The sequence below is a fragment of the Butyricicoccus faecihominis genome, assembly GCF_024462775.1.
Classification (GTDB): Bacteria; Bacillota; Clostridia; order Oscillospirales; family Butyricicoccaceae; genus Agathobaculum; species Agathobaculum faecihominis_A.
In genome coordinates this window covers 1-57671 of the sequence record NZ_JANGCE010000004.1, presented here as the reverse complement: position 1 = coordinate 57671, position 57671 = coordinate 1, and the positions used below count along the sequence as shown (strand labels likewise).

Genomic DNA, 57671 nt, shown 5'->3' with positions numbered 1-57671 from the left:
TCGTGCTCGGCGTCAGTTTCACCTTCTTTTTGCTGGGCTTCGGCTTCACGGCGCTGGGCCGGTTTTTCAGCAGTAACCGCGCGTGGTTCGCGCGCATCAGCGGCATCATCATGGTGCTGTTCGGCCTGTACCAGTTCGGCGTGTTTGGCCACGCGAACGCGATCGAGCGCGAGCGGCGGCTGCCGTTCCGGCTCGACCGGTTCGCCATGAACCCCGCCGTGGCCTTTGTTTTGGGCTTTACGTTCAGCTTTGCATGGACGCCGTGCGTCGGCCCCGCGCTGGGTAGCGTGCTGCTGATGGCGTCCTCCGCGGGCACCTCCGCCATGGGCTTTCTGCTCATCGGCGTGTATACGCTGGGCTTTGTGCTGCCGTTTATCGCGGTCGGCCTGTTCACCGGCGCGGTGCTGGACTTTTTCAAAAAGCACGGTCAGGTGGTGCGCTACACCGTCAAGGTAGGCGGCGCGCTGCTCATCCTGATGGGCGTGATGACGCTCACCGGCTTCATGAACGGCGTGACCAGCTACTTGTCGAACGTGGGCTCGCTGGCGGGACAGCAAGATCAAACAACAACGAACGAGCCCAAGGAGCCGGAGCCGGCCGAGCCCGCTCCGGACGAGAGCGAAACGCAGGACGGCGCAGCCGCGCAGCCGGAGGATAAGGACGTTATCGTAGCGCCCGATTTTACGCTGACCGATCAGTTCGGCGAAACGCATACGCTATCGGATTACAAGGGCAAGACCGTGTTCCTCAACTTTTGGGCCACTTGGTGCCCGCCGTGCCGCCGCGAAATGCCGGATATTCAGGCGCTTTATGAAAGCTACGGAAAAAACGCGGAGGATTTGGTGGTGCTGGGCGTAGCCAATCCAAAAACCGACGAACATCCGTACAATCAGGATGTGAGCGAGGCCGAGGTGACGCAGTTTTTGACGGATAACGGTTATTCCTATCCGGTCGTGATGGATACAACGGGCGATGTGTTCGCCGATTACGCGGTCAGCGCGTTTCCGACCACCTTTATGATCGATAAGGACGGCAATGTTTTCGGCTATATTGTGCAATCTCTTTCCGCGGATATGATGGAAAGCATCGTCAAGCAAACGATGGAAGGCTCCGCCGCGCAATAAGGCGGAAGAACTGGCGCGCCGCAGGTTTTAGCCTGCGGCGCGCGCCGTGTTTCCGGGGGCATAATCAATGTTTGCAAAAGCTTGTTTCCTGTGCTATACTGAGTCTTGAAAACGGTATCAGTTTTTAGGATGGCATCCATTTGCATACTAAAATGGTATACAAATTGGCGGGGATATTGTTCCCGCTTATCGTATTTTAACGCATCTTTACCGGCCTGTTTCGCGCTATGTGACAGGCGGTTTTTTGCTATAAACAGATTTAGGATACATGGGGGGAGCGGCATGACGGGCGGCAATGCATGGCGAAAGAAACTAATTGCCATTGTTTTATCAATCGCTTTGGCTGCGGTGGGCTTGCTGTCCATTGTATTCATTGAAAGGCTGCAAGGCAACGCCCGCGTCATCAATTACGCGGGCGTGGTGCGCGGCGCGACGCAAAGGCTGATCAAGCAGGAAATGCAGGGCATGAACAACGACGCGCTGATGCGGCGTCTGGACGCCATCATAGAGGAACTGAAAACCGGTGAAGGCGAGCTTGGGCTGATCCGGCTCAATGACGCGGCGTTCCAGCAGCTGATGCTCGAAATGGAAGGCGAATGGGCGGAGCTGAAAACCGAGATTCTACATGTGCGGCAGGGCGCGGACGACCGGCGGCTGTTCGAGCTGAGCGAACAGTATTTCGACCTTGCGGACCGTACGGTATCCGAGGCGGAGGCGTATTCGGCGCGCAACGCGCGCATCGTCAAGATCTGCTTTTTAATCTTGGCTGCTGTCTTTATGGTCGTGGCGGTATTTCTGATCTGGCTCAGCTCGGTGCAAAATAAACGGGAAAAGGCGCTTGAAAAAGCGCAGAATGAAAACGAAAAGAGAAGCGAGCATCTGACGCAGATGACCAAGGCGCTGCAGGCGCCCATCAATGAAATATCCGAACTCATCTACGTGTCGGATATTGAAACCTACGAGTTGCTGTTTGTCAACGAGGCGGGCAAAAAAACGTTCCATCTGGACGAGGTGAACGGCCAGATGTGCTATCAGGCGCTGCAGGGCAGGGACAGCCCGTGTCCGTACTGCACGAACTCCAAGCTGAAGCCGGGAGAAAATTATAGCTGGGAAACCACCAACCCGCTGACCAAGCGCCATTATATGCTCAAGGACCGGCTGGTCGAATGGGATGGACGCATGGCCCGTCTGGAAATCGCCTTTGATATGACGCAGGTGGAGCAAGAGAAGCAAAAGCTGAAATACGCGCTGGACACGGAAAATATGGTGATGGAATGCATCCGGATTCTTTACCAAGGGCGCGATCTGGATAACGATATCCACCGGATGCTGGAACAGGTCACTACTTTTTTAGGGGCGGAGCGCGCCTATATTTTCAGTTTCCACAGCGGTTCGAGTTCTAATGATTATGAATGGTGCGCGCCCGGCGTTGCACCGCAAAAGGAAAACCTGCAGGCTGTGCCGATGTCCGCCTTCGGGCGCTGGATCCCGACGTTTGAAAAGCAGGAATGCGTCGTGATCGAGGATGTGGAGGATTACCGCGTAAGCGATCCGGAGGAATACCAAACGCTTGCGGTGCAGGGCATCAATAGCCTTGTTGTGGCGCCGCTGGAACGCGACGGCAAGCTTACCGGCTGTCTGGGCGTGGATAATCCGCCGAAGGATAAGCTGTGGAATATTGCGTCGCTGCTGCAAACGCTCTGCTACTTCATGATGCTGGCGTTTCGCCGCGCGGAAAATGAACAGCAGCTTTCGCATTTGAGCTTTTACGATACTCTGACTTCGTTTTATAACCGCAACCGGTTTATCAAAGATCTGGATTCGTTGGCGGATGAAAACGTGTCTGTCGGCATCGTCTATCTCGACGTAAACGGGTTGAAGGCGGTAAATGACAAGCAGGGGCACGCCAGCGGCGACCAGCTGCTGATCGAGGCGGCCGGTAAAATAAAGGCGGTGTTCCGGCAATCGGATTGTTACCGGGTGGGCGGCGATGAATTTGTCGTCATCTGCCTGAATATACCCGAGGATCGGTTTGAAGAAAAGGTGGCGCAGCTTAAACAAAGCTTTGCGTTTGATGCCCGCTGTAAAGCGGCCATCGGCACCCATTGGGCGGAAAGCTTCCAAAATCCCAACCAGATCGTGGCCGATGCGGACGCCAAAATGTATGAAGACAAAAAAGAGTTTTACAGAAAAAACAAAGCGGCAAACCGCTATCGTTATCACAGCGACGACGTGCTGCAGCTGGCCGATCCGAACATCCTGCGGGAAGAAATAAACCGGGAACGTTTTGTGGTTTACTTGCAGCCCAAGGTATCGTCCTCCGACCGCACGGCGGTGGGCGCGGAGGCGCTGATCCGTTACCAGTCCAGCGACGGCGCGTTGGTTTTGCCGGGCAATTTTCTCCCGCTTTTGGAAGAAGCGAAGACGATCAGCCAGATCGATTTTTACGTTTTCGAGCTGGTCTGCTCCAAGATCGATTCTTGGTTTAAGGAAGGCAAAAGCGGTTTTCCGGTTGCCATCAACTTTTCCCGCTACTCGCTGATTCAGCCGCACTTTGTCGAGCGGTTGGTCGAGATATGCCGGAAATACGGTATTTCGCCCACTTACTTGGAGATCGAGATCACGGAAAGCGTGCGGGAAGTGGATGGGATCGACATCAGCCGTCTGGTCACGGAGCTGCGAAGGAAGGGCTTTGCGGTCACGATAGACGATTTTGGCACCGATTACGCCAACTTGGCGTTGCTGACGGCGGTGGAATTCGACGTGCTAAAGCTGGATAAAAGCATGGTGCAGGATGTGGCGAGCAACGCCAAAACGCAGGCCATGATCACATCGATCGTGGATAGCTGCAAGAAGATGGGGATCCAACTGGTGGCCGAAGGCATTGAGCAAGAGGAACAGCTGGGCGCTTTGCGCGCTTGCGGCGTGGAGCTGGTGCAGGGATATCTGTTCAGCAAGCCGATCCCCATAGAGGAATACGAATCACGGTACTTATAGGGGACAGCCTGAAGCAAGGGATAGTGGAAAACACTATACCTTGCCTCTCAGACTGTCAAAAAACAAGTTTTGACAGTCTGTCGATCGAAACATAGCCCCATTTCGATCGAGAATTCCGACTTCTGCGCGCGCCTTACAGGCACACTTGAAGTCGGTTTGTATAAAAACCGAGATACATGCTCCCGGTTTTTATGAATTTTGCCGCAAACGGCAAAATTCTATTTTATGCGCGCTGCGGCGCGAGGGAGTTCTTTGATACGCTGTGAGGCAAGGTATAGTGGAAAACACTATACCTTGCTTCTTTTTCTGTTCCGTGCTACCATATAAAGAAATATCATGTTTTTGAAAGGAGGCGGCGGCATGCGTATCCTGACCGGCCGGGCGGGCAGCGGGAAAAGCACGTTTCTGCTCCGCGAGATCGCCGGATGCTGCGAGCGGGGCGAGGGGCGGCAGATTCTTCTGGTGCCTGAGCTGAATTCCCACATATACGAACGGAGGCTCGCGAAATTCACGAATAACCATGGCGCGCGCACCGCCGAAGTGCTCACCTTTTCGCGGCTGACCGACCGGGTGCTGGCCGCCGTGGGCGGCTTGGCGCAGCAGGCGCTGACGGACGCGGGGCGGCTGCTCACCCTGCAGCGCGCCGCGCTTACCGTGCAAACCAGCATCCAAGCGTGGCCCGGCCTTGCGGATAAGCCTGAGCTGCTGCGCGAGGCGCTGGCGCTGATCGATGAGTGCAAGACCTGCGCCGTGCCGCCGCAGTCGCTTTTTGAAGCTTCGGGCGAGGCGGAGGACACGGCGCTTGCGGCCAAGCTATCCGATCTGGCGGTGCTGCTCACCGCCTACGACCGGCTTTGCGACGAGTCGCTGCCCGATCCGCGCGACCGGCTGACCCTGCTGCGGGACGGCCTCGCGGCGTCGGGCGTGCTGGACGGCGCTGCCGTCTATCTGGATGGCTTTTTGAGCTTCACCCCGCAGGAAACACAGGTGCTGGACACGATGCTTGCCTGCGGCGTGCCGCTCACCGTGGCGGTGACGGGTGATTTGCGCTACCCCGATGTGTTCGTGACCGGCTGCCGCACGGTAAAGGCCCTTTCGCGCATGGCGGCGCGGCATGGCAAGGAAGCCGAAAAAATAGACTTGGGCGAAAGTAAAATACCCCGCCCGGCCGATTTGGCGGCGCTGGAAGCGGAAGGTCTGCTGCCGCTGCGCACACCGCGTCCGGCAGAGGGGCAGGGCGTTTGCATCTATGCCGCCGAGACCGTGTTTGAGGAATGCGAGCACGCGGCCGCGCTCATCCGCCGCCGCGTGCGGGAGGAGGGACTTCGGTACCGTGATTTTGTGGTGGCCGCGCGCGATATGGCGGGGTACGAGGCTCCGCTCGCCATGGCGATGGAGCGGTACGGCGTGCCCTGCTTTTTGGCCGAAAAGCCCGATCTGCTTTCCCGCCCGCCGATCGCGCTGGTTGCCCTCGCGCTTGAGGCGGTGCGCACGCATTACCACTATGAAGAGCTGTTCGGCTGCTTCAAGACCGGCCTGACCGCGCTTTCTTGGGACGAGATCGACAAGCTGGAAAACTATGCGCTCACTTGGGGCCTGCGCGGCGGCGCGTGGGAGCGCCCGTGGGAAGCGCATCCGGACGGCTACGGCCTGCCCATGGACGAGGCCGCCTCCGCGCGTTTGGCCGAACTGAACGCGCTGCGGGAAAAAGCGATCGCGCCGTTTGCGGCGCTGCGCGCGTCCCTTGCGGGCGAAAACGCGGCGGTGGATTGCGTGCGCGCGCTCTACGCCTTTTTGTGCGCGGTGCGCGCGCCCGAGCGCCTTTCGCAGCGCGCCGAAGCGCACGAGGAGGCTGGGCGGCCGCAGCTGGCCGATGAATACCGCCAGCTATGGGACATTCTGGTTTCCGCGATGGAGCAATTTGCTTGGGTATGCGGAGAGATACCGCTTACGGCCGAGCGGTTCTCCGCCTTGTTTCGGCTGGTGCTGGGCGAGTACGAGGTGGGCACCATCCCGGTATCGCTCGACCGGGTGACCTGCGGCGATATCGACCGCGCCTGCGGCGAAAACGCCAAGCATGTGATCCTGCTTGGCGTGAACGACGGGCTGATTCCGCGCACCGGCGCGGGCGCGGGACTGTTGACGGATTTTGACCGGGAAAAGCTGGACGCCCTCGGCGTGGAACTGAAAAGCTACGGGGCGGAACGGCTGCTGATGGAGCAGGAAACGCTTTACCGCGCGCTGGCCTGCCCAACGGAGAGCCTAACCCTTTGTTGGCACGCGGCGGACGCGGCGGGCAAGGAGGCGCGGCCCTCTTACTTCATCGGCGCGGTGCGCAGCCTGCTGCCGGGCGTGCCGATGAAGGATTTTCACGGCAGCGCCGACCGGCTGGAGGCCGAAGGCCCGGCGATCGAGCTGGCCTGCGCCTATCTCGCGGGCGACCATACGCCCGCCGCGCGCGCGGCCTTTGAAGCCTACCGGGGAGAGGAACGGGTGCTCGCCGCGAAAAGCCAGCGGCTTGCGCGCGGCCCGCTCGAAAACCGGCACACGATCGACGGGCTGTACGGCAAGCAGCTGAACCTGACCGCGTCGCGCGTGGATACGTTCTATTCCTGCCGGTTCGCGTTTTTCATGCAGTACGGTTTGAAAGCGAAAAAGCGCCGCGTGGCGAAATTCGACGCGATGCAGACCGGCACCTTTCTTCATTATGTGCTGGAACACGCGCTCACCGCGCTGGGCGAAAAGCCGGGCGGCGCGGCGGCGGCCACGGCCGAGCAGGCAAAGCGCGCCTGCCGCGAGGCGGTGCGCGCTTATGTGCGGGACGAGCTGGGCGGACTGGAAGGGCAGACCGCGCGCTTTCGCTATCTCTTCCGCAGGCTGACCAAAACCGCAGAGGAAATTTTGGATAATGTGCTGGAGGAATTGCGCGTTTCCGACTTCGCGCCCATTGATTACGAGGTGGACTTTTCGCGCTCCGGCGATCTGCCGCCCATCTCGTGCGAGGACGCGGGCGTGGAGGTCGCGCTTTCCGGCAAGGTCGACCGGGTGGACGGCTATGTAAAGGACGGCCGCCTGTATCTGCGCGTGATGGACTATAAAAGCGGCAAAAAGTCGTTTTCGCTGTCCGACGTGTGGTACGGCCTGAACATGCAGATGATCATCTATCTGTACGCCTTGCAGCAGGAGGGTCTGGACCGCTACCGCGAACGGCTGGCGGCCGAGCTAAACGAGATCGTGCCCGCGGGCATTCTGTACGTACCTGTCAGGGACGAGCTGCCCGAAGCCGCCCGGGATGTGGATGAAGAAACGCTGCGCGACATGCGCGACAAGGCGCTGCGCCGTTCCGGTCTGGTATCCGACGATATGGAGCTGCTGGACGCGATGGAGCGCGGCCTTTCGGGCGACGGACGTTTTTTGCCCGTTTCCGTCAAGGTGAAAAAGGGCGAGGACGAGCCGACGCTCACCGCCCGTTCGGCTGTGGCCGATCTGGCGAAGTTCGGCAGACTGGCGCGCTACACGCGGCAAAAGCTGCTGGAAATGGGGCGCGAGCTGCGCGCGGGCAGCATAGGTGCCGATCCGCGCAAAAAGGACAAGGTATCGAGCTATTGCGATTGGTGCGATTACCGCGCGGCCTGCCGGTTCGATGAGAGCGCGGGCGACCGCGCGCGCCTGCTGCGCCATTTGACGAACGAGGAATTTTGGGACGAGATTGGGGGAACGCCGAATGCCGCAGTGGACAAGTGACCAACGCCGCGCGATCGAGGACCGGGGCGGCGCGCTGCTGGTATCGGCGGCGGCGGGCTCCGGCAAGACCGCCGTGCTGGTCGAACGGGTGCTGCGCCGCCTGACCGATGAGCGTGACCCCGTGGATATCGACCGGCTGCTGCTAATGACCTTTACCTCGGCCGCCGCGGCCGAGATGCGAGAGCGCATCGCCGCCGCGATCGCCCAAGCGGCGGCGGGGCGCCCGTCCGACACGCGGCTGCGCCGCCAACTGTTTTTGACGCACCGCGCGCAGATCACGACCGTGCACGCGCTGTGCCAGCGGCTGGCGCGCGAGCAGGCGGCGGAGCTTGGTATCGCGCCGGATTTTCGCGTGCTGGACGAGCAGGAAGGCAAGCTGCTGCGCGCCGAGGTGCTCGAAACCGTGCTGGAAGCCGCGTATGAGCGCGAGGACGCGGGCTTTTTCGCCCTGTCCGACCTGCTCTCCGCCGGGCGGGACGACGCGCGGCTTGCCGAGACCGTGCTCGCCACCCATGAAAAAATACAGGCGCACCCCGACCCGCGCGCGTTTTTGGAAGCCGTGCGGCGCGGCCTGTACGCGGGCGACATGAACACCCCGCACGCGCGCGTGCTGCTCACCCAGTCGCGCGAGGCGGCGGCGCACGGCGCGGCGTTTTTGCGGCAGGCGGTGGAGGAGCTGGCTGGCATAGACCAGCTACAGGACGCGTATTTGCCCGCGCTGACAAGCGACCTGCGCGGGGCCGAAAGCCTGCTCGCGGCGATCGATTCCGGGGATTGGGACGCGGCGGTATCCGCCGCGCAGGAGATATCCTTCGACCGGCTGAAAGCCGCGCGCGGCTTTGAGGACAAAGCGTTTTTGGAGCATATCAAGGCGCTGCGCGAGGAGTGGAAAACCGCGGCCAAGACGATTTCAGGCAAATGGCTCGCCGTGGGTACGAACGACGCGGTGTACGACCGCAGCCTGATTGCCCCGGCGATGAACGCGCTGATCGACACGGTGAACGCCTTTGACGAAGCGTTCGCCGCCGCCAAGCGGCAGCGGAACGCCGCGGATTTCAACGATCTGGAGCATTTCGCGGTGCGCCTGCTATTGAAGGACGGCGCGCCGAGCGCGCTGGCCCTTTCGCTGCGCGAGCGCTACGCGGAAATACTGGTGGATGAATATCAGGATACCAACGCCGTGCAGGACGCGATCTTCGGCGCGCTGTCGCAGGAGGGACGCAACCTGTTCATGGTGGGCGACGTCAAGCAGAGCATATATGGCTTCCGACTGGCCGACCCTTCGATCTTTCTGGCTAAATACCGCGCGTTTTCAGACGCGGGCGAGGCGGCGGACGGCGCGCCGCGCCGCGTTGTGCTGGGGCAAAACTTTCGCTCCCGCGCCTCCGTATTGGACGCCTGCAATTTTATCTTTGAAGCTGTGATGGGCGACACGGTGGGCGGTCTTACCTATACGGCGCGCGAAGCGCTGTATCTCGGCGCGGCCTTTCCGGAACCGGGCGCGGCGCGCTATAAGACCGAGGTGCTGCTCGCGGACGCCGCCGCCGCGGGCGAGGACGACGACGCGGAGGATAAGACCGCGCTGGAGGCGCGTTTGGCCGCCCGCCGTATCCGCGCGCTGCTGGACGAGGGCTTTCCCGTGCTGGATAAGGAGACCGGAGCCCTCCGGCCCGCTTCGCCGGGCGATGTGGTGATTTTGCTGCGCTCGCCCCGGACCAAGGCGCGCGTCTATGTCGACGCGCTGGAGGCGTACGGCGTCGCGGCCTCGGCGGAGGAGCGCGGCGGGCTTTTGGAAACGAGCGAGGTGTCGCTCATGGTATCGCTCCTTTCGGTGATTGACAATCCCCGGCAGGATGTGGAGCTGATCGGCGTGATGCGCTCGCCTCTTATGGGCTTTACCGAGCAGCATTTGGCCGATATCCGGCTGCTCGATCGATCGGCCAGCTTTTACGACGCGGTGCGGCGCGCGGCGGCGGACGATGCGGCGTGCGCTTCCTTTCTCGCGCGCCTTGCCGCGTGGCGCGACTATGCGTGCGACGCGCCTGTGTGCCGCCTGATCTGGCGGCTGTATCAGGATACCGGCGCGCTGGGTTTTGTGGCCGCCCAGCCGAACGGCGTGCAGCGGCGGCAGAACCTATACGCCTTTTTCGAGCGGGCGCGCGCGTTCGAGGCTGCGGGCAGCCGCGGGCTGTTCGCCTTTGTGCGCCGCCTGCGCGGTATGCTGGAGACCGGCGAGGATTACCAGCGGGTGGACGCCGCCGCTTCGGGCGGCGTGGTGCGCATCATGTCCATCCATAAATCCAAGGGCTTGGAATTTCCCATCGTTTTGCTCGCGGACTGCGCCAAGCGCTTTAACGAAAGCGACCTGCGGCAGGCGGTGCTGGTGCACAGCGAACTGGGCTTTGGCTGCAAGTGCCGCGATACGGCGCGCGGCGTGCAATACGACACGGCCGAGCGCGCGGCGGTCGCCGCCGCGCAGCGGCGCGAGATGGTATCCGAGGAGCTGCGCGTTTTGTACGTCGCCATGACGCGGGCCAAGGAAAAGCTGATCGTCACCTGCGCGAGCGGCACGCTCTCAGCAAACCTGCAAAAGTGGGCGCTGCTCGCCGCGCTGCCCCGCTTGCCGCAATACGCGATGGGCGCGGTGCGCGCGCCGCTCGCTTGGCTGATGACGCCGCTGCTGCGCCACCCGTGCACGCGCGAATTGCGCGAGCAGTACGGACTAACCGTGCCCGAAGCGCCGGGCGCGCCGGATGTTTTCACCGTGCGCGTGATCCCGGCGGGCGAGCTTGCGCCGCCCGCCGAAGCGGAGGTTTTGCGCTTTGCGGACGGGGCGGGGGAAACGCTTCAAGTGCCGCCAGCAAAGCCCTATCCGCAGGCGTTTTTGAGCGACCTGCCCAGCAAGCTGACCGCGACCGGCATTGGCCGGGGGTACCGGGCGGCGGAGGCGGCCGAGCAAACGCCCGCGCCCCGGCGCGAAAAACAGCTGCGCGTGCCGCTGTTTGAGGCGGGGCAGGTAAAGCTTTCCCCGGCGGAGATCGGCACGGCCCACCACCTGTTTTTACAGTTTTGTGATTTTGAAACCGCGCAAACGCCGGGCGGAATCGAGCGGGAGCGGCAGCGCCTGCGCGAGCGCGCCATTCTGTCGCCCGCGCAGGCGGACGCGGTGGACGCCGCAAAAATAGCCCGCTTTTTTGAAAGCCCCCTTTTCCGCGAGACCATGCGGAAGGGCCGGGTGCGGCGGGAATTCAAATTTTCCATTCTTGTGCCGGCGGCACTGTATTGGCCGGAAGCCAAGGCGGCCCCGGACGAGCGCGTGCTGCTGCAAGGCGTCATCGACTGTTTGATCGAAACGGACGCGGGCTTTGTCCTTCTCGATTTTAAGACCGACCGGGTCGCGGCGGACGGCGTTGCCGCCCGCGCCGCGCGCTACCGCCCTCAGATGGAGGCCTACGCGCTCGCGGTAAATGAGATATTCGGCAAGCCCGCGTATCAAAAGCTTTTGTATTTCCTGCATACGGGCGCGCAGTGTGAAGTATAGCTTTATGCCGATTGCATAAGCGGTAAGTGACAAAAGGCCGCAAAAACCGTCACAAGCATGCTTTACTTTGCGCGGGGAAAAGGATATAATAAATACCAATAATAACTTTAAGACAGGAAAGAGAAAAGGAGCAGTATCCATGGCTTTTTACTTCAAGGAACCATCGCGCACCTTCAGCGAATATCTGCTCGTGCCCGGCTATTCCTCCGCGGAATGTATCCCCGCGAACGTGAGCCTGCGCACGCCGATCGTCAAGTTTAAAAAGGGCGGCGAATCCGCCCTGTACGCCAACATCCCGCTGGTCTCAGCCATCATGCAGGCGGTCTCGGACGACCGTATGGCCATCGCCTTGGCGCAGGAAGGCGGCATTTCCTTCATTTACGGCTCGCAGTCCATCGAGAGCGAGGCCGCCATGGTCGCCCGCGTCAAGAGCTACAAGGCGGGCTTTATCGTATCCGATTCCAACGTTATGCCGAACCAGACCTTGGCGGACGTTTTGGCGCTCAAGGAGCGCACCGGACACTCCACCGTGGCCGTGACCGAGGACGGCACGGCCACCGGCAAGCTGCTCGGCATCATCACCAGCCGCGATTACCGCGTTTCCCGCATGGAGAAAAACGTGCCGGTCACCGAGTTCATGACTCCGTTTGAAAAGCTGATCACCGCCCCGGCGGACACCAGCCTGAAAACGGCCAACGACATCATCTGGGATCACAAGCTTAACGCGCTGCCGCTGGTCGATGAAAACCAGCGCCTTGTCTATATGGTTTTCCGCAAGGATTACGACAGCCACAAGGCCAACTCCCTTGAGCTGCTCGACGCGCAAAAGCGTTACGTGGTCGGCGCGGGCGTCAACACCCGCGATTTTACCGAGCGCGTGCCGGCGCTGGTCGAAGCCGGGGCCGATGTGCTCTGCATCGACTCCTCCGAGGGCTTTTCCGAATGGCAGAGCCGCACGATCGCTTGGGTCCGCGAGAACTACGGCGAAAGCGTCAAGATCGGCGCGGGCAACGTGGTGGACCGCGAGGGCTTCCGCTTTTTGGCCGAAGCCGGGGCGGATTTCATCAAGGTCGGTATCGGCGGCGGTTCGATCTGCATCACGCGCGAGCAAAAGGGCATTGGCCGCGGACAGGCCACCGCATTGATCGAGGTAGCCGCCGCGCGCGACGAGTACTTCCTTGAGACCGGCATTTATATTCCCGTTTGCTCGGACGGCGGTATCGTGCACGATTACCACTGCACCATGGCGCTCGCCATGGGCGCGGATTTCCTGATGCTGGGCCGCTATTTCTCCCGATTCGACGAATCGCCGACCAACAAGGTCAATGTAAACGGCAGCTATATGAAGGAATACTGGGGCGAGGGCTCTTCCCGTGCGCGCAACTGGCAGCGCTACGATATGGGCGGCGATAAAAAGCTTTCCTTCGAGGAGGGCGTCGATTCCTACGTGCCGTACGCAGGTTCTTTGAAGGACAACGTGACGCTGACGCTCAACAAGGTGCGTTCCACCATGTGCAACTGCGGCGCGCTGAACATTGCGGATTTTCAGAAGAAGGCCAAGATCACGCTCGTTTCCGCCACCTCGATCGTCGAGGGCGGCGCGCACGACGTGGTGCCGAAGGAAACTGCTTCCACTTCCAAATAAAACACTTTTTTGCCCCGCAGCCTTGGCCGCGGGGCAATTTTGGCCGAAATGGGGGATAATCATGGAGACGCCGAGGGAGTATTTCAAACGGCAGGCGAAAAACGGGCTTATTTTTTTGCGATGGTGTGTGTTCGGGGCGATCATCGGCGTGACCGTCGGCGCGGCGGGCGCGGGGTTCCACCATGCGCTCGACTGGGCGGGCGAAACGAGGGATCACCATTGGGCGCTGCTGTATCTGCTGCCGGTCATCGGCATCATAATCGCTTTTTTGTATGAAAAGGCCGATCTGCCGCTCGAGCGCGGCACCAATTTTATTTTGACCTCTGTGCGGGAAAACCACCCGGTGCGGCTGCGTATGGCGCCGCTGATCGTCGTGGGCACGGTGCTCACGCACCTGTGCGGCGGTTCGGCGGGGCGCGAGGGCGCGGCGCTGCAGCTGGGCGGCTCTATTTCGGGCAATATCGGCCACTGGATGCGACTGGACGACCGGGACGCCCGCACGATTACCATGTGCGGCATGGCGGCGGGCTTTACCGCGCTGTTCGGCACGCCGCTCGCGGCCGTCGTTTTCGCAATGGAGGTCATCAGCGTGGGCGTGATGTACTACGCCGCGCTGTTTCCGTGCGTGCTTTCCGCCATGATCGCCAGATTGGTGGCCGCCCGCCTTGGCGTGTTCGCGAAGGAATACGCCATCATGGGCGTGCCTTCGGGCGACGCAGTGGGCGTTGCCGTGCTGGTGCGGCTTACCGTGCTGGGCGTTTTGTGCGCGGTGTTCGCGGCGCTGGTCTGTATTCTGTTCCACCGCATCGGCGGACTGTTAAAGCGGGCGTGCCCGAACCGGTACCTGTGTATCGCGCTGGGCGGCGTGATCGTGATCGCGCTGACGCTTCTTTTGCAGACGCACGATTACAACGGCGCGGGCATGCAGGTGATCGAGCGGGCGCTCTTAGGGCAGGCTTCGCCGCTCGCGTTCTTCTGGAAGCTGCTGTTTACCGCTGTGACCATCGGCGTGGGCTACAAGGGCGGCGAGATTGTGCCCGTGTTCTTCATGGGCGCGACGTTCGGCTGCGTGGCGGGCGGGCTGCTGGGCCTTACCCCCTCGTTCGGCGCGGCGCTCGGCATGGTGGCGGTGTTCTGCGGGGTGACCAACTCGCCGCTGACCTCGATGTTTTTGGCCTATGAGCTGTTCGGCGGCTCGGGCCTGCCGATGTATGCGTACGTGATCGCGATCGCCTACATGCTGTCCGGCTATTACGGCCTGTACAGCGAACAGAAGATCATCTACTCCAAAATGCGGCCGCAGTTTATCGACCGGAAAACGAAGTGACAAATAATTAGGAATTAGGAGTTGAGGAAGCTCGCGTATGCTCGCTGTATTAGAATAAGGACGAGTCGGCTTCAGTGTCAGCTACTGACCGTTCGTCACCAAATTACTAATTACTAACTACTAATTATCAAAAGAAGGGGGAAGTGAAGAATGACCGAAATACAGGGTGCGATTTTTGATATGGACGGCACCCTTTTGGATTCCATGCCGGTTTGGGATCAGCTCAGCCAGCGTTTTTTGGGACAGTACGGCGTTGACGTGACCAAGGCGGATTACGAAGCGATCGAGGGCACGACCCAGCTGCAAGGCGCGCAGTACTTTATCGATACCTATCCCTTTCTGCCGCTGACCGCGGAAACGCTGATTGCCGGGCTGGATCAGCTGATCACCGCGCGGTACGAGCAGCTTGCGCGGCCCAAGGACGGCGTACGCCCCTTTCTTGAAGGGCTGCGGGCGCGCGGCGTAAAGCTGGCGATCGCGACGCTGACCGCGCGTCACCACGCGGAAAAGGCGCTGCGCGACCGGGGACTTTTGCAATATTTTGAGTTCATGCTCACGATCGAGGATGTGGGCGTATCCAAACGCGAGCCGGATATTTATCTTGCGGCGGCGGACCGGCTGGGGCTGCGCCCCGCTTGCTGCGTCGTATTCGAGGATGCGCCCTATGCGGGGCAGACCGCGAAGAAAGCGGGCTTTCGCGTGTGCGGCATGGCCGAACCGGCCTACGCCGAAGGGGAGCGCCTGCTCCGCGCGGCGAGCGACTGGTTCGTCGAGCGTTCTTTTGACGAACTTTCAGGGAAAATGTAAAAAACCCCTTGAAAAGCGTAGGATTATGCCTTACACTATACGTATGAGAAAAGCTTGACGGCTGCGGCGGAGAATTCCGCCGCAGCCGCATTTTGACAGGAGGGTTTTTGTTTGGAACAAACCAATAAGATGGGCACCGCCCGTATGGGTCCGCTGATTTTTTCAATGGCGCTGCCCGCGATGATCTCGATGCTGATCAACGCGCTGTACAACATCGTGGACAGTATCTTTGTGGCCCAGTATTCGCAGAGTGCGCTGGCCGCGGTCTCGCTGGTATTTCCGCTGCAAACGCTGGTGATCGCGCTGGGCGTCGGCACCGGCGTGGGCGTCAACTCGCTGATCGCCAGACGGCTCGGCGAAAAGCGCCAGCTGCACGCGAACTCCGCCGCGGAGCACGGCATCGCGCTATCGGTGATCGGCGGCGCGGCGTTCATCATCATCGGCTTCGTGCTGGCCGGGCCGTTCCTCGGCGCGTTCAAAGCCTCGGAGGAGGTATACACGCAGGCGGTGCAGTATTCGCATATCGCGGTGGGCCTCAGCGTATTCGTGCTGATCTCCATGATGTGTGAAAAGATCCAGCAGTCCACGGGCAACATGATGATCCCGATGGTGCAGGGCCTGACCGGCGCGATCATCAACATCATCCTCGACCCGCTGCTGATCTTCGGCATCGGCCCGTTCCCGCGTCTGGGCGTGCAGGGCGCGGCGATCGCGACCGTCGTTGGCCAGATCGCAGGCATGGTGATCGGCCTGTGGGGTGTGTTTGTGCACCAGAAAATCTTGCAGGTAAAAATGCGCGAGTTCAAGTGGCGCGCGCGCACCGTGCAGGATATTTACCGCGTCGGCCTGCCCGGCATCGTCATGCAAAGCGTCGTTTCCGTGATGACGGCGGGCCTGAACGGCATCCTCATCGGTTTTTCGCAAACCGCCGTCAACGTGCTCGGCGTGTACTTTAAGCTGCAAACCTTTGTGTTTATGCCGGTGTTCGGCCTCAATCAGGGCGCGCTGCCCGTCATGGGCTACAACTACGGCGCGCGCAACAAAAAGCGGCTGGGCAGCGCGTATAAAATTACGCTCGGCGGGGCGGTCGCCATCATGGTGCTGGGTCTGATCGTGTTCCAGCTGTTTTCCGAAAACATGCTGATGATGTTTGTGGACAAGAACGACGCGGCTGCCGCGCAGGAAATGCTGGCGGTGGGCGTGCCCGCGCTGAAGATCATCAGCCTATCCTTCCTTGGCGCGGCGTTCGGTATCATCAACTCGACTATCTTTCAGGCGGTTGGCCGGGGCATGGCCAGTTTGATCGTTTCGGTCTGCCGCCAGCTCGTCATCATTCTGCCCGTGGCTTGGCTGCTGGGACAGTGGAAAGGTCTTTCGGCCATTTGGTATTCGTTCCCGATCGCGGAGATCGCGGCCTTCTTTATCTCCTACGCGCTGCTTTACCGTATTTACCGTACCGAGCTGCGCACGCTCGGCGACGGCGACTGACAGGGCCTACCCGCCGAGATACGCCCGGATGGCGCGCCCGATAAAACGGGACGCGCCGGCGCCGTATTTCTGATCCGTCGCTTGGATAAAGGCGGGGTTTGAGAGATAGAGCTCCGCCATAAAGGGCCAATAGTTTTCGCCCATTTCCATATCGCCGTTGCAGGCGTTTACGAATTCAATCAGCTCACCGACCGCCGACCGCACTTCCGCTGCGTTTTCGTCGCGGTCCTGAAGCGCGGTCAGCCTTTGGGTCAGTTCATCCGTTTTGCGGCTGAGGCCTTCCGCGTCCGCCGGGGACACGGAAGGGCCGTTCTCCAAAAACGCGGCAAGATTTTTTTCCATGGCGTTGGTGTAGCCGCTCAGGCTGCCGAATTGCTTTTCTGCCATTTCGGCGATCTCGTTTTCATTGCCCTGCAGCTCCCGCACCATTTCGTCAAAACGCTCCATACTGCCGAGCCGCGTGGTGATGGCCTCGGTGTGGGTGCGTTTGAAGTCGTCTAGGATACGGTAGTATTCTCGCATATCAAACGTTTTGAAATCCATACAAGCTTCTCCTTTGATCAGTTTGTCAAGCAGCCCCAGCATGGCGGAGAGCCGGTCGCGTTTGAGTTCGAGCAGCTCGCGCTGCTTTGCAAAGGCGGCCGCTTTGTCGAACGCGGGTTCTGACATGATCGTTTTGATTTCCTTGAGCGTGAACTCAAGTTCTTTGAAAAATAGGATTTGCTGCAGCTTTTCGAGCGCAGCGTCGTCATACAGGCGGTATCCCGCGGCGGTGGTTTGCGTTGGCTTTAATAAGCCGATTTCGTCGTAGAATTGCAGCGAGCGGATGCTGACGCCTGTCAGCAAAGAGACTTGTTTGACCGTCATCATAAAAAGGGCATACCTTCTTTCCAGCAGAATGGGGAGGGCTTTGTAAACCGGTTTTACAACTTCTACTGTACACTATCACGATGCGTGAGAGTCAATACTTATTTATATTTTAATTTTTCCAGTACGGAAAAGGAGACGGTAGCATGAAACGCATTGCAAGCTTTGAAGTAAACCATGATAAGCTCACGCCGGGCATGTATGTTTCCCGTGTGGACGGCGATATCACGACTTATGACATCCGCATGGTCTATCCGAACGCGGGCACGTATCTTTCGCCCGCCGCCAGCCATACGTTTGAGCATTTGTTCGCAACCTATGCGCGCAATTCGCGGTTTGCGGAAAACATTATTTACTGCGGGCCCATGGGCTGCCAGACCGGCTTTTATTTTCTGGTGCGCGATCTTAAGCCGGCCGACGCGATCGCGCTGGTACGCGAAACGATGGACTTTGTCGCGGCGTACGAGGGCGAGATCCCGGGCGCGAGCCGCGTGGAATGCGGCAATTATCTGCTGCACGATCTGGCCGGAGCGAAAAAGCTGGCCGCGTCCATGATACCGGTATTGCAGGATTGGAGCGAGGAAAAACTCGTTTATCAAAAATAATTCTTGCATTTTGCAAACATATGTGATATCATGATTTTACGACTTTGAGATATTTATCGTGGAAAGAGGTGAAACAACATGAAACAGGGCATCCATCCCGAGTACAAGCAGACGACCATCCGCTGTGCCTGCGGCAATGTCATTGAGACCGGCTCCACCAAGGAGAACATCGTCGTTGACGTTTGCTCCAAGTGCCACCCCTTCTTCACGGGTAAGCAGAAGCTGGTAGACACCGGCGGACGTGTTGATCGCTTCAAGAAGCGTTTCAATCTGGATAAGTAATTACGGGAAACCATCGAAACGTCTGTTTTCGATGGTTTTTTGTTTCGGTCGGAACAGATGCGGTCGCTTTGCGATTTTTAACATGCGCGCCTTATGCGCGCGGCGTCCCGAAAGGGAGGAATTTTTTTATGAACGAAAGAAAAGAAGAGAAAAAAATAGAACGGGCGGTGCTGGTCGGCCTGTCCTGCCCCGGCTTTAGCCGGGAGGAGGACACGGACGAGCGCACGATGGACGAGCTGCGCGCGCTGGTGGAAACAGCGGGCGGCGAAGCCGCCGCGATGACGCTGCAGCGCCGTCCCGCGCCCGATGCGCGCACGTTTATCGGCGAGGGCAAGGCGCTCGAGGTACGGCAGCTGGCCGAGGCCGAGGGGGCCGACCTGATCGTGTTTGACAACGAGCTGTCCCCCTCGCAGATGCGCGTGCTCGAAGAGGAGACCGGCCTGCCGGTGCTCGACCGCTCGGGGCTGATTCTCGATATTTTCGCCCAACGCGCCCGCACGGGCGAGGGCAAGCTGCAGGTCGAGCTGGCGCAGTACCAGTATATCCTGCCGCGCCTTGCCGGTCTCGGCAAAACGATGAGCCGCCTTGGCGGCGGCATCGGCACGCGCGGCCCGGGCGAAAGCAAGCTGGAAAGCGACCGGCGGCATATCCGCCGCCGTATCGATAAGCTGAAGGAGGAGCTGGAGCAGGTGCGTCAGGTGCGCGCCGTACAGCGCCGCCAGCGCAAAAAGACCGAGCTGCCCATGGTGGCGATCGTCGGCTACACAAACGCGGGCAAAAGCACGCTGCTCAATCAGTTGACGGGCGCGGGTATCGAAGCGAACGACCGCCTGTTTGACACGCTCGATCCGACAACGCGCAAAAAGCGCATTTCGGATACGCAGGAGATCCTGCTGTCCGATACGGTGGGCTTTATCCGCAAGCTGCCGCACCATTTGATCTCGGCCTTCAAGGCAACGCTTGAGGAGCTGACCTATGCCGATCTGCTGCTGCACGTCATCGACGTATCCGACGAGGATTGGCGCGGGCAGGCCGAAACGGTGGAAAAGGTCATCGGCCAGCTGGGCGCGAAGGAGATCCCGCGCATCCTTGTTTTCAACAAGGCGGATAGGTGCGATCCGGATGTGCTGCCCTTTATAGACCCCAAGGAGGGCGTGAAAATTTCGGCTAAAACGGGCGCGGGACTGGACGGGCTGCTGGCGGCGGTCGAGCAGGCGCTCGGCCGGGGTAAGCATCCGGTCCGGCTGCTCGTTCCTTACAGCGAGGGCGCGGTGCTCGACCTGCTGCACCGCGAGGCGCAGATTGAGCGCACGGAATACGTCGAAAACGGCACGCTGGTCGAAGCCGTGGTGGATGATAAAACGTTCGGCCGCGTGGCCGCATATTTAATTGAAGAGTGACCGGTGGTGCCCTTATGACGGAAAAAGATTATTTTGTACCCGCCGCTCCGTTTGGCGAGGATGGGTTTGAGGAAAAACGCTCAAAATTCATCGGCAGGCTATGGCGGGTGGAAACGGCGGACGAGGCGCTCGCCCGTTTGCGCGAGGTGCGCGAGGCGCACCGGGACGCCAACCACCACTGCTGGGCCTACCTGATCCGCGAAGGCAACCTGATGCGATACTCGGACGACGGCGAACCGCAGGGCACGGCGGGTATGCCCATTCTGGACGTGCTGCGCCATATGGAGCTGACAAACGTGCTCTGCGTGGTAACGCGGTATTTCGGCGGCGTTTTGCTTGGCACGGGCGGACTGGTGCGCGCGTACACCAAGGGCGCGCAAGTGGCCGTGGAAGCGGCGGGCGTACAGCGGATGAGTCTTTACGCCGAGGTGCTCATCGCCTGTCCGTATCCGCTTTTTGACAAGGTGCAGCGCCTGCTGCCCGATTTTGACTGCGCGGTGCAGGATACCGATTTCGGCGCGGATGTGACGCTGACCGCCACCGTGCCCGCGGGCGGAGAAACGGCGCTGAACGAGGCGCTGGCCGAGGCGACGGCGGGTGCGGTCTATGCGGAGACCATCGAGACCCGGTTCATGGGCCGCAAAATTTTCTAAAAATATTCTTTACGAAAAAAGAGGATTTTCTCCGCGCGCGCGGTATAACCAATATGCAAGACATTTTCGCTGTGTCAAAAGGGAGGAAATCCTATGACCGTCAGGGAACAGCAGCAGGAGCGGGAAGCGCTTATTTTAGCGGACTGGGCCACGCCGTCCTCCACCTCGCATGGGCGGCAGCGGCCGATGGCCGAGTGCCCCTACCGCACCTGCTTTCAGCGCGACCGGGACCGGATCATCCACTCCAAGGCGTTTCGCCGGCTCTCGAATAAAACGCAGGTTTTTATTTCGCCCGAAGGCGACCACTACCGCGCCCGGCTGACGCATACGTTGGAGGTGGCGCAGATCGCGCGCACGGTCGCGCGCGCGCTGGGCCTGAACGAGGATCTGACCGAGGCGATCGCCCTTGGCCACGATCTTGGCCATACGCCCTTCGGCCACGCGGGCGAGCGCGCGCTGGACGAGGTGTGCCCCCTCGGCTTCCACCATAACGAACAGAGCCTGCGCATGGTGGACCGGCTGGAGGAACTGAACCTTACCTATGAGGTGCGGGACGGCATCGTTTGCCACACCGGCGCGAAAAAAGCGGATACGCCGGAAGGGCGCATCATCCATTACGCCGACCGCATCGCCTACATCAACCACGATATCGACGACGCGGTGCGCGGCGGGCTAATCGCCGCCGAGGATATCCCGGGCTCGCTACTTGATAGCTTGGGGGATTCGCACGGCCGCCGTATCGACACCATGGTGACCGCGATGATCTCCTACGGGCAGCAGCACCGCGAAATCGGCATGGACAGCCGCGTACATGACGATATGATGGCGCTGCGCGAGTTCATGTTTAACCATGTCTATCAGGGCACCGAGGCGCAGAGCGAGGAGCAGCGCGCCAGAAATATGCTGCGCATGCTCTATGAATACTTTGACGCCCACCCGGAGGAGCTGCCGGAGGATTACCAGCGCCTGATGCGCGAGGGCGACCCGCGGGAGCGCGCCGTTTGCGATTATATCGCCTGCATGACGGACCGCTACTCGATCGCGACCTATAAGCGAATATTCATCCCGAAAAGCTGGAATAAAATAGAAGCCTGACGAAATGGGTATGCTATAGAGAAAAGAGGTGACGGGAAGTGCCGTTCGACCGTGTGTTTTTGGACGAGCTGGCCGCGCGAAACGATATCGTCGATATCGTCTCTCAGTATGTACAGCTGAAAAAGAGCGGAGCAAACTATTTTGGCTTGTGTCCGTTTCACAATGAAAAAACGGCGTCGTTTTCCGTTGCACCGGATAAGCAGATCTTTCACTGCTTTGGCTGCGGGGCGGGCGGCAGCGTAATCACCTTTGTGATGAAGGCGGAGGGGCTGGAATTCCCGGACGCCGTACGCTTTTTGGCAGGAAAGGCCGGTATGGAGGTGCCCACGCAGGGCGAGGCCGACCGGCAGGCGGCCCGCCGCCGCGACCGGCTGTATGCCTTGTGCAAGGACGCCGCGCGCTTTTTTTACGATACGCTTTGGCAGCCCGAAAACCGGGCGGTGCAGCAATATTTTTTCAACCGCGGCCTGCACCGGCGTACGATGAACCGTTTTGGTCTGGGTTATGCGCCGGACAACTTTTCCGCGCTTTTGGACGCGATGAAGGCCAAGGGCTACACGCGGGAGGAAATGCTGGACGCCGGGCTTTTAAGCAAATCCGAAAAGGGGCGCGTGTACGACCGGTTCCGGGGCCGCGTGATGTTTCCCATCATCGATGTGCGCGGCAATGTGATCGCCTTCGGCGGCCGCGTGATGGATGATTCCAAACCAAAGTACCTGAATTCACCCGAAACGCCGATTTTTCACAAGAGCCGCAACCTTTTTGCGCTGAATTTGGCTAAAACCACGCGAAACGGTTACTTTATATTGGCGGAAGGGTATATGGACGTCATTGCCCTGCATCAGGCGGGGTTCGATTCGGCGGTCGCCTCGCTCGGCACCTCGCTGACCGAGGATCAGGCCCGCATGATGGCGCGGCATACGAGTGAGATCGTGATCTCCTACGACGCGGACGGGGCCGGGCAGGCCGCCGCCCAGCGCGCGATCGATATTCTGGGGCGCTGCGATTTGCAGGTCAAGGTGCTGAAAATACCGGGCGCAAAGGACCCGGACGAGTTTCTGCGCGAAAAAGGGCCGGATGCGTTCCGCGCTTTGATCGAGCGGAGTGAAAACCACAACGCTTACCGGCTGGAGCAGATCGCCTCCAAGTACGATTTGGAGGACGACGAGGCGCGCGTGCTGTTCCTGAAGGACGCGGCGCGTATGCTCGCGGGTATCGACAGCGGAGTCGAGCGCGAGGTGTACGCGGGCAAGGCGGCGCGCATGGCGGGCGTCACGCCGGAAGCCATGCTGGTCGAAGTCAAGCGCGAGCTTGGCATTCGCCTGAAAAAACGGAAAACCGCCGAGCGGCGCGAGATCCGCTCGCCCGTGGGCATGGCGCAGCCCAAGGACCGCTCCCTCACCTATCCGGATATTAAATCGGCCAAGGCGGAGGAGGGCGTGCTGCGCCTGATCTTTTCCGATCAAAAGCTGGTGGCGGGGCTGAAAAAAGATTTGCCCGCCGCGTGGTTCTCCGCGCCGGTGCTGCGTAAGATATACGAGCGCGCACTGGAACTGGACGCCGAAGGGCACATGGTGGACGTCGTGGCCTTTGAAGGCTATCTGGAGCCGGGGGAAATGAGCCACCTGACCCGTGTGCTGAACGAAGGCGTTCCCGCCGCGGAGCAACAAAAAGCGCTATTAGAATACATAAATACCATCAGGCTGCAGCGTGTCAAGGACGGCACGACCGCCGAGCAGGGCGAGGATCCGCTGCTGACCTTTGGACGCATGAAAAAACAAAACGCTGGAGGACAAACGATATGACGATGAGCAATACGAACGCAAAGGGCGGCGCGCCGGATATGGAGCAGCAGCAGAAGGTTTTGACCGATCTGCTCGCGCTGGGCAAGAAAAACGGCAAGCTGACGCTCAAGGAGATCGCCGACGCGCTCTCCCAGCTGGAGCTGGAGAGCGAGGACATCGATAAGCTGTACGAAACCATGGAAGGCATGGGCATCGAGATCGAAGCCGAGGGCGTTTTGGAAAAGGCGCTTGGTAATGACGACGACGAGGTGTTCGAGCCCGAGGAAGTGGAAGAGGTCCCCGAGGAGGAGCTGGTTGACACCTCCGCCATGGCCGAGACCTTTGCGATCGACGACCCGGTGCGTATGTATTTGAAGGAGATCGGCAAGGTCGATCTGCTCTCGCCGGAGGAAGAGATCGCGCTGGCGGAAAAAATGGCCGCCGGCGGCTATCCCGGCGAGCAGGCCAAAAAGCGTCTGGCCGAGGCAAACCTTCGTCTGGTCGTTTCCATTGCCAAGCGTTATGTGGGCCGCGGCATGCTGTTTCTCGACCTGATCCAAGAAGGCAATCTGGGCCTGATTAAGGCGGTCGAAAAGTTCGACAGCACCAAGGGCTTTAAGTTCTCCACCTATGCGACGTGGTGGATCCGTCAGGCCATCACCCGCGCGATCGCGGATCAGGCGCGTACCATCCGCATTCCGGTGCACATGGTGGAAACGATCAATAAGGTCATCCGCGTTTCCCGCCAGCTGCTGCAGGAGCTGGGACACGACCCCAGCCCGGAGGAGATCGCCAAGGAAATGTCGATGCCGGTGGACCGCGTGCGCGATATTTTGAAGATCGCGCAGGAGCCGGTTTCGCTTGAAACGCCGATCGGCGAGGAAGAGGATTCCCATCTGGGCGATTTTATCCCGGACGACGACGCGCCCGAACCGGCGGAGGCCGCATCCTTTATGCTGCTCAAGGAGCAGCTGGTCGAGGTGCTCAAAACGCTGACCCCGCGTGAGGAAAAGGTGCTGCGTCTGCGCTTCGGCATCGAGGACGGCCACACCCGCACGCTGGAAGAGGTGGGCAAGGAATTCAACGTCACCCGCGAACGCATCCGCCAGATCGAAGCCAAGGCGCTGCGCAAGCTACGCCATCCGTCCAGAAGCAAGAAGCTAAAGGATTTTTTAAACTAAACGATACAATTATGGTAAAGCGGCTTGCTCCGTTGGGAGCAGGCCGCCAGACTGTCAAAAAATAATTTTTTGACAGTCTGAGACCCGCGCGGCGTTCCGTCAGCCGCGCGGGTCCTTTTTTGGAAGGTGTGTCAGCAGCGCTCGATCAACCAGGTAAACAGCGGCAGATGGTCGGCCCCTTTGACGTCCTCGCAAAGGGGCGGCGCCATGCGCTCCGGGTGCCACTGTACGCCGAGCAAGGGCGCGCTGCCGCCCACCAGAGCCTCCACTGTGCCGTCCGACGCGCGGGCGGCAACCGTCAGCCCCGGCGCGATGCGCGCGCAGGCTTGGTGGTGGTAGCTGTTCACCATGGGCGCCGCGCCGATACGCGCGCCGAGAAGGGCTGTGCAGCATACGGGATGACAGCCCTCGCCGTGATCCTCGATATGCTGGTGCAGCGTGCCGCCTAAAAAAACGTTGATGGCTTGTATGCCGCGACAGATGCCGAAGATGGGCTTGCCGCAGGCATAAAAGGCCTCGAAAAGCGCCAGCTCTTCCGCGTCGCGCGTGGTGTCGATGGAAAGCCGGTCGCTATTGCGCGCTTCGCCGTATAGGGCTGGGTGCAGATCGCCGCCGCCCGCGAGCAGCAGGCCGTCCATCCGTGCGGCCAAAATGTGCGCGCTGCCGCCGCTCGCAAGCACCGCCGCGCCGCCCGCGCGGTCGACAGAATCGCCGTAAAGCTCACTTTGACGGCGAAAAACTGACAATTCTCCCATCCCGCGGCCGGTGGATACTAAGATCAGTGGGCATTTCGCCATGTTTTTCCTCCTTCCACGTTTACCCGTTGACTGGGTTTGCGTAGTACTGTATACTTATAACGTATGGAGAAATGGTAAGAAACGTGTAAGGAATGTGTGAAACGGAGGAAGCGCATGGAGTTCAATGTGCTCTCGCTCGTGCAGTTGGTAGGCGGTTTGGCGCTGTTTATCTACGGCATGACGACAATGGGGAAGGGCCTCGAACGCGCCGCGGGCGCCAAATTGGAAAAAACGCTTGAAAAAATGACCAGCAACGTCGGCAAAGCCTTGCTGATGGGCATGGTCGTCACCATGGTCATTCAGTCGTCCTCGGCGACGACCGTTATGGTGGTCGGTTTTGTTAACGCCGGCATTATGACACTGCGGCAGTCGGTCGGCGTCATTCTCGGCGCCAATATCGGCACCACCATCACCGCGCAGATCCTGCGGCTCGATTCGGGCGGCGGGTTGAGCGGCAACCTGTTTATGCAAATGCTAAAGCCGGCCAACCTCGCGTATGTGATCGTCTTGGTCGGCGTTATCGTGATGATGCTGGCGAAGAAACGCCGCACGCGCGATATTGCGGATATTTTCTCCGGCTTCGGTATTCTGTTTATCGGTATGTCGATTATGGAAAAATCGGTCGCGCCGCTGGCCGACCTGCCGCAGTTCTCGCAGTTGTTCGCCGCGATTTCCAACCCGATTCTGGGCGTGCTGGTCGGCGCGGGCGTTACCGCGATCATCCAGTCCTCCTCCGCGTCGGTCGGTATTTTGCAGGCGCTGTCCACCACGGGCGTCATTACCTATGCCGCCGCCGTGCCGATCATTCTGGGCCAGAATATCGGTACCTGTATTACCGCGTTTCTGTCCTCGCTCGGCGGCTCGAAAAACGCGCGCCGCACGGCGATGGTGCACTTTTACTTCAACCTAATCGGTTCCATCGTGTTTTTAACCGCGATATACGGGCTAAACGCCGCGATCGGCTTCTCCTTCTGGGACACGGCGATCGATAAGGGCGGCATTGCAAACTTCCACACGCTGTTCAACGTGGCCTGTACGTTGGTGTTCCTGCCCTTTACCGGGTTTTTGGTTCGTCTGGCGGAGTGGAGCGTGCCCACGGGCGAGCAGAAGGAGGACCCGCTCTCCAAGCTGGAGCCTCGCTTCCTGACCACGCCGTCGCTGGCGCTGGAGCAGGCGCAGCGCTGCATCGCCGAAATGGGCGACGCGGCCAAGCGCAACTTCCGCCTTGCGACCGATCCGCTGTTTGGCAACGAGCAGCCGGATGATGAGACCTTCCGCGAGCACGAGGCGTTTTTGGACCGTGCCGAAGTCGAGATCGGCAAGTATCTGCTGAATGTTCATAACATCCGTTCGGTGGATCAGCGCCGCCAGTCGGCGGAGATGATGCATTCGCTTTCTGATTTTGAAAAGATCGGCGACTATGCGCAGAATATTTTCGACCGCATGGAAGCGTTCCGCCAAAGCGAACTCAGCTTTTCTGATTCCGCTTCGCAGGAGCTGCACGTCATGTGTCAGGCAGTGGGCGAAGCGCTCGATTTGACGGTAGAGGGCTATGTGACCCGTTCGGTCTCCGTAGCCCGTACGGTCGAGCCGGTCGAAGAGGTTGTCGATACGCTCAAGGAGCGCCTCAAGAGCCGCCATATTGAGCGGCTTGGCGCGGGCGACTGCACGATGCAGACCGGCATCCATTTCCTCGATATCGTACACGATTTGGAGAAGATCAGCGATCACTGCTCCAACATCGCGATCTATACCATCCAGCTCGGCGAGGGCGCGTCCGAATTCGATACGCACCAGTACGCCAAGGAGGAGTACAAGAAGACCCGCCAGTTTGCGGACAAGCTGAAATACTACCAGCAAAAATATTTAACGCAGGTGGACGCGATCGAAGCGGCCAACTGATGAAATGAAAAGGATGCGCTTTGGCGCGTCCTTTTTGTATTGGTGGCTCGCTGCGCTCACAATTTCATGCGCGGCGGTAGCCGCGGGGGAACGTTACGGCGCCCACCGCGGGGGCAAAAGGGAGGGGACAACCTAAACGGTTTTCCCCTCCCTCTTGACTTCCACGCTTTTCCCTTATGCCGTTTGGGGCGGCGCGCGCCGCCCCTTTGTACCTGTATGACGTTTTGTGGCGCTGTATCGGGTGCCTAGGGATTCGGTGGACAGGTGCCTCCGCTCGGCCGGACCGGCCTGCTTTGCGCGCCCACATTTGCCGGCGCTCCGCTTGATTGGTGGTTCGCTGCGCTCACAATGAAATGCGCGGCAGTAGCCGCGTGCGGCGGCGTGAGTCACGCCGCCCTACGACAGCCAAGCGTAACCCGCTTGTAGGGCGGAGTGCCCCCGCTCCGCCGATTCTTGGTATGCCAAACTACAGTTGCTCCAATGCACTGCGCACCATAGCGGTCACAATTTGAATTTGAATAGGCGTTGCGCTCTGCCATAGATCCGAAAGTACGCCAAAATTGCTTAGTTCGTTTTCTATCAGCACTTCGGTAAGTAAGTAGGTTGGCGATACTTTAAGTTCGTCGCATAAGCTGATAAATACCGGCAGACTGGGCGTCTTTCGCTCTGCTTCGATTTGGCGAAGATAAGTCGCATTGATGTGACATAATTCCGCTAATTGTTCGCCGGTCAGTCCACGGCTGATTCGTGCTTTTTTCAAGCGTTGCCCCATCAAAAGCTTCATGTTTAACCCCTCTTTTTAGTTCTATTGTTTATTCATTCCTACAACTTATCTTTTTGTTTTACTATACCGATAATTTTTACGTTTGTCGAAGAGTAGTTATCAATAATATTAACTATAGCTATTTTGTGCGATATAATATTTTACAGTTGAATACGAGAGGATGTCATATGGTGAAACCCGCTTTTATATATAAATAACAAAATTTGTTGAAGAATCGCTATTTTGGTATACAATTTGTGACATATAGATGGAGGATTACACAAATGGGAATGGCAAAGAAAATCAGAACGGTGCTGCTGGAGCGGGATATGACGATCAAGGAGCTTGCCACAAGGATTGGGACAAACTGAAACAACCTGAGCAATAAGCTGGCGTGTGACAATTTTTCCGAAAAAGAGCTGCGCGAGATCGCGGCAGCGTTAGACTGTGATGATGATGGGATCTTTACGCTTAAAGAAAGCGAAAAGATGATATAAAGGGATGAAACAAATAAAAACGCCGCTATCATGCGGCGTTTTTATTTGTTTGATTTTCTTACTCCTCCGATGTGAATACGCCCGCAATGGCGGAGAAGAGCTTTTTGAAGATGTTGGCGATGCGGGCGAACACGCCTTCGTCTGCGGTTTCGGGTTCGTTTTGCGCGTCGTCTTCCAGTTCATCCACCGATATTTCATCGGTGCGCAAAATGAATTGCAGGCTGGCGGGAGAGGGATTTTCCGACGAGGTGACCGATTGCAGATCGGCCTCGGCGTCGATGTTGAGAACGTTGGTGTCCTCTTCCAGATCCTTTTTGCCCTCGTCGATCGCGTTGTGGATGGAATCGGTTGCGGATTGCAGGCTGCTGGAAGAGCTGGAACCGGCCGCGCGCTCCAATACGTCGAGCAGGCCGTCGATTGAGGTCTGCATGCTTGCGTCCGACTTATCCCGCACCGAGCGCAGCGTGTCCTGCGCGGATTGCATCAACTTGGTCGCGGAAGCGAGCGTTTTGGTGAGGGATACCATCATATTGGAGCCTTTATCCGCCATTGCGTTCGCGTCCGAGGTGAGCTGTTCCAGCGAAACGGACAGCGCGGGGATATCGGCCAGCAGCTTGCCGACCATTTCCAGCGAGCTTTCGGCCAGACGGGTGAAATCCTGTCCTTCGCCAATCAGATCGCCGGAGATACCGTCGTAATCGGTCAGAATGTCGTTCATATCATCCAGAGTGTCCAGCATCGAATCCGACGTGCCCATCAAAGAACTGAGCCTGCCGGTCGCGTCGGACAGTGTCTTCAGCGTACCCATGAGCGAATCGGTCAGGTCTTCCGCGCTTCCGAGAAAAACATCCAGCAGGCCGCGCAGCTCGTCGCCGAGCGGCGCGTCGTCGATTTGGCCGCGCAGGGCGACAAGCCGGCCGGCGAGGCTGTCCAGCCGCTCGCGCATGGTCTTCATATCGCCTTGCAGCGTGGTCAGATCTTTTTCCAGACCGCTGATCGATTCCTGTAAATCATTGATGTAAAGCCAGTCGTTCGCTTCCTTTTTCTCCCGTAACTCTTCCAGCATATCGTCCAGATTGCCGAGCGTCTTATACAGGTCCTGCAACAGCTTTTGATAGCCGGATACCGTGGGGTTAGAATCGGAAAGCGTGCCAAGCATGCTGTTTACCGTCGCGTTGAGCGAGGTAAGCGTGGTTTGCATCGAGTTCAGCTCCGGGATCAGGGAATCGGACTGCCCCGCGAGCGCGTCCAGCGCGGCGAGGGCTTCATCGGCCTCCGGGTCGAGCGTGCCGCGCGAATCGATTAGCTGGCGGCGCACCTCGTTGATGCCCGCGATGCCCTGACTCATGGTGTTCAGTCCGCCCTGCATCGACTGCATGGTCTTGAGCATGTCGGATAAGCCCTGATACAGGCTGTCGCCAGAATCGCCGATGCGGTCCTTGATATCGCGCATATCGGAAAGCAGATTCAGCGAGGAAAGCGTGGCGGGCGCCATGAACAGGATCAGACCCATGCTTTCAAAGCTGTTTGAACCGATGCGCACGGTAAAGGTGTTTTCTTCGCCGGGCAGGCCCATGAAGAAGACGATCTTGTACGTGCCGACCGATTGAATCTGCGCGCCGGGCGCGTCAATCGAAAGGGCCTTGGAGGTGTCGATACCGGTCGCGGCGATCAGCATCATATTGTTTTTGTAGTATTCGCTGGCCGCGTCGTTCGGCAGCGCGTGCAGAGTGATCTCCACCAGACCGTCCGCCCCGGCGCACTTTTCCGCCGTGGTGGGCACGCCGTTCAGCTTGTAGGATACGTCGAAATCCCACGGCATTTGCATGGTCTCGGTCTCGTTCGGGATGCATTCATAGTAAAAACGCTGGCGCTCGTCGCTGTTCAGGTTCCAAGTCACCGAACCGTCCGCCAGCTCCGGCTGGTCGTGCGAGGTCATGTTGTAGACATCGGCATAATTGCCGTAATCGGTAAAAGTATCCTGTCCGTTCAGGCTGACGCCCTTGACGATGCGCGTGTCGTGCGGCACGCCGTAATAGTCAAGGTTAACATATACGACCTCGTCGGTCTCCACCGTCGGCGGCGCGGCGGTGGCCGCACTGGTGAACAGCAGGATCAGGGCGAGCGCCATGGCGGTCAGGCGCGTTTTATTTCTTTTCATGGTCGTTTTCCTCCTCGGCGGTAGGGGTGGAGTCGTTTTGGGGCGGATCAGTCGGCGCGTCCTGTTTGGCGCACTTGGTATATCGCGCCAACCGGTCGCGGATGGCCTTATGCCGCGCGCGGCGGTTTTCGCGGATCTGGGATTGCAGCTGCAAGCGCTGCTCGCGCAGCTTGTCGATCGTGGGCAGCTTGATCTTGCGCGCGCGGATACGGTTCATGCGGGCGTGCTTCTTCTGCGCGTAGTCCGGCTTGACGATGAAGCGGTCAAACAACATCAGGCAGACGGGCAGCATCAGCAGCACCAAGATCATGGAAAGTAGCGCGCCGCGGCCGATCAAATGGCCGAGCCCGCCGATCGCTTCGATCGAGGACATGAAATACAGGCCGTAGGCCACCGTCATCAGGATAATGCCCGAGGTGAGCACGGACAGCGCGCTCGACGTGACGGCGCGAATGGCGGCTTCCTTTTTGTCGCCCTGCGCGCGGGCGTCCAGATAGTTGTTGGTAAGTAAAATGGAATAGTCGATCGTCGCGCCGAGCTGCACACAAGAAACAATAATAAAGCCGAGGAACATGGTCCGCGTGCCGGTGATGTAGGGCAGCGCGGTGTTGATGAACACGGCGGCCTCGATTGGAATCAGCACGACGAGCGGCAGCACGATGGATTTAAACGTGATCGCGACGACGATCGCAACGCCGAGCAGCGAAATGATATTGACGAACGAATAGTCCGTGGTGATGATGGCCTTGATATCCTGCGTCGAGGGCGTGACGCCGACAAGATAGGTCTGCTGATCGGGGTAATACCGCTCGATGATGGCGCGGATCTCGTCCGAATAGCGGAACGCGGCGTCGCTTTCGCCTGCGGAACGGACGTTTACGATAACGCGCGCCCAATTATCGCCGTGGAGCTGGCTGGTCAAGCTGTGCGGCAAAAAGCTTTCGGGAATGCCGTCCGGCAAAACAGAGGACAGGCCGAGCGCCGCCTTGACATAGGGCAGGTCGCCTATCTCGTCTGACATTTCCTTTTCGGTCACGTTGTCGCCGGCGGGAATGAGGGCGAGCATCATATTGCTCTGCCCAAACTTGGCGTTCATTTGCTGTTCCGCCGCGTACACGGGCGTGCCGGGCGAATTGGATACCGCTTCGTTGCCATATGTAAAATCCGCCATGCCCTGCCCGATGTAGCAGGGGAGCACCAGCAGCATCACAAGGATAAAGACCGGCTTGCGGATTTTATACGCGAATTCGCCGAAACGGCGAAACGACGGCATGAAGGAGCGGTGCTGCGTTCGGTCAATCAGCTTTTGGAAACGAAGGATAAGCGCGGGCATGAGCAGCAGGACGGTGACAAGGCTTAGAATAATGCCCTTGGCCAGCACAAAGCCCATATCCGGTCCGATACCGAAGCGCATGAGCGCCAGCGCCAGAAAGCCGACGACGGTGGTCGCGCCGGACGCGCCGATCGAGGTAAAGGCGCTGCGCAGCGCGTTGGCCATGGCTTGCTCGGGTTCGATGCCGTTGGCCTTTTCATGCGTGAACGAGTGCAGCAGGAAGATGGAATAGTCCATTGAGCAAGCGAGCTGCAACACCGCGCCCACCGCGTTGGACAGGAACGAGATCTCGCCGAATATAATGTTCGTGCCCATATTCATCACGATTGCAATGCCCATGACCGAGAGAAAGAGCACCGGCTCGAACCACGAAGTGGTGGTGAGCGTCAGGATGATAAAGATGAATATGACCGCGAGCACCATCACGCGCGCGACCTCGCCGTTGATCGTCGGCCCTAAATCGGTGTCCGACGCGGCCGAGCCCGCGACGAGCCCCCGGTCGCCCACGATCTCGCGAATCTCCTTTACCGCGCGGTGTGTGCGGGAGGAGGAGTCGCTCTCCGCAAAGGTGAGGTCCATATAGGCTGAACCGTCTTTGTAGTAATCGTCTATCTTGGAATAGTCGATAAACTGGCTGGAACCGTAAATGTTGGTCGAGGTATCGCACCAAAGGATTAGGTCTACGCCGTCCACATCGGCAATGCGGTCCTTGATGGATTTGGCTTCATACAGCGTTACATCGTTTAGCATGACGCGGCCGATGCCGGGGTAAGTGAATTCCTCTTTCATGATATCGAGCGCCTGCGCGGAGGGCGTGGAATCCGGCAGGTATTTGGTCAAATCGTAGTTAACGCCCACGAAAGGCACGCTGAGCAGGCTGAACAACACGCATATGGCAAATATCTTTTCAATCAGCTTGCGATGGTTAATGATCAGGTCGACAGGGCTGTGTCCCTTAAGTTTCACAAGAAAAACACCACTCTTCCGAAAAATAGACGTTGCGTTCGTTTTCTTTTCGTGTTATAGTATATAGCATAAGATTACTGAACACAAGAGCTAAATATGTATTAAATATATGATAATGAACAAAGTGTATAGTTAATGTATGTTTGCGGACAAATATTTTCACAGCAAAAGGAGGATGGCGCACCTATGGAACCACAAGAGGACAAACGAATCCGGCGTACCAAAAAGCTGCTGCGGCAGGCGCTGACGACATTGATGCAGCAAAAGGATTTTCAGAGCATCACTGTGACCGATGTCGTGCGCGAAGCCGATATCAACCGCGGTACCTTCTATGCGCATTACCGGGATGTATATGACCTGCGCGAACGCATCGAGGAGGAGATGATCGCGGATTTCCGCGCCATGATCGACGGCTTCCGACCGACCGAGCGCAATACCTCGCTGCGCCCCATGCTGGCGCGCGCGGTCGATTATCTAGAGGAAAACCGCGACGCGGTGACCGTGCTGATGCGCACATCCGCCCCGGAGGGCTTTGGACGCAAGCTGATCGAGGTAGTGGAGGAATGCCGCCTTGCCATCACGCCCGGGCGGACGGTGGAGGACCGGTATGTGGCGCGCTTCATCGCCAGCGGCGTGATTGGCATGCTGGAAAAGTGGATCAGCAGCGGCGACGAAATTTCAAGCAGGGATATCGTCGTACTGATGGAGCATGTGCTCTCGCCGCTCATCCAGTTGGAGAAATAGCGTGCGGCGTCCGCCGCGGGAACAAAGGGGAAGGGAAAACCGTGCGGTTTTCCCTTCCCCTTTGATCTCCATCCTTTCCCCTTGCGCTGTCTGGGGCGAGGCTTGCCGCCCGTTTGTTTTGAAATGACTTGCCGTGTCGCTGTACGCGCGGGATTCTTCATTTCACTCCGTTACATTCAGAATGACAGAGGTATATGACAAGGGAGCGCGGCCCTAAAAAGGCTGCGCTCCCTCTTTTATTTCGTTTTCAGGTTTAGAACAAAGTCCGCCAGCCGCTCGGTGGCGTCCGGGTGGGCGACGGCGTTCATGGTTTGCCGAATCGTGTTTAAGCGGCCGGGACTGTGAAACAGCTGATAGACCGCTTCGTCAATGGGAAAATGCTTGGTGATCAGCGCGGCCATGCCGTTGTTGACCAGAAAATCGACGTTGCGCTCCTCGTGGCCCGGAATCGGGTCGACCAGAAGCATGGGCAGGTTTTTGGCCAGCGCTTCGCTCACGGTCAGTCCGCCCGGCTTGGATACGATGCAGTCCGCCGCGCTCATCATCACTTCCACATTGCCGACAAAGCCGTAGGGCTTTACCAGACAGTCGCCCTCGTACCGGGAAGCGTATTGTTCAACGCGGAGCAGCTGCTTTTTGTTGTTGCCGCATACGACAAGGAACTGGAAGGGGAGACCGATCTCGGTCAGCTTTTCGAGATTCTTGGCATTGTCCGCGTAGCCCATTGAGCCGCCCATCAGCAGGATGGTGGGCCGGGCTGGATCGATGCCGAGCTGCCCCGCCGCGTCCTCGCGCGAGAGCGGCTGGTTGAATTTAGGGTGCACCGGGATGCCGAACGGCAGGATGCGCGAAGCCGGTATGCCGCGCCCCACGCAGCGGTAGGTTAATAACTCGCTCGCGGTGACGATATACTGCACGCGCGGCACATCCTCCCAATAGGGATGGAGGGTGTAATCCGTCACGATGCCGATGGTCATGATATCGGGCAGCTTTTTCCGCTTTTTCAGCTCGTCCACCATTTGCGCGGCAAAAACATGGGTGCACAGGATCACATCCGGTGCGTAGCCCGCCAGCACCTTGGCAAACTTGGAAGCGCCGAGCGCGTTGATAACGTTAATCATGCTCGGCCCCGCGGAAAGATAGCTCTGCCCGTTATTTTCCGCCAGCTGATAGACTAGGCGGTAAAGCGTTTGCATATGCTTGGAAGAAAACAGATAGCCCTTGTCGATCGTTGTTTTGACAAGACCGCTGATATAGGCGTAAACATCGAGCGTGTGCACCTCCGCGCCCTTGGCGGTAAGCATGTCGCCGATCGCTTTGGCGGTGGCGTGGTGGCCAAAGCCCGCCGTTACCGATAAAATCAATACTCTCATTTAAACTCCACCTCATATAAGGCTATTTTACACGAAGGTGGGGAAAAATGCAAATAAACCGATTCGAACCGTGATGGCGCGCCCGATCAAGGCTCATTCCATAATGGTCGCGCGGTAGGCGTCCAGCACGCGGTGCTCCAGTTCCTCGCGCAGCTCATTGCCGACCGGATGCGCAATGTCGCGGAACTTGCCGTCCGGCATTCGCCGCGAGGGCATAGCAAGAAAAAGACGGTCGTGCCCGTCGATGATCTTAATGTCATGCACCGCAAACACGCCGTCGAATGTAACCGAAACCAGCGCTTTCAACCGCCCGTATTCCTCAAGGTGGCGAAATTTGATATCCGTGATCTCCATAGTATACTCCTTTGCTACCAAATAAAATGTCAATTTCGTCTGTTTGCCTATATATATTTTGGGCATCCTGCATTATAATATACCGTAGACCAATAAAAAGAATGAAAAAATCTGGGAGGCTCTCACGAATGGCCCTTTCAATCAAACCGTATATCGACCGGAAAGAAACGATCCATCTGACCGGTATCGGCGGCGTATCCATGAACTCGCTGGCCGAGCTGCTGCTCTCTATGGGGGTGCCGGTCACCGGCTCCGACCGCCTCCATACCGAAGTGACCGACCGGCTGGAACAGCTGGGCGCAAAAATCACCTACGCGCATCTGGCTGAAAACGTCGAAGGGGCGGCGCTGGTCGTCCGCACGGCCGCCGTGCACGACGATAACCCCGAAATGGTGCGCGCGCATGAAAAGGGCATTCCCGTGATGGAGCGGGCCGAGGCTTGGGGCCATCTGATGCGCGATTATGAAAACGTCGTATGCTTTTCCGGCACGCACGGCAAGACCACCTCGACCTCGATGATGACGCTCGTTTCGCTTGAGGGCGGCCTCGATCCGACCGTTATGGTCGGCAGCCGCCTGCCCGCGATCGACGGCACGCTGCGCATCGGCGGTAAGGGCTACTTTGTCGCGGAAAGCTGCGAATACTGCAACTCCTTTTTGAATTTCGCGCCCACGGTTACGGTCGTGCTCAATATTGAGGAGGATCACTTAGACTTCTTCAAGGATCTCAGCGACATCATCCATTCGTTCCGTTCGTTCTGCGAGCTGACGCCGGAGGGCGGTCTCGTTGTTGCGAACGCGGACGATGCAAACGTCATGCGCTGCATCGATGGGCTGAAGCGCCGCGTGCGCACCTTTGGCCTTTCGGAAAACGCCGATGTGCGCGCCGCTGAGATATTGGAGGAAAACGGATACTATCGTTTTACCGTACTGGTGGACGGCGCCCCCTACGCAAAGGTGCGCCTTTCCGTGCCGGGGCGGCATAATATGATGAACGCGCTGGCTTGCTGCGCGGCGGCTGAATATCTCGGCGTGCCCGGCGATAAGGCCGCGGCGGGGCTTTCGGCGTTTACCGGCTCTTCCCGCCGGTTCCAGCTGATGGGCAAAATGCCCTGCGGCGCGACGGTGGTGGACGATTACGCGCACCACCCGAGCGAAATGCGCGCCACGCTGGACGCCGCGCGCCAAATGAACTTCGACCGCATTCTGTGCGCGTTCCAGCCGCACACCTATACCCGCACCAAGGCGCTGTTTGATGAATTCGTGCATTCGCTTTCCCTGTGCGATCAGGCGGTGCTCGCGCCGATTTACGCCGCGCGGGAAAAAAATACCGTGGGCATTTCCTCGCACGATCTGGCGGAAAAGGTGCCCGGCGCGGTCGCGCTGGACAGCTTTGAGGAGATCGCGGCTTATCTTGCGCGCGAAGCGGGCCCGAACGATCTGGTGCTGACGATGGGCGCGGGCAACATCAACGAGGTGGGCCCGATGCTGGTCTCAGGCGCTTCGTAAGGGCAGGGACATGGCTGAAAATTATCAGGTCTTAAATTTGGAAGAGGGTCTGCCGACCGCCGCGCAGGCCATCGGCAGGCTGCTGCACACGCTGGAAAGCTGCCGCCGGGGTCAGGTAATCAAGCTGATCCATGGTTACGGCTCTTCGGGCACCGGCGGCCGCATCCGTATCGAGGTACGGCGTAAGCTGGAACGGATGCAGCAGTCCGGGCGTATTTCCTTTTTTATCACGGGCGAGAAGCTCTCTATTTTCGACGCGGACACCCGGCGGGCGCTCGACCTCGCGCCCGCGCTGCGGCAGGACCGCGATTTAGAGCGACATAACAACGGCATCACGATCTTGGTGGTTTGACGTACCGATATCCATACAACGCAGACAGCCCGCATTCGGCTTGACCGAACGCGGGCTGTTTGCGTGCTTCCAAATTGTAAACTGCGCATACTTGACAGCTATATTCTACTGATGTAGAATATAGCCAGAAAGAATTCTACAAACATAGAAAAGGAGGGGACGGGATGCAGGAGATCAAGCGGTTATCCGACGCCGAGCTGGAGGTCATGCAGATCATATGGGCGCATTCGCCGCCGATCACCGCGGCTGACGTACAGCAGAACGCCGCGAAGGACTGGAAGGCCACAAGCGTGCTTACCTTTTTATCGCGCCTGTGTGAAAAGGGCTTCCTGCGGTGCGAAAAAGAGGGGCGGCAGAACTTTTACACGCCGTTGATCGGGCGGGAAGCTTATTTGCAGCGCGAGAGCGCCAGCTTTGTCAGGCGGCTGTGCGGTGGGTCGGTCAAAAATTTGGTGGCCAGTCTGTCGGACGCGGGCGAGCTGACCGACAGCGATATCGACGAACTGCGCGCCTTCCTTGACGCGCAGGGACGATAAGAACGGAGGGGCGGACATAATGTGGGAAAACCTTCTTTTTAATTTGTTGCAAATTGGGCTGACGGTTTCATTGGTGGCGCTGATCCCGATCGTACTGCGCCGGGTACTGAAAAAGCGCTACCCCGCGCGGGCCATGTGTCTGGTGTGGGCGCTGCTCGCGATACGGCTGCTTATCCCGGTGCAGCTGACGCTGCCCGAACCGCCGGTACAGGTCACGCCGCGCGTCAATTATGTGCGGATGACGCAGCCGCAGACCGCCAATCAAAAGCTTCAGCAGATTGAATCCGCAGGCCGTTGGATGACGGCCGCCGAAGCCGATCAGTATGCCGGCGCGGCTGGGGAAAATAGCTGGATCAGAACCTATTGGGGCAATATCTTGTTTTACATATGGCTGCTTGGCATGGCGCTGTTCGTCTTTCGGCAGTGGCGCGGCTACCTTCGCTTTAGGCAGGCGCTGAATGAACAAGCAACGGATGTGAAAAATCCCATACTGCGGGCGGTCTTTGAGGAAGAAAAGCAGTCGCTCGGCATTGCACGGGAGATTCCTTTGCTGGTCAGCGGCGCGGCGGATTGCCCCATGCTGGCGGGGTTTGCAAGGCCCGCGATCTTCCTGCCGGATGAAAGCCTTAGCGCGCCCGATGCGGCGTTTATCTTTCGGCATGAACTGACGCATTGCAAGCGCGGGGATCTATGGCTCAAATTGCTGCTCGTGCTGGCGCGGGCGATGCAGTGGTTTAATCCGCTGGTTCATCTGATGGCGCGGTTTGCTTACGAGGATATTGAGCTGGCGTGCGACGATGCGGTCGCAAAGGAGATGGACGGCGCCGAACGCCGCGCGTACGGCGAGGCTATTTTGCGCTCGGCTGTGGCGCAGGCCAAACGCCGCGTGCTGGTTTCATGCTTTACCGGGGATAAAAAAACTCTGATGCGGCGGTTTGAGGGGCTGTTTGATACACGGGTGAAAAAACGCGGCGTGGCCCTTGTCGTCGCGGTCGCCGTGTTGGTCGGCACGCTGGGGTGTGCGTTTTCCGTGCGCGCGGGCAGCGGCGGCCCGGAAAAAGAAGAAATGCTGCGTTTGGCAGCCGCTGTGGCCGTGGAAAAGCAGCAAAGCGGCTATACCCGCTATACGGTCGTACCGGAAGAGGATACGGCGCTGCTTATCCTAGCAAGGGAAGACGAAACCGTGGGCGCAGAGCCGCGCGTTGCGGAGCGGCTGTATTTTGAAAAAAACGGTAACAGCTGGAGCGTTGCGAGAAGCGAAACCGTCGCCACCAAGGCGGACAGTCTGGAAACCTTCCGTATGCTGTATGAAAATGACCTTGGCCTGCCCGACCGTGTTTCAGAATCCGATTTCCTGCAAGGCGCTACGGCGGAAGTGATCCGGGAATGGGACGCAACGGGCAACGGGGAAGACGATATGGCCGAAACGCGGTATACCTTTGCCGACGGCAGCGTCGTGATCTTCGTGGGAGGGGACTGGACGGCGGCGGATGGTACGAATAACCGTACGGCCGCCGACCTCACGCAGCAGTTTGCCCGCGCGGTCTCGCACAAATCGGTGTGGCCGCTGTATCCGGTGCTGCCCAATGAAGGGCAAGCCTTGGCGAACCATCAACGGAGATGGGCGGATAGCGAGCCGGGCGGCGTTTGGTATAGCAAGTTCGGCGGTTCGTCGCCGACGTTTGATGCGTTCGTCATCGTACCGACGGAAGACCCAAATGCCTGCATTGCTGTTTTTCAGGGACACGGCGGCGGTACGACAGACTTCCGCACCGCGGTGAAAGTGATTGTGGGCAAGGAGAACGGCCGCTCGGTCATCACAGGCTTTGAAGAATACGATACCCATCTGGCTTTCCTATTGGAAGATATGGACGACATGGCGGCGCGAATAACCGGGCTCACGCGAAATGAATTGTTTGATATATATTACAATTCCGGCCTGCCGTGGCCCACGGCGAAAGCAGATATCCCGTTGGAATACAGTTATAACAGCGGTCATTACGCCGATTTGGCGCAGCCGCTGAGCGCGGCGGAAACCGTATTCGGCTACTTTGGCGAATGGGTTACGAAGCAAACGGAAAACGGCGCGGACACCTCGTTTCGGTCGTGGCTCGCCGGGGTAGAGCTTCTTTCCCAAACCGCAAGCAATGCGGTCGTGCGGCTCACGTTTGACGACGGCAGCGGATCGGTCGATATCGGCATGCAGAAGGCTGGCGATTATTGGCTGCCGACCGGCCTTGTCGACCGGTTTGACGAAAGCTTTCACGCGTGGATCGACGGCAAAGCCCTGCCAACCGGCGCGACAGTAGAAGAAGCTGTGGCAGCCGCTGCCGGAGATATCCCGATCCTGCCTGAAGGCGTGAAGATCAAGCTGGAGCCGCTTGACGGAAAAGCGGCTCCCATAAACGCTACGGTGACGGACGCGGTCGTTCGCGAGGACGGCGCCCTGCAATATGACGAGCGCGTGACGGAGCACAAAGAAATCCAGTTTGCGCAGGACGGAAGCGGATGTCAGTTTGTTGTGGAACCGAATTTTGCTGAATTATTAGCTTCCACGATCAAACGATATACCTATCGCGGCATAACCGTCCGGTACGAAGCGGAAGGCACACGCTATACGGCCTCCTTTGTGTTCCGCACGGAAAATGAAAACGCACCGGTAGAGGAAGACCATTCCATTTCTTCAGCCACGTATTACGATCCGACCTATGGCTACACGCTTACTTTGCCTGAAAGCTTCCTTGGGCGCGGCTATCTACTGGTTAAAGAGGGATTGCCGCGGTTCGGGCTGCAATACGCAATGGGTAAGGATGTGGAAAATGAGACCGACTACGGCGCTATCATGTGGCTGAACATGGATTTAACAGCAGTGCTTTATGAAAATTTTGGAGAAAACTGGGAAGCTAACTATCCGGTGCCTTGCACCAAGCTTGCCGAACGGGACGGTTTGACCTATTTTCTGGCCTTTGCTTCCGATGTACAGTATGATACGCATAATTCAGATATAGCTGCAGCTTATCAGACCATGCGGCGCGATGCGGCGCGGCTGGGTCCGCAATCCCTTTCCTTTGCCAGCCAGACAGAGGCGCAGAAACAAGCGTGCAAGACGCTTCGCCTGAAAAAGCAGGGAGAACAGTACATGTATAGCCAAGACAGAACGGCAGAGGGGCTATTTATTGATAGCTGGGAGATTACGCCGGAGCCGGATGCAAACGCCTGCACAGTACGCGTGCAATGGAGCAGCGAAAGTGGAGAAAAAGTGCTGCTTTATACCGCCGAACGGGTATACTTTCAGGAAAACGGGGAGATCGCGCGCACTGAGCCGCTGGGCGACAGCCGCGACGGCGTGACCTCTTCAGCGGATTTTTTAACGCTGTACCGAGGCGGCTCGTGGTTCCCAACGCTTAGCCCGATGGTGTTGGGATATGCGCAGACCGATCTGCAAGCGGGCGGTCTGGATACGCCTGAGCATGCGGCGGATACCGTGCTCGGCACACGGAACATCAAATGGTCACGCGATACGACGGCGGCGGACGAAGAGAATGTAACGTTGACCGGTAAGCTGTCCGATGGGCCGACGCTGCGGCTCAACCTGCGCCGCATACAGTTGACGACGGAACGCCCTGCAATCTACGTACCAGATGATTGGTCGCTTTATAACGCAAAAGGTGAAACGATCGGCATGCTGGGCCGCCAATACAGTCCCTACGATGTGCTGCTTGCGGAAGCGGTCGATTATTATCCCTACCGTGATACGAATGAACTGCTCTGGTATTTGGATATGGGCTGGGCTGACCCATACACCGATGACATCCTTGCAGAACTGGACCGCCGGTATGCCAGCGACCCGGAAGAGGTGGACGACGCGGTCGATGCGTCCATCGATTGGTCGGGGAACAGTGCGCTGCGTGAGCTATGGGAAGCACATAAAAAAGCGGCCTGAACCCAAGAGACGGAGGGGCGTAAAATGTGGGAGAACCTACTTTTTGATCTATTGCAAATCGGGCTAACCGTTTCGGCGGTCGCGCTGATTCCGATCGTGCTGCGCCGGGTGCTGAAAAAACGCTACCCCGCGCGGGCCATGTGTCTGGTGTGGGCGTTGCTCGCGGTTCGTCTGCTTATACCAGTGCAGCTGACATTGCCTGAACCGCCGGTACAGGTGACGCCGCACACCTATTATTTGCTGCATGAGGTGGCGTTACCGCAGCAGAACGAAACGACATTGGACTCGCTGGACAGTCACTGGCTGGATAAGCGGCAGGCGGCAGCGCTGGGCGAGCAAGACACGGCTTCCATCACCACTCTTCATGTGGGGCCGATGGTCGCTTGGATATGGCTTGCGGGCGCTATGGGCTTCGCTGCTTGGCAGGCGGTCATGTATTTGTTATTCCGCCGGCGGCTGAGGAAAAACGCGTGCGTGATGAAAAATGAATTCCTTAACGCAGTGTTCATGCGGGAAAAGCAAGCGCTTGGCATTTCGCGGGACATTCCGCTGTTGGTCAGCGGCGCGGCGGACTGTCCCATGCTGGCCGGATTGATCAGTCCCACGCTCTACTTGCCGGGGGAGGCGCTTTTGCGTGAGGACGCGGCGTTCATCTTCCGGCATGAGCTGATACACTATCGGCACGGCGATCTGTGGATCAAGCTGCTGCTCGTGCTGGCACGGTCCATGCAGTGGTTCAATCCGCTAATCCATCTAATGGCGCGGTTTGCCTGTGAGGATATCGAAATGGCGTGTGACGACGCGGTCGCAAAGAATTTGGACAGCGCGGAACGCCGTGCGTACGGTGAGACGATCTTGCGCTCGGCGATCGATAAGGCCAAACGCCGTTCACTGGTATCGTGCTTTACCGGGGATAAGAAAACGCTGATGCGGCGGTTTGAGGGTTTGTTTGATACGCGGGTGAAAAAACGCGGCGCGGCGCTGGTCGTCGCGGCCGCCGTGCTGGTCGGCACGTTGGGCTGCGGTTTTTCGATCCGTGAGAAAACGGAAAGCTTGACGGATGCAGAATTGGTTGAGCTTGGACGACAATGGATGAGCGGAAGCTACCGTGACGCAGAGCCGTGGTATCGGCTGCTGACCGATGATCTGGCAAAACAGTTGTACGATAAGCAAGTGGACTACGGCAAGCAAGTCGGTGAATTGGGGGGTGCGATACCGGGCGAGCCTTTGTGGCGCATCGGTGCGTCCAACCCGCATGTGGAACGGTTTACCGTACTTCCGGATGAAATAACGCAACAGGTGATTTTGGTAACGGAGTGGGGCGGGACTGACAGCGTGCCGACGCGGATTGCCGAGCGACTGCATTTTCGGCAACAAAACGGTACATGGAAGGTAGATAAGGTGGAAGGCAACCCTTATATCAATGACACGCCGTTTATGCAAAAGGCGAATAGCTTGGAAGCATTCTGCACTTTGTACCAAAATGATCTTGGTTTGCCAGATCATGCGCCGGGAAGTTCCGGACAGCACATTTGGGATGAACCGCCGGAAACGATGTGCGATCCCGTGCAGGCGGCGGTTGCCATATTACAGCTTAATGGCGGCGAGGGATCGTTAATCCGTATGTGGGATGCAACGAACGACGGAACGAACGACCTTGCCGAGGTTCGCTATGTCTTTGCAGATAATAGCGTCGTGCGCTTGACCATGGCTCCGGTGCTAGCCGCCTCTTCAAATGGTGATAAGAAGGTATGGTTGCCGCAAGACTGGACGACCGAAAAGGGCGAGAACAGCCGCACCGCCGCAGATTTGACACGGCAGTTTGCACGATCGGCTTATCATAAGTCGGTATGGCCTCTTTACACCGTACAATCCAAGGAACAGCGGCAGAAATTGGTCAATTATCAGTTGCGTTTGTCGGCTGATGCCACGCCGGACAAAAAAGAAGTATGGTATACGAAACTGGGCGGTTCGTCGCCCGCGTTCCGGGATTATGTCATTGTATCGACGGACGACCCCAAAGCCTGTATCGCCGTGCTGCAAAGCTATGGCGGAGGGTCCAGCGATGGGCGAGTGGCGTACCGCGTCACAACCGGACAGGAAAACGGCCGCTCGGTCATTACCGCTATAGAAAATATAAGTGATTTGGAATATACGCAAAGTGATAAATTTAACTTATATTACGGAACGGGGTTGGGTTGGCCGTTGCTGGAATATGCTTTAAATATTCGGGCGGGTGATGCCGGATGTTATAATGGGCCCGATCTTTCCACATTGCGCCAGCCGGATACCGCGCTGCAATCCACTACTTATACGAATTTAGAATGGTATAGTCAATTTCATGGTGAAACTTTAATCCTATCCCAAAATGAGAGCGACGCCGTCGTGCGGCTCACATTTGACGACAGCAGCGGCTCAGTCGATGTACATATGCACAAGGACGGCGATTATTGGCTGCCGGTCGGTTTAAATTCGTAGTGGAAAAGGCTTTGGCCATGCGTTTAAGGCGATGTATCAGGTTTCGACATAGCAATGAATCGTGTAAAAAACCTCCAGTCGTAGGATCAAACTATGACTGGAGGTTTTCATATAGTCCGGAAAAGAACGACGCTGCGCGGAAAAATAAATTTCAAATTTTCTCTTGACATGGAGTTTACTCCAAGTGGTACAGTCATATCAGAAAGCTGTGAGCAAGAAATCTTCAAAGAAATAAAGCAGCAGGAGGAAAGCGTATGGAGCTCTCGGATTATTCAAAACACTACTATGAAAAAATGTTTCCCGGTCATCAAACGCACCTATGCACGACCGACCCGGAGTTGATCGAACGGTTTCAAAACTTTGCTTTTGACGAGGTGGTGAATAGCGACGATTTAGATGGGCGTACCCGTTTTATAGCGATCCTGTCGGCGCTGTTGGGCTGTCAGGGTACGGACCTGTTTCGGGATATGCTTCCCGCGGCGTTAAACTTTGGCGTTACACCGATAGAAATTCGGGAGATCGTCTATCAGGCCGTGGACTATCTGGGAATGGGAAGGGTGTTTCCTTTTCTAAACACGCTGAACGAGGCGCTGACGGCGCGCGGTGAACGCCTGCCCCTAGAGGCGCAGGCAAAAACCACCATGGACACCCGGTTGGCAGCCGGTATTCAGGCGCAAGTGGATATCTTTGGCGAAGGGATGCGGGATTTCTGGCAGTCCGGTCCTGAGGAGAGCCGCCACATCAACCGCTGGTTGGCCGCCAACTGTTTTGGCGATTTCTATACCCGCGGGGGATTGGATTACCGACAGCGTGAGATGATTACGTTCTGTTTTCTGGCTGCGCAGGGCGGGTGTGAGCCGCAACTCGTCAGCCATGCCGCCGCCAATCTGCGAGTGGGCAACGATAAGGCGTTTTTGATCAAAATCGTTTCACAGTGCCTTCCCTACATCGGCTATCCTCGCAGTTTAAACGCCCTTCGTTGTGTCAACGAGGCTGCCGAAAAGGAGGGAACATAAGCAGCATGTCGATCAGGGAAAGGCGGACTGATACGGCTGATAGTAATAAACCTATGATTTTCGTTAATGGAGGACTATGACATGAATTTTGAAATGTATGTACCGACCCGCATTTTGTTCGGCGAGGGAAAACTGAATGAGCTGCACAACCAGACCATGCCGGGTAAAAAGGCCCTGCTGGTCATTTCTAACGGGAGATCTGTCCGGGAGAACGGCGCACTGAAGCGTACGGAAGAGCAGCTGCGTATGGCCGGTGTGGAGACCGTTTTGTTTGACAAGGTAGGCGCCAATCCGCTCAAAGCCACAGTGGAAGAAGGGGCTAAATTAGCAAAGGACAGTGGCTGCGACTTCGTCACAGCGCTGGGCGGGGGCTCCGTGATGGACGCGGCGAAGATCATGGCGATGTATGCGCTCCAGCCCGGCGAGCTTTGGGACTATGTCGCGGGAGCGACAGGCAAAAACCGCCCCTTAGAGGAGGCGGCTTTGCCCGTGATCTGTATCACCACCACCGCGGGCACCGGATCTGAGGTGGATCAGTGGGGCGTGGTCACCAATCCGGAAACCAATGAAAAGATCGGCTGCGGCGGCATGGACAGCCTGTTTCCCGTATTGGCTGTCGTAGATCCGGAACTGATGGCAACCGTTCCCCCCAAGTTCACCGCCTATCAGGGCTTCGACGCGCTGTTTCACGCCACCGAATGCTATATATCCGCCGCAGCCAACCCCATGGGGGATATGTATGCGCTCACGGCGATTGAGCATATCGGTAAATATCTAGCACGGGCGGTGAAGAATGGTGGCGACCGAGAAGCAAGAGCGGGCGTGGCCTTTGCCAATACCCTGTCCGGCGTGGTGATGACGGTCAGCGCCTGCACCAGCGAGCACTCTATGGAGCATGCGATGAGCGCCTATCACCCGGAACTGCCCCACGGCGCGGGTCTCATCATGATCTCTAAAGCGTATTATACATGGTTCATCGACCATCACGCCTGTGACGAGCGGTTTGTCCGTATGGCGAAAGCTTTGGGCATGGCCGAAGCCAAGGAACCGATGGACTTTGTCAAGCGGTTGGGGCAGCTTCAAAAGGAATGCGGCGTAGAAAACCTTAAAATGTCCGATTACGGTATCCGGAGCGACGAGTTTATGACCTTGGCTGAAAATGCCCGCGCTACCATGGGCGGCCTGTTCGCATGTGACCGGGTGCCGCTCAGTGCCGAGGAATGTGCGGGGATCTATGAGCGTTCGTATGCATGTGGCCAATAAAATACACGCAATTATTTGAGAAATAGCTTTTAAGAGCCCACTTTTGGAAAAGCAAAAGGGAAAATTAATAAATCCATAGCGGACACAAAAAGGCCACCCGTTTTTTAAGGTGACCTTTTTGTGTCCGCTGTGGTGTAAAAGTATGCGACAAGGACTTAAGGCAGGGAAGTACCGTTGAGTTTAAGCTGCTACTGTTCATAATCATTCGTTAATTGGTAACCAGAATGTATTTAAGAGGGATACATTTCTAAGATAAAAGAAACTGTACAACCAAAACTAACGTGATTAATGCGACCGGATAGGTGGTTGCATAGGCGGCAACAACATCATCAGTTTCTGCTGCTTGTGTTAACGCCGCGAGTGAAGGCGTACAGGTCATGCTGGCTGTCATTGCGCCTAGACCGTTCAGCAATGGCAATTTCAGCAGATAGCGAAACACCGCAAATCCAGAAAATAACGGAACAATGACAAAAAGAAACCCATATAAAACAGGCCAGATCCCATATAGGTGAAATATCTCCGATACCCCATGTCCGCCTTGAACACCTGCGCCGGAATAGAATAATAGCAGACCTAGCTCTTTGGCTGGGATGATGAGTGCTGAGGAACATCGCAGATCTATTCTGCCTAAGTGGCCAATGCCGCTGAGCAATAGACTGGCTAATAGAGGGCCTCCGGTAACTCCAAGAGCGAAGGCGCCGCCACTGGGTAATGTTAGGTGAAGCGCGCCAAGCGGAATGCCGATCAGCACAGCAATAGCAAACGGAAACAACCCCAATTTCTCAAACTGAAGCAGATTTTTACGGCTATTTTTTTCAGCTGTAGCAGTAGGCTGCGCAATCAGCGCACGCTCTTGTGACATGTTGGCATGAAGTATTTTTGGAATCAACTGTATAAATAAAACCTTACAAACTACCCCCACAGGATACACGATACCATATCCCGCTGCCACCACAGTGGCCGCATTGGAGGAAGCAGCGACTGCCTCTTTGGCTGCTGCAAAGCCGGGCGAAGTCGTAAAGGCTCCGGTCATAATACCAACGGCAAGCGGCGCATCGACTTTTCCAATATGGATGACTGCAAGGCACAGGCAATATCCTACCGTAGCGGTTACAAGACACAAAATTACATAGGACAAGCCGTTTTTCTTTAAACGCTGCAAAAATCCCGGCCCAGCGCTAAAGCCCACGGAAGTAATAAAGAGAACAAGTCCAACCGTTTGTAAAATCTCAGGTAATTCGACACCCAAGTGTCCAAATACAAGTCCAACAAGAAAAATAGCGGCGGTGCCTAGCCCAATGCCTTTTATTCGTATTGATCCCAGAAAGTAGCCCAGAAGCGCAATGCCGAACACACACATTATTGTTAATGTAGTTTGATTAAATGTGAACACAATAATTTACCTCCAAAGCAAACGGCCGGCTGCTTAGCCGGCCGTTTGCTATTCAAAAGAGTAGAAAAAGAAAAGAGGGAAGCGTGCCAATACAACTTATCCGCCGAAAATGGACGGTAAAAAGAGAGAGAGGGCCGGCACATAGGTGATGATCGCTAATGCCACGATGCCCGCGGCGAAAAGTGGCATGGCAGCTTTGGTATATTCCTTTACTGTAATACCGGTTGTTTGGCAGGCGGTAAACATAACCGTACCAAATGGCGGTGTACATGCACCTATTAGCCCGTTGACCGAATACAGAATGCCAAAGTGCACGATGTTTATCCCGACTTCGCCGAGTACTGGAAGCAGCAGCGGCAAGATAAGTACAGTGACCACGTTACCTTCCATAAACATGCCGATAATGAGCAGGAAAATATTAATAATGAGTAAGATTACGTACTTGTTGGTAGAAACGCTAAGCAGCAACTCAGTAACACGCTGTGGTATTGCTTCCCACGAAAGATAATAACCGAGCGCCGCGGCGCATCCGACAATAATGAGGATAGAGGCCGTGCTCTTAGCAGAACTGACAATGATTTTTTTAAAATCGGAAAATTTCATTTCACGGTATACGAACAGGCCGATAATGGAAGCATACAGCACGCACATCGCGCCGCCCTCAGTGGCGGTGAATAAGCCAATACGCATACCGCCGAGCAGGCCAATCGGCATAATCAGCGCCCAAATGGAGTCCTTGAGTGAGAGCAACCACTCCTTTGGAGAATATCTTCGATCAGACTTGATGCCCCAATGGTTTCTTTTGCTGAGATACCACACAGTGAACATTAAGCAAGCGGCTATCACGATTGCTGGAATATATCCGGCAAGAAACATATCTCCGACTGAGCAGTTAGCATAAAACGCGTACATAATCAGTGAAATGCCGGGGGGAATAATAGGTGTAACGATTGAACTGATGGATGAAAGCGCGGTCGAAAAGCTTTTGGGATAACCGTCCTTGACCATATCGGGAACAAGAATTTTACATTCGTTGGCGCAGTCTGCTAATGCAGAACCGGATACACCGCCCATGAGCGCGCTGAGCAGTACGTTTACTTGCGCCAAACCGCCGGTAAACCGTGAAACGATCATGCGGGCAAATTTCATCATACGCGATGAGATGCCGGCATAATTCATAATCTCACCAGCCATAACGAAGAACGGTACCGCCATCAAAGGGAAGTTTTCTGTTGCGACCGCAATGCGTTGAAAGCATATACCGACATCAAGATCTGTGCTGATGAAAACGAAATAAAAGATGCCGGGTACCAATAGGCAGGAATAAACCGGAAAGTTCATGAGAAACATGACAACACAGATAATAAGGGGCAGCCAAATCATAAAATCATTCATCACGCATCCCCTTCTTTCAAAAGCCGAAAATCTTCAATAATATGCGGAATGGTGTAAACAGACATCAAACCGAACCCAACAGGCATTGCGGCATACTCATAGGCATATGAGAGCCGCAATACCCCCATGACCTTGACCGATCCGTTTAAGGTATAGTCAAGTGCAAGCCATGCAACATAAGCAAAAATCACAAGCATGGCGATATCAACGAATACGGTTATCGCTTTCTGTATCTTTGCGGGCAGCAGTTCCATAGCTGCTTCAATGCTGATATGGCCGCGCGAACGGTAAACAGCAGCTGCACCGACAAATATGCACCAGACATATAGCATGGTAATGGTTTCTGATGCCCAACCAAAGTTAATTGTCGAAAAGAAATAACGAAAGAACACATTGACAATCGTTAAGCCGACGACCAGCGTAAAAAGAATGCCCGTAATGATAATATCCAAATTTTTAAGTATTTTTTTTACTGAGTCCACTTGAAATCCCCCTTTCGTTGTGTTAAATGGGCGCGGCTCATAGGGCTATGGGCCGCGCCACATACCATTCGTTTAGTTCTCGTAACCCATTGCGGTTCGTACCGTTTCACGCAGGCCATCGGACCACTCGGGGAACTTGGTGTAAACTACTTCAGTGGCCTCTTTAAACGCATCAAGGTCAACTTCATCAATTTGAATACCAAATTCATTGGTTAGCTTGTCCTTCACCTCATCATTGAGCGCCTTGTTATCATCGCTGTAGATAACGCCTGCTTCGGTTAATACTTGGTCAAAAACAGCTTTATATTCGTCGGGGAGCGAATTGTAAAGCTCCTCCGAGGTATAGTAAATCGAGGTTAAAATCATATGATTGGTCTCCGCGACATGTGAGGTTACTTCATATAGCTTGCAATCATATAGATCGGGGTAGGAAGGCTCACATGCGTCCACCACTTTCTGTTGAAGCCCGTTATATTGCTCCGAGAAAGACAATGTGGTTGCTGAACCGCCGGTCATAGCTTGGCAGATTTCCCAGTACATCGGGCTAGACGGTGCACGAAGTTTCATGCCCTGCATATCGGCTGGCGACTTGATAGTTTTGTTGGAGCATACTACGCGAGGGCCGCAGTACATCATGTCATATGCGTGCATTCCTTGCTCGGATAACGTCGCTTGAATGGAATCCCACCATTCAGAGGCGTTTAGTTTTTCGTAATCGTACAGATCATCGTAAATATAAGGCGCGCCAACAATAGAGATATCAGGCACTAAGTCGCCCAGCAATGGTGAACCTGCACAAGCGATCATCGGAGCGCCATTTTGTACCTGCTCTATATTGTCCATATCTGCTCCGAGGGCACCATTCCAATATATTTCGCACTTTAGCGTGCCATCTGTGCGTGACTCCAGTTCATCCTTGATATAGCGCCATGCATTACCGGAAGCGTGGTCTTCACCGTTCATGCTGGCTAATTTGATAGAGATAGTTTTGCCGCCAGACTTTTCAGAATTCTCATCTGTGGATTCTACTTTCGCGTTGCTACCGCAACCAGTCAATGCGCTGAATAGCATAACAGTAGCTAGACCCAAGGTACAAAATCGTTTCGTGTGCTTTTTCATTTTGTTCTCTCCTTACTAATTTTAATATGTTTGCTGTCAAGTTTGGCGCGTAAGCAGGTCTCATAAGATCTATCGTGATAAACCACCGAGCCGTTTTCCCGAGAGAAGCGGCTAAAATGCTCATCCCAAATACGGTAGGACATTTCCGGCATGGTAGCATGAGGAAAAAACTCAATCCAGCTAAAACGCACCATCGGGACTCCGTCCACATTGCGATATGTTAGGTCGTGCCATCGGTCACCATGGCGAGTCCAGCCATCCGTCCAATTATCTGGAGTTTCCGGATTCAAGTGGTTATTTTTGCGCCAAGTGGTCAATGCAAGCGCTGTGGTGTTTCCATCAGCTGGAAGATGAGGAATCAGCCACGGTTCCATCTCACCGCAAAACATCCAAATAGGGATTTCGCAGTCCTCTCTGCTTTTGATATCCTCACGCTCAAGCAGTCCGGGACGGGCAAAGTCGAGCTGAAGCATCGTGCCCGAACACGGCGCTGCGGCAGCGAAGTATTTGCTCATGGTCATAGCCAGTGCTTGCACCATCATAGAACCATGCGAATGTCCGGTAATATACATGCGGGATCGATCAATGGCATGTTCGCAACAAATTTGCTCAATCATGGCTTTAAAGAAATGTTCCTCTTTCGGTCCGTTTTCTACATTGCCGAGAAAATTCCAAGTGGGTAATGGCATATTGTCCGGCCCGGCGCCCGAATCAGGATGGCGATGAGTCGGCTTTCCGTACAGTGCTGTCGGTAGTGCAAGAATAAAACCTCGATCCCGAGCGACCCGATCCCACCCGGAGTTACCAGCGTAGACCGCGCCGTTGCAAGAGTAGCCATGCATCGCGAATACCAGTGGCACCGGTTTTTGCGGTGTATCCAGCACCGATTCTGGCACATATACATACCATTCGCGCATCCAACCTTCAATTACCTCGCAATGATATTCCATTTCCAGATCGTTAATCGGATCTAAGGTGACACGCAGGTCCCCCTCGGGGTCTGCCATCCAGCGGCGATGGCGGTACAAGAATCCTTTCCAAATACGGCGCAGCAGTAAATTTGCGAATGTGGCCGAGCTTTTAGGGATGATACTGTGCCGAACTACATAAGCTTTGCAATCTTGATTGCGGGGATAAGCGGTCTCACATTTTCGTCGATATTCAACAGTATCGGGGCTGATTCTATGCTTCTTGCCCGAAACACCGCACGCGTGTTGCCAATATGCGATAGTTTGGCTGTCCTCTCCGATCGGGGATAAGGGATCGTCGATTATCCATGCTGGCACAGGGATTGCACCTTTGCGATACGAATTACGAGATGAAACATCTGTGTAACCGCACAACTTGTTGCAAACATCGTTTTGAGCGGCGGCAAGATAATCAGCGGCAATTAACGATCCGCCCACAGCAACAATGCCGGCATAAAAAGTAGGATTCCACATTACCGCCATATTTGCAAGCACACCGCCTTGACGACAACCGGTAATATACAGTTTTGATTCGTGAACACAGCATTTACCACGCTGCCGAGCTAGACCGGCCACTGTATCAATGTAAGCCACGTCACCAGTCGGGTCGGCATAAGACTCATTGGTATTCCAGCCTTTATCTAGTGGCTCAAGAAAAATCAGCACCATCTTCTCTAGACTTTCCTCTGTATCCGCAATAAATCGCCACAAGCTTTCATTATAGACTTGTTCAAGTCGCACGCCGTTTTCCGGTAAAATCATTAGACCTGCGCACGATTCCCGAGTCTCCTCTGGAATATAGAGCAAAAATCTGCGTTTTTGACCATTTATTACGATGGATTCTTCATATGCACCTTGGAATAACGGAATATATGGATGGACAGGATCGATACTTCTCTCCTGATGGTCAAACAAAACTGAACCCTCCTTTGCGCAGTATTAGCTGCGTGGTCGTTTGATGTATCTTCTATGATTGAAGTATACCAAACGCCAAGAGGGTTCAGCGATTTCATTTTGTACCGGATTCTTTCTAAAAACTGACCACTTTTTGGTGGGATATTATAGCAGGATAGATTTTGCACGCAGCGTGGATAGATATTTCTTGTACAAACTGCACAATGTTGCCGTTATAATTCCTTTTCTAGGATAATCATTTCAACTTCATGAGTTTTTAAACATGCAGATAGCTGGATTTCATCATCGATGGATAGATTTTTATCCTCGATCAGGAGCTGATCTGCATAACGCCTTAATTTATCTGCCTGTTCAGCCCGCAAATACGCGGGAGCCCCCATCGAAAGCCAATGGTCAAAGGTAGAACCATTCTGCCGACTGATTTGATAGCGTCGTAAACGCCATATCCCCGCCGGGAGATTTTGTATCAAAACGGAAAAGGTGCTATCCGGATTGTTGATAAAAACACTATATGCGTCCGCTGGATTTTGCAGCGTACAGTAGCGATAGCGGTAAAGATTATCATACTGTGTGCAGTTATAAAATAAAAGCTGCACACAGTTCTCACCGGCTGTCACGAAATAACCATCTCCGCTGCCCAGTATGCGTTCGCCGAGACGATTCAATAAGCGCATGGCTTGCCAGCCGGCTTTGGGGATTCCGTTATAGGTAAACAGCCCAGGTCCGCCATGGAATGTCCCATCCATGTCATGCTCCTCCAAATAGTCTGTCAGCAACCAATAACCGAATGATTCGGACCGGTCATAATTTCGGCAAATTGTCTGTACAATCCAAGAGGACTTATAGCAGGTCTCTGCCGCGAGATCGCGTTGCCATAGCGTTGAACTCCATTCGACCAACCAGACTTCCGAGCCGTCCATGCCGAGTGTGTGTAATAGCTTATAGATTTCCGACAAAATGTTTTGTGTAAAGTTTGTGTCGCGTGACAGTATGGAAGGAGCCGACATCTGAGATAGTGAAAACTTTGCAAAATCGGGGTCGCGTTGGATAGTCTGATACGGATAATTTTTGAGTGTAAAAAAATCTGGAAGGCAATTATGGTTTTTAGCAAACTCTATGAACCATCCAATATGGTCGTTTTCATATACAGCACTTGCATGCGTGGACGGGCCGCCAAATAAAAGCTGCTTATCAGCCCGCTTGACTGCCCGATAGCTCGCCTCATACATTTCACAACATTCTTCAAAACTGATCCATTCCGTCATAACAATCGAAAAGCTCATCGTCTCGAAGCGCCAAGTACGTACTTCGGTTGCCCCATATCGTTCCAATAAATGAATGACCAATCCATAAATCATCCGCTCCCATTTCAGTCGGTCATTGGCAACGGAATAAAAGCTGCGTCGGCGAAATGGTGTTCTAGGCGTTTTAGCTAACCCCATTGGCACATAGCTCAACTCTATAAAAGGACGCAGGCCAGCAGATACGATAAAATCAAGTACCAGATCAACATTGATAAAACTCAGCCGTAAGTTTCCTTCTGCATCTTCATTATAAAGCCCCATATCGTCGTCTAGAATGCCGTGAAATCTCAAATATTGAAAGCCGATTTCTTGCTGAGCTTGAATAATCTGATCCTGCACGACCTGAATTAAAATATCGTGTGCATAACCGACATTTAATAGGTTCTTCCATGTGTGCCGCAGTGCGCGACCTTCTGCTGTATAAGAAAGGCGTAAATGAAAGCGCTCCGTGCTTACAGCGGGTACGTCTTCAGCAGAAGTCTCCTCGTCATTATCAGCAAATTGCAGCAAATATGACATATCCATTAGTTGCAGTTCGCTGCTCTTTTGAAAAACACTTTCTATCGGATGCTGTTTACGATATTCGTTTGGTGTCATCCCATGCTGTGTTTTAAAATAGTGAATAAAAGATGCGGTATTCTTAAAACCGCATGCGTAGCTGATGTGTGTGACGGAATGATCGGTTCGCAACAGTTCATGCTGAGCCTGTAGCAAACGGAGACGAGTAATATATTCGGTCAACGTACAGTGTAGCGTTTTTTGCACCAGTCGTGCCAGATAGTTAGGGGATAAGAACTCACGTGCCGCTAAATCAGCAACTCGCAAATCCTCATTCCAATGCTGATGAATGTACGACAGCAAATGCTCGATCCGCCGCATCGTGTCCATTTTAATTGCTTTTGCATTACCGCTATCTAATTGTAAAAAGTTCTCTTGCAAAAAGTTGAGAAGGCGAATGGTGTGCTGTGTCGTCGGGATTCGATTGTCCGGCTCGCGGAAATAGGTCTGAAATACATTTGAGAGCAATTTGCGAACCGCATCGAACCGACCGTCAACACCGGCGGCATCATCAAGCACATAACAAGAAAATATACAGTTTTCCACGCCTGATAGGTGCAGATATTCATATGGAATATGTAAATAAATAATTTTACCATCTGCTGCGCATTCACAATAGGATAACTCAAAACGATTAACGACGTATAGCCCGCCTTGCTGCAATTCATATATCTTTCCACTTACCATAATACTGTTGTGCCCAGCGGTGGACAGCACAACATCAATTCCGTTTCCAAAGAATAAATTGCTTTTTTCCGCATTACAGATGTAGAAGCATATTTGATCCTGTGAATGTTCCAACGAAATCACCATCTTTCCGCGGAATCATCCGCAATTTACTTTATATTATTTTTAGATTAGACTAGGTACCATGCCTAACAGCACCCCAAAACGTTTTTCTTAGCGTAATTGTATATTAAATTTAGCCGTTTATCAACTGGAAGAAATAGAGTACTTGTTCGAGGTGAACGCGAAAACAGATGTTTGGGCCCTATGTTGATGCAACGCTATGCGTTTCCATGAATTAGAATAAAATAGTGAAATCCTCTTGACAAAAATCATAAACTGGTGCATACTATGGTTATCAAGATTGTACACTTTGTATAGTTGGCAGGACAAAAGGAGGGTGCGTTATGAATCAGAACTTAGTTATCACGATAGGCCGTGAATATGGCACAGGTGGTCGGGAAATCGGCCAGAAATTGGCCCTCCGTCTGGGCATTGCGTTCTATGACCGCGAGCTCATCACGCGCGCAGCCAAGAAAACCGGCTTTGATGAAAAGCTGTTTGAACAGCTCGACAAGCGGGCCACCAACAGCTTCCTGTATTCGCTTACCATGTTTGGTTCGGTCGGCCTGAACGGCATGAGCCTGACCGATCAGCTTTATCTGGCGCAAGCCAACACCATCCGCGAACTCGCGGAGGCGGGCCCCTGTGTCGTCGTTGGCCGCTGCGCCGACCACGTCCTACGGGATTTTGAAAACCGGTTCGATTTCTTCATCCATGGTTCCATCGAAGACCGCGTCAAACGCATTCAGACCTGCGGCGATTACGAGATCGAAGGCAAAACGCCGGAGGCTGCGCTCGAAAAGATGGATAAACAGCGTTCTACTTATTACAACTACTACACCGGCAAGGTGTGGGGCAAGTGCGACCATTACGACCTTTGCATCAACGCGGGCCGTCTGGGCGTGGAAAATGCAGTGGAAGTCATTATGTCCTATGTTGATAAGCTCAAGAAGTGAGCGTATCATAAAGAAGAGAGAAGAGAAGAACGCGAAGGCCGCGCCCCATTGGGGCGCGGCCTTCGCGCATTTTATCGCCATTTGATGCGAAATTGCAGGGGGGTAAGGCCGGTGCCTTTGCGAAAGGCCGAAACAAGGTGGGAGGTGCTGCAAAAACCACATGCTTCGGCGATCTCCTCAACGCTGCGGGAGGTGGTGGTCAGCTGCTCCTTGGCCGCGCGCAGACGGACGTTCAGTAAATATTGGTGCGGAGTGACCGCGCGGTATTCCTTGAATTTGCGCAGATAATAGCAGGTGCTCATGGCGGCCCGGTGGGCAAGCTGCTCTACCGAGGTGGTTTTATCCGCAAAGTGCGTATCCATATATGCGGCGGAGGACTGGATCGCTTGTTCCAACTCGCTCTTGGGGCTGGCGTTCGCCATGATCGCCAAATGCGCCAGCAGATCGTTCAGCGCGACGGAAAGCATGTGCGGTTCGTCCACCTTGCGGCGAATTACGGTGAGCACGCGCTCGCAGCAGGTCTCTATCGCGGCGCTGTGGGCGATGGGCAGCACAAAGCCTTGGCTTTGCAGGATCAGCTGGGTATAGGCTTCGCTTCCGCCGCCGACCATATGGAACCAGCGCATGCGCAGGTCGTCCGTCACGGCGTAATAGCGGTGCGGCGTACGGCAGTCGAGCAGCAGGATCGCGCCGGAGGGCACGGTCTTGTGTTGGCCCAAATATTCGCAGCCAAGCTCGCCCGCGTCCACAATGATGATCTGGCAGGCATGGAGCGGCTCGTCTCGCTGTACCACATACTGGCGGTCGCAGTGGTAGATCCCGGCGTGCGGCGCATGGCAAAGGTTAGCGGCGGTAAAGGTATCCGGTTCGCGGTAAAAGCGGATGGAATCGGGCAGTACGCCAACGTCCTTCAGCATAAAGAAACCTTCCTTTCGCGCTTCCATAAAACAGTATGATTTTTTGATGTTTTATATCAAGATTATGTAGTGATTTCTGATAGTAAATATTATACGATAGGGCTGCAAACAAAAGCAAGCAAAAAAGCACCGGTTTGCAGGCCTTTTTTCTGATTGTTCATTGGTAAAAAGAAGAGCACACGGAAAAGATGCCAATATCATTTCTTGATATAACGAAGAGGAAAATTTGAGAGAGCGATCATTTGGGAGGAATATGACATGAAAGAAATTCGCATTGGTTTGATTGGCGCTGGCTGGATGGGCAAGGCGCACACCACCGCGTTCCACAACGCAAAAATGATTTTTGGCG

General features: G+C 56.2%; 39 protein-coding genes (1 of these 39 running past the window's edge). 25 read left to right on the top strand and 14 right to left on the bottom strand.

The window, feature by feature from the left end:
* The 8 genes from NE562_RS03885 to NE562_RS03850 all read left to right on the top strand — a co-directional run.
* Positions 1-1124, top strand: partial view of a cytochrome c biogenesis protein/redoxin gene (locus NE562_RS03885; protein WP_280961089.1) — the 3' portion only. 193 nt of this gene lie to the left of the window's left edge; only the last 1124 of its 1317 coding nucleotides appear in the window; its start codon lies off the left edge, out of view; its stop codon occupies positions 1122-1124.
* Between the two features lie 282 nt (positions 1125-1406).
* Positions 1407-4121, top strand: a complete 2715-nt coding sequence (locus NE562_RS03880; RefSeq protein WP_280961088.1) for an EAL domain-containing protein — start codon at positions 1407-1409, stop codon at positions 4119-4121.
* Between the two features lie 360 nt (positions 4122-4481).
* Positions 4482-7865 carry a PD-(D/E)XK nuclease family protein gene (locus NE562_RS03875; protein ID WP_280961087.1) on the top strand — a complete coding sequence of 1128 codons (3384 nt, stop codon included), beginning with the start codon at positions 4482-4484 and terminating at the stop codon, positions 7863-7865.
* A complete protein-coding gene (addA, locus tag NE562_RS03870; protein ID WP_280961086.1) occupies positions 7846-11406 on the top strand; it encodes a helicase-exonuclease AddAB subunit AddA in 3561 nt (1186 codons plus the stop codon). Before NE562_RS03875 ends, addA begins: the two co-directional genes overlap by 20 nt.
* Before the next feature lie 139 nt (positions 11407-11545).
* On the top strand, positions 11546-13051 hold the full coding sequence (locus tag NE562_RS03865; protein ID WP_280961085.1) for an IMP dehydrogenase: 1506 nt from the start codon (positions 11546-11548) through the stop codon (positions 13049-13051).
* Between the two features lie 61 nt (positions 13052-13112).
* Entirely contained in the window at positions 13113-14378 is a 1266-nt protein-coding gene (locus NE562_RS03860) for a chloride channel protein (protein WP_280961084.1), read from the top strand.
* 150 nt (positions 14379-14528) lie between these two features.
* Complete coding sequence (locus tag NE562_RS03855; protein ID WP_280961083.1) at positions 14529-15185, top strand: HAD family hydrolase; 657 nt, start codon at positions 14529-14531, stop codon at positions 15183-15185.
* 111 nt (positions 15186-15296) lie between these two features.
* Positions 15297-16673 (top strand): MATE family efflux transporter, encoded by a 1377-nt coding sequence (locus tag NE562_RS03850; RefSeq protein ID WP_280961082.1) that lies wholly within the window; start codon positions 15297-15299, stop codon positions 16671-16673.
* Between the two features lie 6 nt (positions 16674-16679).
* Here NE562_RS03850 and NE562_RS03845 read toward each other — a convergent pair whose 3' ends face one another.
* A complete protein-coding gene (locus NE562_RS03845) occupies positions 16680-17543 on the bottom strand; it encodes a MerR family transcriptional regulator (protein WP_280961081.1) in 864 nt (287 codons plus the stop codon).
* A gap of 143 nt (positions 17544-17686) precedes the next feature.
* Here NE562_RS03845 and NE562_RS03840 point away from each other — a divergent pair, with 143 nt between their 5' ends.
* The 7 genes from NE562_RS03840 to rpoD all read left to right on the top strand — a co-directional run bounded on the left by NE562_RS03840 (position 17687) and on the right by rpoD (position 24540).
* Positions 17687-18145 carry an S-ribosylhomocysteine lyase gene (locus NE562_RS03840; RefSeq protein ID WP_280961080.1) on the top strand — a complete coding sequence of 153 codons (459 nt, stop codon included), beginning with the start codon at positions 17687-17689 and terminating at the stop codon, positions 18143-18145.
* Positions 18146-18223: 78 nt separating this feature from the next.
* Complete coding sequence (gene rpmE, locus NE562_RS03835; protein WP_031475830.1) at positions 18224-18427, top strand: 50S ribosomal protein L31; 204 nt, start codon at positions 18224-18226, stop codon at positions 18425-18427.
* A gap of 128 nt (positions 18428-18555) precedes the next feature.
* On the top strand, positions 18556-19827 hold the full coding sequence (gene hflX / locus NE562_RS03830) for a GTPase HflX (RefSeq protein ID WP_280961079.1): 1272 nt from the start codon (positions 18556-18558) through the stop codon (positions 19825-19827).
* A gap of 14 nt (positions 19828-19841) precedes the next feature.
* The gene (locus NE562_RS03825; RefSeq protein WP_280961078.1) at positions 19842-20480 is read left to right on the top strand and encodes a YigZ family protein; all 639 of its coding nucleotides are present in this window, start codon (positions 19842-19844) and stop codon (positions 20478-20480) included.
* 93 nt (positions 20481-20573) lie between these two features.
* Positions 20574-21575 carry a deoxyguanosinetriphosphate triphosphohydrolase gene (locus tag NE562_RS03820; RefSeq protein WP_280961077.1) on the top strand — a complete coding sequence of 334 codons (1002 nt, stop codon included), beginning with the start codon at positions 20574-20576 and terminating at the stop codon, positions 21573-21575.
* Between the two features lie 38 nt (positions 21576-21613).
* Complete coding sequence (dnaG, locus tag NE562_RS03815) at positions 21614-23380, top strand: DNA primase (RefSeq protein WP_280961076.1); 1767 nt, start codon at positions 21614-21616, stop codon at positions 23378-23380.
* Positions 23381-23382: 2 nt separating this feature from the next.
* Entirely contained in the window at positions 23383-24540 is a 1158-nt protein-coding gene (gene rpoD, locus NE562_RS03810; protein ID WP_419195984.1) for an RNA polymerase sigma factor RpoD, read from the top strand.
* Positions 24541-24671: 131 nt separating this feature from the next.
* On the opposite strand, the gene NE562_RS03805 is transcribed toward rpoD, so the two are convergent.
* The gene (locus NE562_RS03805) at positions 24672-25337 is read right to left on the bottom strand and encodes a gamma-glutamyl-gamma-aminobutyrate hydrolase family protein (protein ID WP_280961075.1); all 666 of its coding nucleotides are present in this window, start codon (positions 25335-25337) and stop codon (positions 24672-24674) included.
* Positions 25338-25451: 114 nt separating this feature from the next.
* On the opposite strand from NE562_RS03805, the gene NE562_RS03800 reads away from it, so the two are divergent.
* A complete protein-coding gene (locus tag NE562_RS03800) occupies positions 25452-27239 on the top strand; it encodes a Na/Pi cotransporter family protein (protein WP_280961074.1) in 1788 nt (595 codons plus the stop codon).
* 466 nt (positions 27240-27705) lie between these two features.
* Here the strand turns inward: NE562_RS03800 and NE562_RS03795 are convergent, their stop codons facing one another.
* From NE562_RS03795 to NE562_RS03785, 3 genes are all read right to left on the bottom strand, one after another.
* A complete protein-coding gene (locus NE562_RS03795; RefSeq protein ID WP_280961073.1) occupies positions 27706-28023 on the bottom strand; it encodes a helix-turn-helix domain-containing protein in 318 nt (105 codons plus the stop codon).
* Positions 28024-28557: 534 nt separating this feature from the next.
* Entirely contained in the window at positions 28558-30660 is a 2103-nt protein-coding gene (locus NE562_RS03790) for a hypothetical protein (protein ID WP_280961072.1), read from the bottom strand.
* On the bottom strand, positions 30647-32959 hold the full coding sequence (locus NE562_RS03785) for an efflux RND transporter permease subunit (protein WP_280961071.1): 2313 nt from the start codon (positions 32957-32959) through the stop codon (positions 30647-30649). The genes NE562_RS03790 and NE562_RS03785 overlap by 14 nt, the downstream gene beginning before the upstream one ends.
* 186 nt (positions 32960-33145) lie before the next feature.
* On the opposite strand from NE562_RS03785, the gene NE562_RS03780 reads away from it, so the two are divergent.
* The gene (locus NE562_RS03780; RefSeq protein WP_280961070.1) at positions 33146-33703 is read left to right on the top strand and encodes a TetR/AcrR family transcriptional regulator; all 558 of its coding nucleotides are present in this window, start codon (positions 33146-33148) and stop codon (positions 33701-33703) included.
* A 236-nt stretch (positions 33704-33939) separates the two neighbouring features.
* Here NE562_RS03780 and NE562_RS03775 read toward each other — a convergent pair whose 3' ends face one another.
* Positions 33940-35076 (bottom strand): MGDG synthase family glycosyltransferase, encoded by a 1137-nt coding sequence (locus tag NE562_RS03775; RefSeq protein WP_280961069.1) that lies wholly within the window; start codon positions 35074-35076, stop codon positions 33940-33942.
* A gap of 93 nt (positions 35077-35169) precedes the next feature.
* The gene (spoVG, locus tag NE562_RS03770) at positions 35170-35430 is read right to left on the bottom strand and encodes a septation regulator SpoVG (RefSeq protein ID WP_280961068.1); all 261 of its coding nucleotides are present in this window, start codon (positions 35428-35430) and stop codon (positions 35170-35172) included.
* A gap of 128 nt (positions 35431-35558) precedes the next feature.
* Here spoVG and murC point away from each other — a divergent pair, with 128 nt between their 5' ends.
* The 7 genes from murC (at position 35559) to NE562_RS03735 (ending at position 46526) form a co-directional block, all read left to right on the top strand.
* Complete coding sequence (murC, locus tag NE562_RS03765; RefSeq protein ID WP_280961067.1) at positions 35559-36938, top strand: UDP-N-acetylmuramate--L-alanine ligase; 1380 nt, start codon at positions 35559-35561, stop codon at positions 36936-36938.
* Positions 36939-36948: 10 nt separating this feature from the next.
* Positions 36949-37290, top strand: a complete 342-nt coding sequence (locus NE562_RS03760) for a hypothetical protein (RefSeq protein WP_280961066.1) — start codon at positions 36949-36951, stop codon at positions 37288-37290.
* A 164-nt stretch (positions 37291-37454) separates the two neighbouring features.
* Positions 37455-37826, top strand: coding sequence for a BlaI/MecI/CopY family transcriptional regulator (locus tag NE562_RS03755; protein ID WP_280961065.1), 372 nt, complete (start codon positions 37455-37457; stop codon positions 37824-37826).
* Positions 37827-37845: 19 nt separating this feature from the next.
* On the top strand, positions 37846-41769 hold the full coding sequence (locus NE562_RS03750) for a M56 family metallopeptidase (protein WP_280961064.1): 3924 nt from the start codon (positions 37846-37848) through the stop codon (positions 41767-41769).
* A gap of 24 nt (positions 41770-41793) precedes the next feature.
* Positions 41794-44247: a M56 family metallopeptidase gene (locus tag NE562_RS03745; protein ID WP_280961063.1), complete on the top strand. Its 2454-nt coding sequence runs from the start codon at positions 41794-41796 to the stop codon at positions 44245-44247.
* A gap of 254 nt (positions 44248-44501) precedes the next feature.
* A complete protein-coding gene (locus NE562_RS03740; RefSeq protein WP_280961062.1) occupies positions 44502-45263 on the top strand; it encodes a carboxymuconolactone decarboxylase family protein in 762 nt (253 codons plus the stop codon).
* An 81-nt stretch (positions 45264-45344) separates the two neighbouring features.
* Positions 45345-46526, top strand: a complete 1182-nt coding sequence (locus tag NE562_RS03735; RefSeq protein ID WP_280961061.1) for an iron-containing alcohol dehydrogenase — start codon at positions 45345-45347, stop codon at positions 46524-46526.
* A 247-nt stretch (positions 46527-46773) separates the two neighbouring features.
* Here the strand turns inward: NE562_RS03735 and NE562_RS03730 are convergent, their stop codons facing one another.
* The 6 genes from NE562_RS03730 to NE562_RS03705 form a co-directional block, all read right to left on the bottom strand.
* Entirely contained in the window at positions 46774-47919 is a 1146-nt protein-coding gene (locus NE562_RS03730; RefSeq protein WP_280961060.1) for a permease, read from the bottom strand.
* Between the two features lie 96 nt (positions 47920-48015).
* Entirely contained in the window at positions 48016-49314 is a 1299-nt protein-coding gene (locus NE562_RS03725) for a TRAP transporter large permease (protein ID WP_280961059.1), read from the bottom strand.
* A complete protein-coding gene (locus NE562_RS03720) occupies positions 49314-49796 on the bottom strand; it encodes a TRAP transporter small permease (RefSeq protein WP_280961058.1) in 483 nt (160 codons plus the stop codon). Before NE562_RS03720 ends, NE562_RS03725 begins: the two co-directional genes overlap by 1 nt.
* A gap of 72 nt (positions 49797-49868) precedes the next feature.
* The gene (gene dctP, locus NE562_RS03715) at positions 49869-50915 is read right to left on the bottom strand and encodes a TRAP transporter substrate-binding protein DctP (protein ID WP_280961057.1); all 1047 of its coding nucleotides are present in this window, start codon (positions 50913-50915) and stop codon (positions 49869-49871) included.
* Positions 50912-52798, bottom strand: a complete 1887-nt coding sequence (locus NE562_RS03710) for a PHB depolymerase family esterase (RefSeq protein WP_280961056.1) — start codon at positions 52796-52798, stop codon at positions 50912-50914. The genes dctP and NE562_RS03710 overlap by 4 nt, the downstream gene beginning before the upstream one ends.
* Positions 52799-53010: 212 nt before the next feature.
* A complete protein-coding gene (locus NE562_RS03705; RefSeq protein WP_280961055.1) occupies positions 53011-55461 on the bottom strand; it encodes a GH39 family glycosyl hydrolase in 2451 nt (816 codons plus the stop codon).
* Between the two features lie 332 nt (positions 55462-55793).
* On the opposite strand from NE562_RS03705, the gene NE562_RS03700 reads away from it, so the two are divergent.
* Entirely contained in the window at positions 55794-56405 is a 612-nt protein-coding gene (locus tag NE562_RS03700; protein ID WP_280961054.1) for an AAA family ATPase, read from the top strand.
* 71 nt (positions 56406-56476) lie between these two features.
* On the opposite strand, the gene NE562_RS03695 is transcribed toward NE562_RS03700, so the two are convergent.
* The gene (locus NE562_RS03695) at positions 56477-57322 is read right to left on the bottom strand and encodes an AraC family transcriptional regulator (RefSeq protein ID WP_280961053.1); all 846 of its coding nucleotides are present in this window, start codon (positions 57320-57322) and stop codon (positions 56477-56479) included.
* Between the last annotated feature and the right edge of the window lie 349 nt (positions 57323-57671).

Excerpts from the sequence above, each read along its gene's own strand:
- dctP (WP_280961057.1), bottom strand. The coding sequence starts at position 50,915 with ATGAAAAAGCACACGAAACGATTTTGTACCTTGGGTCTAGCTACTGTT.
- NE562_RS03865 (WP_280961085.1), top strand. The coding sequence starts at position 11,546 with ATGGCTTTTTACTTCAAGGAACCATCGCGCACCTTCAGCGAATATCTG.
- murC (WP_280961067.1), top strand. The coding sequence starts at position 35,559 with ATGGCCCTTTCAATCAAACCGTATATCGACCGGAAAGAAACGATCCAT.
- NE562_RS03750 (WP_280961064.1), top strand. The coding sequence starts at position 37,846 with ATGTGGGAAAACCTTCTTTTTAATTTGTTGCAAATTGGGCTGACGGTT.
- spoVG (WP_280961068.1), bottom strand. The coding sequence starts at position 35,430 with ATGGAGATCACGGATATCAAATTTCGCCACCTTGAGGAATACGGGCGG.
- hflX (WP_280961079.1), top strand. The coding sequence starts at position 18,556 with ATGAACGAAAGAAAAGAAGAGAAAAAAATAGAACGGGCGGTGCTGGTC.
- addA (WP_280961086.1), top strand. The coding sequence starts at position 7,846 with ATGCCGCAGTGGACAAGTGACCAACGCCGCGCGATCGAGGACCGGGGC.
- NE562_RS03840 (WP_280961080.1), top strand. The coding sequence starts at position 17,687 with ATGAAACGCATTGCAAGCTTTGAAGTAAACCATGATAAGCTCACGCCG.
- NE562_RS03795 (WP_280961073.1), bottom strand. The coding sequence starts at position 28,023 with ATGAAGCTTTTGATGGGGCAACGCTTGAAAAAAGCACGAATCAGCCGT.
- rpmE (WP_031475830.1), top strand. The coding sequence starts at position 18,224 with ATGAAACAGGGCATCCATCCCGAGTACAAGCAGACGACCATCCGCTGT.
- NE562_RS03760 (WP_280961066.1), top strand. The coding sequence starts at position 36,949 with ATGGCTGAAAATTATCAGGTCTTAAATTTGGAAGAGGGTCTGCCGACC.
- NE562_RS03790 (WP_280961072.1), bottom strand. The coding sequence starts at position 30,660 with ATGAAAAGAAATAAAACGCGCCTGACCGCCATGGCGCTCGCCCTGATC.
- NE562_RS03860 (WP_280961084.1), top strand. The coding sequence starts at position 13,113 with ATGGAGACGCCGAGGGAGTATTTCAAACGGCAGGCGAAAAACGGGCTT.
- NE562_RS03700 (WP_280961054.1), top strand. The coding sequence starts at position 55,794 with ATGAATCAGAACTTAGTTATCACGATAGGCCGTGAATATGGCACAGGT.
- NE562_RS03855 (WP_280961083.1), top strand. The coding sequence starts at position 14,529 with ATGACCGAAATACAGGGTGCGATTTTTGATATGGACGGCACCCTTTTG.
- NE562_RS03875 (WP_280961087.1), top strand. The coding sequence starts at position 4,482 with ATGCGTATCCTGACCGGCCGGGCGGGCAGCGGGAAAAGCACGTTTCTG.
- NE562_RS03825 (WP_280961078.1), top strand. The coding sequence starts at position 19,842 with ATGACGGAAAAAGATTATTTTGTACCCGCCGCTCCGTTTGGCGAGGAT.
- NE562_RS03820 (WP_280961077.1), top strand. The coding sequence starts at position 20,574 with ATGACCGTCAGGGAACAGCAGCAGGAGCGGGAAGCGCTTATTTTAGCG.
- NE562_RS03805 (WP_280961075.1), bottom strand. The coding sequence starts at position 25,337 with ATGGCGAAATGCCCACTGATCTTAGTATCCACCGGCCGCGGGATGGGA.
- NE562_RS03735 (WP_280961061.1), top strand. The coding sequence starts at position 45,345 with ATGAATTTTGAAATGTATGTACCGACCCGCATTTTGTTCGGCGAGGGA.
- NE562_RS03725 (WP_280961059.1), bottom strand. The coding sequence starts at position 49,314 with ATGAATGATTTTATGATTTGGCTGCCCCTTATTATCTGTGTTGTCATG.
- NE562_RS03780 (WP_280961070.1), top strand. The coding sequence starts at position 33,146 with ATGGAACCACAAGAGGACAAACGAATCCGGCGTACCAAAAAGCTGCTG.
- NE562_RS03845 (WP_280961081.1), bottom strand. The coding sequence starts at position 17,543 with ATGATGACGGTCAAACAAGTCTCTTTGCTGACAGGCGTCAGCATCCGC.
- NE562_RS03880 (WP_280961088.1), top strand. The coding sequence starts at position 1,407 with ATGACGGGCGGCAATGCATGGCGAAAGAAACTAATTGCCATTGTTTTA.
- NE562_RS03800 (WP_280961074.1), top strand. The coding sequence starts at position 25,452 with ATGGAGTTCAATGTGCTCTCGCTCGTGCAGTTGGTAGGCGGTTTGGCG.
- NE562_RS03740 (WP_280961062.1), top strand. The coding sequence starts at position 44,502 with ATGGAGCTCTCGGATTATTCAAAACACTACTATGAAAAAATGTTTCCC.
- NE562_RS03775 (WP_280961069.1), bottom strand. The coding sequence starts at position 35,076 with ATGAGAGTATTGATTTTATCGGTAACGGCGGGCTTTGGCCACCACGCC.
- rpoD (WP_419195984.1), top strand. The coding sequence starts at position 23,383 with ATGAGCAATACGAACGCAAAGGGCGGCGCGCCGGATATGGAGCAGCAG.
- NE562_RS03745 (WP_280961063.1), top strand. The coding sequence starts at position 41,794 with ATGTGGGAGAACCTACTTTTTGATCTATTGCAAATCGGGCTAACCGTT.
- NE562_RS03695 (WP_280961053.1), bottom strand. The coding sequence starts at position 57,322 with ATGCTGAAGGACGTTGGCGTACTGCCCGATTCCATCCGCTTTTACCGC.
- NE562_RS03755 (WP_280961065.1), top strand. The coding sequence starts at position 37,455 with ATGCAGGAGATCAAGCGGTTATCCGACGCCGAGCTGGAGGTCATGCAG.